Source organism: Prosthecobacter sp. (assembly GCF_034366625.1).
GTDB lineage: Bacteria > Verrucomicrobiota > Verrucomicrobiia > Verrucomicrobiales > Verrucomicrobiaceae > Prosthecobacter.
The window spans coordinates 173,015-230,685 of the sequence record NZ_JAXMIH010000023.1 but is presented as its reverse complement, the minus strand read 5'-3'; the positions used below and the strand labels follow the sequence as shown (position 1 = coordinate 230,685).

Genomic DNA, 57,671 nt, shown 5'->3' with positions numbered 1-57,671 from the left:
CAACTGGCACGCGCCCAGACGTTGGATGCCAAAGATCCGGCGCGGCAGATGGTGGTGCAGCAGGGCATGAGCACGGCGATGGTTCTGATCTTTGGCATGATGTTGGGAATGCTGGCGGCGGTCGGCGGGCTGGTGCTCATGATTTGGGGCATCCGGCGCTGGCGTGGCGGAAAGCTGCGTCTGACGCTTGGCCGGCGCAGTCGTGAGCACGGGGCTGTGTTGATCGAGGGTTTTGCGATTTATCTGCTGCTGTTTTTGCTGCTGGCGTGGCTGTTGCGCCTGCTGCCGGTGTCATGGCCGCGTTGGGCGGCTTACGGGCCTGCGCTGGCGGCTTTGATCCTCGGCATGCTGTGGCCGCTGCTGCGTGGCATGCAGCGGCCGCTGTGGCGTGAGACGCTGGGACTGCATCGCGGCGCTGGGTGGTTCAAGGAAATGGGCACGGGCGTGCTGGGATGGCTGGCGGCGCTGCCGCTGCTGGTGCTGGGCATGATCGCCGCGTCATGGATCACGAAGTTCACGGGCCAGTTTCCATCGCACCCGATTGTGGAGGTGTTTGCAGGCGATGGATGGGCAAAGCTGGGCGCGGTCGTGCTGGCGGTGGTGTGGGCGCCGGTTTCGGAAGAGGTGATGTTTCGCGGACTGCTGTTCCCCGGCTTGTCAGCGTGGTTGCGCTGGCTGCTGGGCATGATTTTAGCCGCGTTTGTATTTGCGGTGATTCATCCGCAGGGATGGGCCGGTGTGCCGGCGATCATGGCGCTGGCGGGCACGTTTTCGTTGCTGCGGATGTGGCGGCAGAGCCTGATCGCACCAATGACAGCGCACGCGCTGAACAACGGGATCATGTGTGTGATGATGCTGCTGCTCTGGTAAGCGCGGTCACGAGAGGTGCGCGGGCCGTTTGCAGGCCTTTGTAGTGAGCGAACTCGCCGGACATGCTCGTGAGGATGCGTGCGAGCCGTTGAGCGGCTTCGGGGAGGGCCACGACGTGATCGAGGCGGTGATTGGTGACACGGATGCCGAACAGGATGGCATTGGTGGCGGGAAGGCGGGTAAGAAATTGCTGTTCGAGACGAAGCCAGGTGTTGGTGAGCGTGGCTGCGGCGGCGAGACGGCGGATCGGAATGGCGGGGTGATGATTGAGTGTGGGATCAGCGCTGAGGCCCCAGTTGTCGCGTTCCCAGGCGGCATGCGGGGCAAGGCGATTGAGGAAGGTGGTGATTGAGGTGCCGAGACTGCTTTGCAGGCCGGGAACGGGCGCGTGAACCTCGTGCAAGGGTTTGCCGATCTTGTCTTCAAACGCCCAACTGGAAGGAAAGATGACCGCGCCGCCAAGGACGGGATGCGAGCGCTCCGCATCGCCGGACAGGACAATCCAATCAGGTTCGAGTTCGACGGCGGCCTGCTCTGGCGTGCAGGCAGGACGTTCGAGCAGGGCCATGATGAAGGCGAGGGCCTCGTTCACGGCTTCGTGACCTTCAGGCAGAATGCGCAGGTAGCGTTCGGGCGTGTCCACCAGACAGCGGCGGCGTTCGGCGAGGACGGACTCTGCTTCGGGGGAAGGCTGCCAGTAACTTCGCGCGTCACCGGGCCGCAGGTTCATTTGCGGGCGATAATCGGCGTCAGGAAGAAGGCGGAGCCAGTCGGGCATGAGCAGCGATGTCAGGAGGCTTCGGCAGGAGCATCGACCTGCGGGGAGAAACGTGCGAAGGACAGCAGCCGGCGCACGAGCTTGAGGATGTCTTCGAGCGCGAGATAGCACATCGGCACGAGATACAGCGTGATCACGGTGGCGATGAGGCTGCCGTAGCCCATGGCGACGGACATGGGGGTGAGGAACTGGGCGCTGGTGGCCTGGGCGCTGCGATTGTCGCCGAAGATCCATTCGAGGATCTGTTTGATGACGGGCGGCGAGTGATCGACGAGAGGGCCGAAGTTGAAGATGAGCGGCATCAAACCGACGAAGGTGGTGATTTGCGTCAAAAAGATGGCGCGGAAGCGGGAGGCGCCGCCTTCAGTGACAGCGTGCGTCATGTCGCCGGTTTCATCCCGCAGCTCGTTGATGCGATCGACGAGGACGAGGGTGTCGTTCACAATGACGCCGGAGCAGGCGAGGATGCCGCACAGGCTCATGAGGCTGAGCGGCATGCCGTGGACAACATGGCCCAGCGTGGCGCCGACGACGCCGAAGGGAATGACCAGCAGCACGATGAAAGGCTGGATGTAGCTCTTGAACGGGATGGCCATAAGGCCGTAAAGGCCGAACAGCACGAGGATGGAGGAGAGCCAAAGGGCGGACTGGCTCTCGCGTTCGGAACGGGCCTCGCCTTCAAAGCTCCAGCCGATGTGCGGATGGTCGGCGAGAAGCGTTTCGATGAAGGGACGCAGGGCTTCGCGGACAACGGTGGGATTGGTGGTGACCTTGTTGACGTCGGCGGAGATGTTGAGAGCGCGGCGGCGGTCCACGCGCTTGATGGAGGTGAAGCTCTTGCCGACTTTCGCCTCGGCGACGCGGGCGAAGGGGATTTCGAGGCCGTTGGCGGCACGGACACGCAATGTGTCGAGCGTGGCGAGGGATTTGCGGTCGTCCTTCGGGTAACGGAGCATGACCTTGACCTCGTTGCGGCCACGCTGGATGCGCTGGACTTCATCGCCGAAGAAAACGGCGCGGACCTGGCGGGCGAGGTCGGTGACGGTGAAGCCGAACTGGCTGGCTTCGGGCTTGAGACGCAGTTGAATCTCATTGCGTCCGGAGTCGAGGCTGTCGGAGACATCGAAGACGCCGGCGATGGTGGAGATCTGCGCCTTGATGCGCTCGGACATGGCGAGGAGTTCGTCGGGATTGGTGCCGGTGAGCTGGATGTCGATGGGATCGCCGCTGCGCATGATCTCGGCGCGGAAGGTCATTTCCTCGGCTCCCACAATGGTGCCGATGCGTTTGCGCCAGTCGGCGGCCATATCGACGGTGCTCACTTGCAGCGTGCGCTCCTCGGGGCCGTAGGTTTCCATGATCACCTCGCCACGGTGGCTGCCGCTGCCACCGGAGGAACCTCGGGAGCCGCCGGTCATGCCGGAATTCGAGATGATGCTGCGCACGACGAGGATGCCATCGGGCCCGACGTACTCTTTGCGCATCTGCTCGGCGATCTCGTAGATGCGGGAGATGTGGCCGTCGGTGACTTCAAAGGGCGTGCCGTCGAGCATGGTGAGGCGGCACTCGATGCGCTCGCTGGCCACGCGTGGAAAGAGCGCGGTGGCGATGCGGTCGCTGAAAAACACGGAGAAGAGCACGCCGAGACCACCAAACACGGCGGCGAGCACGCTGTAGCGGTTTTTGAGGCAGAAGCGCAGCGAGGGGCGATAGACGACATCCACGAAGCGGGCCAGTTGCCGTTCGGAGAAGCGGTGGATGGGATCGAGCGCATCGGCGGCGGCGCTGATGATGGGCGTGCGGTGTGCCAGGTGGCTGGGAAGGATCAGCTTCGTCTCCATCAGCGCCAAAACCATGACACAGATGAAAACGATCGAGATGGGCTGGAACATGACGCCAAAGTCGCCAAAGCCGAAGGCCATGGGCAGGAAGGCGACGATGGTGGTGAGCACGCCGAAGGTGATGGGCGCGGCGAGACGGCGCGTGCCCTCGATGGCCGCGTCCAGCGCCGAGAATCCTTGCTGTCGCATCGTATCGACCTGCTCCGAGGTCACGATGGCATCATCGACGACGATGCCGAGCACGAGGATGAAACCGAAGACGGAGGAGAGATTGATTGAAAGGCCAAACAAGGGCATGAGCGCGAAGGCGCCGAGGAAGGCCATGACCATGCCCACGGCCACCCAGAAGACGGCGTCGAGCCGCAAAAAAAGGCCCACGCAGATGAAAACGAGGATGAGGCTGCTGCGGGCATTTTGCAGCAGCAGATTGATGCGGCCCTTCACGATCTTGGAGCGGTCGCCCATGAACTCGAGCCGCACGCCGTCCGGGAAGCGCTGGTTTTTGTCGAGGATGTAGTCTTTGACCGTCTCGGCGATGTGGATGGCGTTCTGGCTGCCCTCGCGCATGACGGTGATGGAGACGCAGCGCTTGCCGTCGAGACGGGAGATCATCGGATTCTCGTTGAAGCCGTCGGTGATGTTCGCGATCTCGCCGAGCGTGAGCTTGGTGCCGTCCGGACGGGTGAGGATGACGATGCGCGCGTAGTCGTTGCCACTGTAAGCGCGGCCTCGTGTGCGGATGGAGACATCGCCTGCTTCCGTCTGCACGACGCCCGCAGGCAGGTCGATGGCGCTGCTGCGGATGGCGGCGCTGATTTGATCCAGCGTGAGGCCGTACTTGCGCAGGCGGGCCTCGGGGATCTCGATGCTGATCTCGTAATCGCGCACGCCGGTGAGATTGGCGTGGGAGATGCCGGGCAGGGCGGAAATTTCATCCCGCACCTGCTCGCCGAGGCGGCGCAGATCGCGCTCCGCCATGTCGGCGGAGAGGATCACGCTGATGACGGAGCTCATGAAGTCGTCGTGCTGGATGATGGGCCGCTCGGCCAGCGCGGGGAAATTGGGGATGGCGTCCACGCGGATCTTCACGTCGTCCATGATCTGGCGGGCCAGGTCCGCGTCGTCGATCTCCATCATCACATTCCCGCCGCTGGAGGAGGCGGTGGAGACGATGCGCTTGATGCCCGCGACCTGCTGGATGGCCTCCTCAATGCGCAGGACGATGGTTTCCTCCACCTCCTCCGGCGTGGCGCCGGGATACGGCACGTTCACCGAGATGAAGCGGGAGGGCATGTCCGGAAAGACCTCCAGAGGAATGCGGCCGGTCCACAGCGTCCAGAAACCCATCCCCATGACAGCGAGCATGAGAAGATTGGCGGCGACACCGTTGCGGGCAAACCAGGCGATCATGGGAGGAGGGCGAAGAGCGTAGGGCTAAGGGCGAAGAAACGGACGACTGTGGGAACGATTGTGACGGCCGGAAGATCGCACTCATTGCCACGAATCGCGGGAGATGCGTACAAAAAAGCCGAGCAGGAGTGAACCCGCCCGGCTTTGGAGCTGGCAGGGGTTTGGGATCCTGCATGGATCAATGTTCGTAGCCTGCTGCGCCGTGATCGGTGAAGGCGGCGTACCATTCCCGTTGTAGTCGGCGGATTCGTCTCGTGTGTTGTGCGAGTTCAAGGCAGTGCCCCGGAGGTCAAGCCACCCGTTGAGGTTCCGATGCCGCCTGCGAGTCCACACAGCGCCGATGCTGCCACAGGCAAGCCCGTTGCCAAGTCGGAAACCCGGCGGCTTGTGTTCTTCACCATTTGAGAAGTCCAATGCTTGCTCAGCCGTTGCTGTCAAGAATCGACTCCCGACCCCCGTTTCCTTATCTTTTTCGATGAAATTTTAGCAAATAAACTAAACAAAGAGCAACACCAAACACCAGGCAAGCATACCATCCAATATTCACTTCTTTATCTCTGTTGAACACATCTTCCGCCACTCCTTCATTTTGCTGAATGGTCTCCGCAGGATATTTTTTACCTTGCAAGCTCTCTCCAACGCCAAGCTTCTTCCGAAGCGACGCGACATTGCCCACTAGGCTGTCAGCGGCACTTTTCCATATGGTTGGCTCACCTGATGTGGTCACAAAACGCTCGCACCAAGAGGCTGCATACTCCAACGCCGGAAGTGCTTTGCTTGTGCCGTTTATGGCCAACACCCCTCCGGCTGCTACTTTCAAATTCACTCCGCGGTAATCATCATAAAGATAGACTATCTTTATGAGCAAATCCTCATTTTCGGCCGATGGGTGTGTTTTCATCACATCGGTCATACCCAAAAGAAAATTGTCCCTGAGTGGCTGTGGACGGTCCGACGGAAAGTCGAGAAGCTCCTTTGTCTTGTCGATGTAGCGTTGGATGTCCGCAGCCCCTATATCACTTCGGACTGCAATAGCTGACATAATTTGAGCCAACCCTTCCCATTCCCCGTCGCTTATTTGCTTGTCAGCCAAGGCTACTAGATATCGTGCTAGACCAGGCTCATCCCGTATTCTTTTAATTCTCACTTCATCTCGGACCGCCTTCTCCCTTCTCCATGCTTCGAGCTTCTGGCGGTCATCGGGTGATGGTTCCCCAATAAAATCACTTGGCAGCTCTACAACCATTTGTCTTACCTCCCATAATCTATTTGAGTCAATAGCTGTGGAGTTGTCCAACTGTCCGTGCGCAACAGGCAAAAAAAGCCAGATTGCGGTTTGAAGAATTCGTCGTTTTGGCTCGTTAGTTAAGGTCATGATACGTAACGTAAGCAATTTCGCACTCAATTCGCTTTCACTTTGAGGACGTTGTGAATTGTTGCTGGGAAACGGGGTCAGGGTGCAAATTATTGACAGAGTGGATGATGCTCATGATTCATGACGGTGTGGATTCGTCCAAAAAGCTCCGCATCGCCTCCGGCAGTCCTACCCGCGCCTTCTTACGGTCCAGACGCCGCAACTGCTGGCTCACGTTCGCCGCCGACTTCATCGCCAGCTTCTCCGCCAGCCATTCCTGTGACACCGTTGTGTGCCGCCACAGCAGGTCCGCCAGCAACAGCTTCCGCGGGTCCGATCCCTTCAGCGTCCTCAGCTCCGACGCTTTCAGTCCGGCGGCTTTGAGTCCCTCCTTCAGCCAGTCCTCCGCCTGCTTCTCCCCGTGCCCGGCCACATGCGGATTACCCCGGTAGCTGCGTGACTTGGGCGCACGTTTACTGACCAGTGCCCCGGCCAGCTTGCGCATCGCCTCGCCGAAGGCCTGCGTGCCCCAATACCACCCGCGCCGCAGGTGGCTGCTGCGCGCATCCATCTCCTCGGACTGCGGCGGCACCCCGCAGCTCTTGATTTCCTCGCTCACCGCGCGCCGGTCCAGCCGCTCGACCATCCGGCGGCGGCCCGGCGTCGTGTCCGGCAAGCTGAAGGCCTTCAGCCCGCTCTCCACATCCAGCCACTTCGCTCGCTTCCTGGGCGGCAGCGCGTAACCGCCCGCGAGGCTGCTCCATGGATAGTCCAGCACACTCTGGCCCACCTTGGGCTGGATGATCCGCGCCCGCACGGGATTGAGGTGGATGTAGTCCATCAACGTCTGGTAATGGTAACGGTCCTCGCCCTCCACCACCACTGCTTTGTAGCGGTCGCCAAACAGCCGCCCCCACTTTCGATGCCGCACGTTGTAACGACGCGTGAGCGTGTTTTGCAGCCAAGCCATGCCCGCCACAAGGTTCGGCTCCGGCGTCTGGAGGAAGAGATGATAGTGATTGCTCATCAGCACCCAAGCCTGCACGTGCCAGCCGGTCATCTCACAGGCCTGGCTCAGCGTGTGCAGAAAGAAGCGCCGGTCATCGTCATCGTGGAAGATTTCCTCGCGCCGGTTGCCACGGGCCATGACGTGGTAATAAGCCCCGGCGGATTGAATGCGGATGCTGCGTGGCATGCCGCCCTTTTAACCCTGAGACAGCTATTTTGTCAACTTTTTGCACACTGACCCCGTTTCATGGATGTGGGTGGCCCGTGCATTGGAGCGTTCGGAAAGTAAGGAAAAGCTGATCCGCCGAGTTGCGGACCGTGAAGTAACGAGGAGCTGGCGCGGCTTCGACTTTCAAACGGGACGCCCCAGCGTTGCCGTTGGTTGCCACTATGAGCGAACCCGGGACTACAGAACGCGAGATGGGAGCTGCGGCACCAGGAGAAGAGCCGTGGGTTCATGCACCCAAACAACCGCAGGCGACGTTTGACATCTTCGCCCCCCCGCGCCTAACCTCCGCGCCGCTTACCGACCCGCAGCACATGCACGACACCCCCACGCTGCCTGAGAAGGAGTTCCGCTCCTTTGCTCCTGGCTTTTGGTCCGACAAGAACATTTCCCCCGCCGACTGGAACAGCGCCACCTGGCAGCTCAAAAACCGGATCACCACGCTGAGACAGCTCGAAGAGCACCTCACGCTTTCCGAAGAGGAGCGCGCCGGCGTGCTGCTCTCCGGCAACAAGCTGGCGATGGCGATCACGCCGCATTATTTCAACCTGATGGATGCCGCCGACCCCGGCTGCCCGATCCGCCGGCAGGTCATCCCGCGCATCGAGGAAACCTGGGAAGACCCCGATGAAATGAGCGACCCCTGCGGTGAGGACAGCCACATGCCGGTGCCCGGCCTGGTGCATCGCTACCCGGACCGCGTGCTGTTTCTCGTGACCGACCGCTGCGCCAGCTACTGCCGCTACTGCACGCGCAGCCGCGTCGTCTCCGGTGTGGGCGAGCAGGAACTGCACATCGAGTTCGAGGCCGCGTTCCGTTATCTGGAGCGCCACACGGAAATCCGCGACGTGCTGCTCTCCGGCGGCGATCCCCTGCTCTTCTCCGACGCCAAGCTCGGCGCGCTGCTCACCCGCCTGCGCGCAATCAAGCACATCGAGTTCATCCGCATCGGCAGCCGCGTGCCGATTTTCCTGCCACAACGCATCACGCCCGAGCTGTGCCGCATGCTGCAAAAGCACCATCCGCTGTGGCTCAGCATCCACACCAATCATCCGCGTGAACTCACGACGGAAGTGCGCGATGGCCTGGCGCTGCTCGCGAACCACGGCGTGCCGCTGGGCAATCAAAGCGTGCTGCTGCGCGGTGTGAACGACAAGGCAGACATCATGAAGAGTCTCGTGCACAAGCTGCTCATGTGCCGCGTGCGGCCCTACTACCTCTACCAGTGCGATCTGATCCAGGGTTCCTCCCATCTGCGCACCAGCGTGGCCGACGGCATTGACATCATCGAGCAACTGCGCGGCCACACCACCGGCTATGCCATCCCGCAGTTCGTCATCGACGCCCCCGGCGGCGGCGGCAAAGTCCCGCTGAATCCCGACTACGTCCTGCTGCGCGACGAACAGCGCGTGCTCATCCGCAACTACGAAGGCAAGACCTTCGAGTATCCCGAACCGGTGCTGGTGCGGCGGTGATAGAAGGGCCGGCGCCCTTCACCTCACGGCCGCCGTGTCTGCGCCAGCGCCTCGGCCTTGAGCTTCTGGATGGCTTCGTCTCCTTGCGCGATGAGCGGGTCGAACATGGGGATCTCCTTCGCATTCTGGCCCTGCTCGTGTTTGCGGAAGCCGAAGAGGTAGGTCTCGTTGTGCGGACGCCAGCGGTTGAAGAACAGCGTGTCCTTGGCGATGACGGCGCGGCGCAGATTTTCGAGCGCGGGGGCAGGCGCGTCGGGCATTTTCAGGCCGAGACCTTCGATGAGCCTGGCGCTGAGCTTTTCATAACCTTCTCGGGTGTAGTGCACGCCATTCTCGGTGAGCGGCTTCAAGATCGCGCCCGGCTTCGGCAGGCCGCCCATGAGCTCGAACCAATCCACGAAGAACGCGTTCTGCATGCCCGCGAACTTGCGCAGCGCGTCGCGCAGGCTGGAGAGGTTCCTGTTTTCCACGGTGAGATCCGGCAGTGGCGGCGCCAGATTTTCCAGCGGTGGCGGTGTGGCGATGATGACGCGCACGCCGGGTGATTTCGTGCGGATCAGCTCGATCAGACTGCGGTAGCCGCTCAAAAAGTCCGGCAGGCCGCCCAGACGCTCGAAGGCCAGCTCGGAGCCGTAGCACAGGACCACGACCGTCGGCTTCAGCATCTCCAGATGCGCGGCCATGCGCTGCAAGCCTTCTTCCGGCGGGCCGAAATATGAACGCGCATGGCCGAAGACCGTGTCGCCGCTCCAGGCGAGATTGCGCACGCTGACCTTCACCTCGCCGAGCGCCAGGGCCAGACGCGGCTCGAAGGAGCCATAGCGCTGCTCGCGCTCCAGCACGGTGTTGCCGATGAGCACGAGGCGGTCGCCGTCTTTGAACTCAAACGTCGTGGGCTGCGGCGGTGCGGCAGGTGTCTCCGGTGTTTGGGAGGGGGCGATGGAGGCGCAGGCGAGCGCCAGGAGGCCGGCAAGGGTTTTCAAATTCATGCGGAGCGTATTGGAGCGGAGACGGCGTGAATTGTCCAGCAGCTTGAACGGCGTGATCGCTACTGCGTCACCTTCACCCGCATGAAACGCGACTGGCCTGCGGATGCAGGCACGACATCACGCACCCGCAGCGTGGTGGGCGTGTCCTCCTCGATGACGAGGCCGGCGCTGCTCCAACTGAGCGGGTCGGCCAGATTGCCGGTGGCCTGGACTTCAAACAAGACATCCGTGGCGGCGGGGTTTTTCGAAATGGAGAGACGCAGATAGGTTTCGCCGCTCGAGGGGGCAAACTCGATGATCTGCGGGCTGGTGTTGTTCACGGTGCCGTTGGTGCCGGTGGCGTATTCGAGGAGGTTGACGAGGCCGTCACCGTCGGCGTCGGCGGTGGCTTCGACGAGCTGGTTGTTTTCGTTGCCGGTGCCGCTTTGATCGAGCCACTGGGCGAAGGGCGTGGTGTAGGCTGTCAGATTGAGGTCAAAGAAGCTCACGGTGCCGGTGTCATCCGCAGTGAGGCGGAGTTCGAAGGTGTCGCTTTCGGTGAGGGAGGCAGTGGTGTCGGCAAAGGTGGCGTTGGCGAAGACGATGCCGGTGGGGCCGCTACGGCGTGTCCAGAGGCTGGTCGGAGTGGCGGGGAGGTCGTCGTCGGTGATGGTGCCGTCGAGGGTGACTGGCGAAATGCTTCCTCCGGCAGTGGCGGCGATGACGGGGGCTTTGTGCAGCGGCTCGATGGTGAGGCGGGTGAAGGTGCAGGTGTTTTGTGTGCCGGTGGCACCGCTGGCGTTGTTGACGAAGAAGCCAGCCCACACGGGCGTGGTCATGATGATGGTCTGTGGCTGGCCGATTTGTGTCCAGGCGTTGGGATTGTTCGTGGTGCTGTTGTGCGTGGCGCGGTAGCCAGTGATGGCATTACCACGGCGCACGATGCGCATCCAGTTCCCGGCGGCGATGCTGCTGGGGACGCCGCCACCGCTGCCACCGGCGATGCTGGTCCAGTAGTAGCCGCTGTAGCTGCCGGTGGGCATGCGTCCGAGGTGGAGCTGGGCTCCGCTTTCGATGCTCTCGGCGATGCGGATGCCGCCGCTGCTGCTGCCGGCACCACTGCTGAAGGTATTCAGCCGGGCGGTGATGACCATGTCGCCGTAATATTGCCAGCCGTAAAAGTAGCCGGTGGTGGGGCCGTTGACGGTGTAAGTGGTGCCGTCAAAACTGGCGCTGCCGGCGGTGTTGGGCGCGGTGCCGCTGTCTTCATTGACCAAGGCGGGGCCGCTGGGTGTTGGCGTGAGCGTGACATTGTCAAAGAGGGCCGTGGCAGTGCCTGCGGTGCTGTTGTTGGTCGTGGTGAGGCCGTAATGCGCATTCGAGTTGAGCAGAGGGATGACGACGGGCGTGCCGACTGCGGTCCAGGCAGTGCCATCGGTGCTGTAGCTGGCGCTGATTTCGTTCGTGGTGGCATTGCGCTCGAGTTTCAGCCAGAAAGGCAAGGCAGGAGCTGCAGCGGCGACGCTGGTGTCATTTCCGCTCGCGGCACGGGTGCGGAACTGCAAGCCTGCGCCCGGCACAAAACCCAAAACGGCGCGATTCGAGCCGCGTGCGAGCGAATCGCGAATGGTGACGCCTGCGAGGGCCGCCGTGGTCGAAAAGCTCGTCAGTTTCGCCACCACGCTGCCATCGCCGACGGCGCTGCGGACCATGATGTGAGCCTGATCGGTGCTGGTGGCCGCGTAACCGGCTCCGGTTCCAGTGACGCTGAAAAGGCCGCCGTATTCGAGTCCCTGGCCGCGACGCGAGGATGAAGGCCCCATGTCCTGGGTGATCCAATTCGATGCCACGAGGCCGCTGCCGACCACGACGGTGACTTGATCACCCACGGTGAATTGCCCGTCGGTGGCGCTGATGCGCAAAACATAGGTTCCTGGGGTGGAGAAAGTCACTGCGGTCGTGGTGGCACTCGGCGACTCGATGGTGGCCACGCCGGGACCGCTCACGCAGTTCCAGGTCGTGGCGAGAGCATTTGGGAAGCCGTCATCGCTCACCTGGGCACTGACGATGACGCCATTCGCCGCCGCGATGAGCGGTGCCTGCGCGGTGGGGCTGCCGATGAAGACGGTGGGCGGATTGTCATTGTCGGTGATGCTGACATTGTCGAAGGAATCAGCGCCGATGTCGTAGCTGCCGCTGGCGAGCGAGATCGTGACATCCTCGGGGCCTTCGGTGATGCCATCATCGACAGGCGTGATGCTGACGGTTTTGAAGACATCGCCCGAGACAAAGGAGACCGTGGTGGTGACGGTGGTATAGTCTGTCGTGTTCGTGGCCGTGCCGGCGATGGTGATATTCACGGTGAGGGCCACATTGGTCGGCGCGGTGCGGGTGACGGTGAACTGACCTGCGTCACCGCTTTCAGATGCCGTCGGATCATTCGCGGTGATGGTGACCGTGCTGCGATCATCATCCGCGATGGTGACGGTGGCTGCGCTCGGCGTGCCGATGACATAGCCGCTGCCAGTGGCCACGGTGAGGATGACGGTCTCGTTGCCTTCGTTGGTCGCATCCTGAACAGGAGTGACATTGACGACCACGCTCGCCTGACCGGCGGGAATGGTCTGCGTGGTGGCGATGCTTGTGTAGTCGGTCGAATTGGTTGCTGTGCCACTGCGGGTGACATTCACGATGAGGGAGGCTGCCGTGTCGCCGGTGCGTGTGAGGGTGAACTGTCCCGCGTCACCGCTTTCAGAGGCGCTGGCATCATTCGCCACGATGCTCACGGCGGGCGAATCGTCATCGGTGATCGTCAGCGTGTGCGTGCTGGTGCTGCCAAGGTTCAAAGCGACGGGAGAGGCGAGCGTGAGGGTGAGATTTTCTCCGGGTTCGAGCGTCGAATCATCGGTGATAGGCACGGAGATGTATTTCACGCTCTCACCAGCGGCAAAGTTGAGCGTGCCGGTCGTGGTGGTGTAGTCACCGGGCTGGGTGGCGGTGCCGTCGGTGGTACTGAAGTCCACGCTGCACGTCGCGGTGGCCGGGCTGCTCAAAGCGACGGCGATCTGCACCGTGCCCGCGCTTTCGACGACGCTGCTGGAGGCCGTCGCAAAGCCCGCGTAGGGCTGCGCGGGCGGATTGTCATCGTCGATGATGGTGAAGCCGTGGTAGGCGTTCGTGCCGACGTTGGCACCCTTGGCGTTGAGGAGTTGCAGGGTCACGAGGTTGTCCGGCTCGTCCATCGTGTCGTTCACGACGGTGAGAGTGATGTTGCCCGTGGTCTGGCCGGCAGGGATGGTGAGCACGGCTGCAGGCAGCGAGTAGTCCACGCCGGAGCCGAAGGCGGTGGTGTTGCTTTGCAGGCGGTAGCGCTGCTCCAGGGTGTTGTTTTTCACCCAGCCGGTGTGAACGGCCCGCGCATAATGCGTGCGATCATCCCGCACCATGATGCCCGCCTGGGCATTGGTGCCGCCACCGGTGAGCGAGGTGATGCGTGCGGCGAGCGTGAAGTCACCCGTGACCTCCATGCTGGGGAAATGCGCCTCGTCATTGGAGCCCCCGATGCCTGCACCGCTGCCGTTCACCGTCCACACGCTGCCAGCGAGGCTTTCGCCGCCCTGCTCGTTCACAAAGCCGATCGTGCGGCCACCGAGCTCGGTGACAGGCGATCCGCCGAGCGTGAAATTGTCAAAGGTGGCCGTGGAGATCTGCCCGTCACCCACCGCGCTGACGGCGAGTCCGGCGAGCACTTTGGGCGCAAAGGCGATGTTGGGCGTGGTGCCAAAACTCGTCCACACCGCTCCATCGCGGGAGACGGACTGGGTGAAAACATTACCCACGCGGCTGGTACGCACCCACATCGGCAGGATGAGGCTGGTGAAAGACGAACTCAGCGTCGCGCTGCCCGCCGTGGTGGTGCGATAGATCGAGTAATACTCCCCGGTGGTCGGGCCCGTGCCGAAGGCGGAGGCGTGGACGGAATTCGCCGCCGTGCTGGAGCGCAGCATCACGCCTGCGCGGGAGACGACAGCCGGATTGCCATTGCTCACGATGCGGGCGGTGATGGTGCAGTTCGCGGAGCTGGTGACCGGCAGATAGACATAGCGAAAGCTGTCCGTCGTCGAGTTGCTGAGGCCGTTGCCGGAGTTGGTGAAGGTATAGACGCCCGAGGCGACGGAACTGCCACCAGTGACGGTACCGATGCTGACCGCTGTCTCCGCTCCGGTGCTGCCGCCTGCCGAGAGATCGCTCACCGTGAAGTTATCCATCACGGCGGTGAATTGAGTGGTCGATCCTGGCGCAAAGGCGAGGCCCGCGAGGTAGCTGCTGCCGAGATTGGAGACCGTCACCGCATTGCCACGCTGCGTCCACGTCACACCATCGTTGGCTTGGAAAAAGGCCAGCGAGTTGCCGGTCTTCACCACCCGCACCCAGTAGGGCACCGCGCGGCTGCCGAAGGAAGCGCTGCTGCCGCTGGTGTTGCCGCTCGTCTGATATTCCACGGTCACATCCGCAGCCTGCGCGGCGGAGAGAGTGACCGGGATGTTCACCGTGCCCGCATTTTCCAAACCGGAGGAGCTGGGCGCTGAGAAGGCCACGGTGGCCGTGGCGGTGTCATTGTCCGTAATGTACATCACCGCGCCGACGCCACGCCCGTAACTGCCCGCGTCAAACTCAAAGGTGATCGTCTCCGTGCCTTCAAACGTCGTGTCATTGACGATGGTGACGGGCACATTCACGCCCGTCGCACCGGCAGGGATGGTGACGCTGGCAGGCGCGGTGTAGTCGTCCGTCATCGTCGCGGTGCCGCCGTAGATGATGTTCACTATAACCTCTGCCGTCGTGCTGCCGAGGCGGGAGATATAAAACTTCACCGGCGAGGTCGATGCGCCCTCCGCGATGCTGATTGCACCACCGGTGCCCACCTGTGTGTCCACCACGAGTGTGTTCACGTTGTCATTGTCACGCAGCCAGGCGCTGGCGGAGGCGCTGGGAGGGAAGATTTGATACGCCGCGCCGGGTGTGATGCTCAAAGCGATGCTCTCCAGGTCCTCAAGGTCGGTGTCATTGATCGTGCGCAAGGCGAGATCGAGCGTGCTGGCCCCGCGCGGGATCACCACGCTGCCCGGCACGTTGATGGCGGTGGTGCTGTCGCGTTTGAAGATCGCGCCGCCATCACCCACGGCCCAGCCAATGCTGCTGCTGGTGCCAAAGGCGCCATTGAAGGTTCCCAGCGCGCTCAGCATCGCGTTTGTCCAGGATGTGCCGTTCGTGCTGACCATCTGCGCGCTGCTGGAGCCTGAGACGAGCAGGTTCGTCGTGCTGGAGGCCCACACGGAATTCAAATCCGCCGTGCTCGCGGAGGTTTGAGACGCCCAGGTCGTGCCGCTGCCTTTGCGAACGACTCCGCCCGCGCCCACGGCCCAGATGTTCGTCGAATTGGCCGCGAAGACCGCGTTGAGCTGCGTGGTGATGCCGGAGGTTTGCGATCCCCAGGTCGTGCCGTTCCAAAAGCGGATCGTGCCCGCCGCGCCCACGGCCCACACATTGCTGACACCGCTGCCATGCACCGCGCGGAGCTGATTCGTGGTACCGGAGGTGCTCGCGGCCCATGAGGTGCCGTTCGTGCTGCGCACAATCGTGCCGCCATCACCCACGGCGAAGACATTCGTGCCGCTGCTGCCCCAGATGCCGCGCAGGGCGTTCGTCGTACCGCTCGTCTGCGCGGCCCAGCTTGTGCCGTCGCCCTTTAAAATGACACCACCATCACCCACCGCCCACAAATTCGTCGCACTCGTGCCCCACACGGCGCGCAGGTGCTGCGTGGTGCCACTGGTCTGCGCGGTCCAGCTTGTGCCGTCGCCTTTGAGGATGGTGCCGTTGTCGCCGACTGCCCAGAGGTTCGCCGCGTCCGCCGCCCAGATGGCGCGGAGGTTTTCCGTGCTGCCGGAGCTCTGCGGCAGCCACCATCCAATCGTGTCGTAGTCCGTGCCGTTCACCGCAGCGCCACTGAGGGTGAAATTCACCACCACCGGCGTGTCCGTGGTCGCGTCACCGCGCAGCGAGAAGCGGAAGTTCGCGTTCGTGGCCGGCTCCACGCCATTCGCGGTGTTCACCACGTCGATGTAGGGAAGGTCGGCGGCGTTGTCGTTGATGTTCACCGTGGCGGTGGCGCTGGTGCCGAGGATGTAGTTCGTCGCGCTCGCGCCGAGATTCAGCACGCAGCGCTCCTGGCCTTCACCCACGCCGTCAAAACGCGGCACGATGGTGATCGCAGCGGAGCTTTGTCCGGCGGGGATCTGCACGACGCCGGGCATCCACTCGTAATCGACGCCGTGCAGCGCCATGATGCCGCTGCCAGTCACGCCGGAGAAGGCGTAATAAATCGTCAGCGCCTGGCTGGTATCGCCGCTGCGGGTGATCAAAAAGGTGCCCGTGTCCGCCGCAGCTCCCGGAACGCTCAGATCGATCTCCGTGGCCTCCGCGTCGCTCGCGGTGACGCTCACGGTTTGCATGTCATCGTCGTAAATCGTCGTCGTGGCTGCCGTGGCGAGCGGATCGATGATGTAGGCCGCATTCGTGCTCAGCGTGACGATCACCGTCTCCAGCGATTCGGAGGCCGAATCGTCCAGCGGAGCGATTTCGACCGTCGCCGAGGCCGAGCCGGCCGGAATGACCACATTTCCGGCCAGAGCCGTGTAATCTCCGCCGCTTGCTGCCGTGCCGGAAACAGCATAATTCGCGGTCAAATCGGCCGCCGTGCTCCCCGTGCGCGAAATCGTCAAAAGACCCGGCGGGGCGATGTTTTCGAGCGCGGAGTTCCGCGTCGCCGTGAGGCTCACTTTTGGCAAAGAGGTGTCATCATCCGCGATCACCACCGTGGCGCTCGATGCAGAGCCTACGAGATAACCATTGCCCGGCCCGAGCTGTAAAATGACTGTCTCCGGCCCTTCGCTGGTCGCATCGACCACCGGCGTCACGGCGATGTCGAGCACGTCCGAGTCCGCCGGGATGGTGAAGGTGCTGAAGCCCTGCGAGCCGGTCGCATAATCCGGCGTGAAGGTGTAGTCCGTCGTCTTCGTGGCACCGCCGAGCGCGGAGTTCACATTCACCACGAGATCCTGCGAGATGTCGCCCGTCCGCGTGAGGCGGAAGGCACCCGGTGTCACCGGCGAAAGCTCGTTCGCATTCGGATTCGCTGCTGTGAGCGTCACCACGCTCTGCGCCGTCGCTTCAAAGTCCGCCCCGCTGAAACTCGGCCCCACGGTGATGCTGTTGTTGAACAACTCACTGAAAGTGTAGCCGTAAAGCAGCGGCGTGAGCGTGTAGGTGTTCGCTGACAGGTTTGGGATGGTGAAATAGCCGTCCGCGTCGCTGATGACGCCGTTGGCGTTGTTCGCCGTGATGACGACGTCTGACAAACCCTGCCCGAGCAACGTCACGCGACCACTGATGGTGGAAGTCGTCACCGAACCGACGGTGATGAGCTGATTCCGCGTCACCGTGCCTCCTTTCATGTCACTCACCGTGCAGGTGACGATGAAAGTGCCCGCCGCCGTGAACTGGCGTGTGATCACATTCGAGTTCGGCGAGACGATCTGCGTGCCGCCGCCAAAGTGCTGCCAGTTAAAGGCCAGCGGATCGCCATCCACATCATTCGCCGTCGCGGTGAAGGTCACCGTGCCGTTCAGCGGGATCACCTCCGCGCTGGCGGCCAGCGTCATCGTCGGCGCATGATTGCCGGGGAAGGTGCCGAGATGCACCTGCACGTCGATGTAACGTGGAATGTCACTCGCTGCGACCGTGGTGACGTAGATGCCGCTCTCTGTGTCGCCAAACGTGGCCCCGAGCGAGATGGGCGCATCCGTTTTGGCATACGGCGAGCCATTCGTCGTGTCGATGAGTTGGAAATTTCCGCCGCCGCCGTTGGGAAACTTCCAGCCAAAAACGAGACCGCTTTTCACGAAGGGATTGCTGTCAAACAGCGACCTCACCATGCCCCAGTAGGTGCGCTGCACGTCTTTTTGAATCGTCAGCGCATAACGCTTCGACGCATCGAGCGATCCTTGGTCAAACGCGTGAATGCGATACAGCCCGCTCTGCGTCACCGGCTGCAAAAAGCTGCTCGGCAGCCAGCGGATCTGGCTCTTCGCCGCCGTGTTGTAATGCCCCGTCGTGCCTGCGCCGCCCATGATGTCGTAGCTGTCGCCGTACTCCTGGTTCGCGCCATTGCCGATGCTGCTGGTGCCCGCCGTATCCCAGAAGTTCGAGTGCCCCAGACCGAAGGCGTGGCCGATCTCATGCGCCCAGAGGCTCACGCCATCACTGCGGCACCACACCGTGTTGCCACCGCCGAGCCCGCCATAGCTGCCCGGCCCGCCATTGTGCCGCATCACCGTACAGTCGTAGTCATTCCAGTCGAAGCCGAGCTTCTTCGCCTCCGCACGCGCGTCCGCCATCGAGATGCTCGTGCCGCCGATGTCGCCGCCGTTGCTCGTGTCACGATTCACATACCACGCCTCATTGTGCGGCAGCTTGATCGGTGGCGCCACGACACCCACGAGCGACAGACGGCCATACGAGGCCTTTGAATAATGATCCGCCACATCCCGCAGCGTCGCGTAAAGCTGCGCCTCGGTGGAAGGCAGCGCGTTTTGATCCGCGTAAGTCGTGTTCAGCACGATCACCTTCACCTGCCCCAGCGCAGGCGTCGGTGAACCCGGCAGGATGCCCGAAAATGCAAACGAACCACCCGTGACACCTTCACCATAAAGGATCGTCTGGTTTTGCATCGCGATGTGCGAGCCATCGCAGAACGTGATGATCTCCACCGGCGTCTCCACCGCTGGCAGGCTCTCCGGCACGATCTCGGGCACATCCTCGGGATCGAGGACATACTTGCCGGACACCGGGCAGTTCGCCACGACCGTCTTGCCCGCTGGCAGGATCTCACCCACCTCCAGCCGCCGCGTCGGCTCATCGCTGATGGCGAACTCCGAATCCAGCGCCACGCCATTCACAGACGCGCCCGCCGTCCACGTCAGCTTTAATTCACGCTCACCATAAACATAAGCGCGATACGTCCCGCCCTTTTGCAACTCCACCTCGCGATACGTCGCCACCGGCGGATCATTCGGGTCCAACGGCACGCCCTGCATCACGCGGATGGCACCGATCTCATTCATCCGCTTTTCCAGCAGCGAAACGATCTCCGGCGGCAGCTTCTGCCGCACCACCATCGGCACCGCCTTCTGGATCGCCTCCCGCGGATTCTCCATGATCAACGCTTTGAACACCGGACGCCGTTCCCGTGCCAGTTTCATGCCCTCCACCACCAAGGCCGCGCGTTCAGTCTCCGATGCGTCGAGATAGCGCTTCATCCAGGCACCAAAATCCGTCAGCACATCGCCCGAAACGGCCTGCGAAGCCATTTTCGGACGCTCGGCAGCTTGTGGAGCCTCCGGTGCCCGCTCTCCGGGTTGGGCCGTTTTGATTCCTGCACGCTTCGATGCGGCCACGCCCGTTTTTTCAGCCGGTTGGGGCCAAAAAATAAAGGCAGCGGCCAGTACAGCCGCCACGAGACACAAAAGCGTGCGCTTGCGCATGAAGATTGGTTGGGGCGTTCAAAGCCCAACGGCCACGGATCCGTTTGATTAGAACAGATGTGCCGGTTGGGTTGATTTCCAGGAGACTACCAAAGTGGCCTCCCCGCCGTCAATGCTCAGCTTTTCCGCAGCACCAGCAGCACGTCCGCGTAGCTGTCGTCAAAACGTCGCGGCTCGGCGAGGTCGTAGGTGAAGTCGTAGCACTCCTGCAACTCGAGTTCCGGCACCTTGCGCAGCAGCGCCTTCAATTGCGCCGCATTGTAGGTGCGAAACTGCCAGTGGGTCTCCTGCGTGTGCGTGCGGCCCGCGTCCGTGATCTTCAGCCGTGTGCGCAGGTTTTCGAGACGCGTCTTCGGGTCGGCGGGCCAGGTGTGGGTGTTGCAGACGACCTCGATTTTGCCGCGTTTCGCCACCCAGCGCTCATGCTCGGCGGTGCCGCGTTCGTAATCGGTCAGATGCAGCCCGAGGAAGAACAATCCGCCGGGCCGCAGGCTCGCCGCGACTCGGCGCAGGCACTCGGCGGCGTCTTTTTCCGTGTGCAGGTATTTGAAGGTGCTCACGAGGCAATGCGCGAGATCAAAGCCACCTTTCAAGCCCTTCGGCAGCGTGAAACTCTGCATCCAGTCCTCCCACAGCCACGCTTTGAGGCCGTGTTGAGCCATGCGTTCCTTGGCGAACTCGATCATGTTCGCATTGCCGTCGAATCCGCTCACGTCCCAGCCACGGCGGGCCATCTCCAGCGCCAGACGGCCGCTGCCGCAGGCAGGTTCGAGCAAACGACGGCCTTTGCCATCACCATGCTTTACGAACGCGCCTTCGAGGAAGTCAGCCTCCTGTCTCGTGCCGTCATCGAAGACGATGTCATAATAAAGGGGCGTGTCATACCAGTCGCGCTGTTCGGTGGGCATGGGTCGCATGATGGCGAGTCCGGGGCGCCGCGCCAGAAATCAGCGGCGGAGTTAGCAAAAGCCTGAAGATTAGTGCCCCTGCTGGCACCCGAAATGCTACTTGATTGTTGATCAACGGTGGAGATTGATGCGCCCCCCGTGCTCGCCTCCCCCCTCCCGATATGACTGTGTGGGATAATCCCTTCTGGTTCACCAGCTACATCCTCGTCTTCACCGCCCTGTCCGCCTTTGGCGCGCACAGGATCAAGGTCTTGTATCAATTCTGGAAACACCGGAACAACGCGCCGCAGCCGAAGTACGAATTCGCCGAGCTGCCGGTCATCACGATCCAGCTCCCGATTTTCAACGAATACGACGTCGTCGAAAACCTGCTGCGCTGCGTCAGTGCCCTGGATTACCCGCATGACCGCCTGCAGATCCAGGTGCTGGACGATTCCATCGATGAAACCGCCGCCTTTGCTGAAAAACTCAGCGCCGAATACGCCGCGAAGGGTCTCGACATCGAATACCGCCACCGCACCAACCGCCACGGCTTCAAGGCCGGCGCGCTGGACGAGGCGATGCCGTTCGTGAAGGGCGAGTTCATCTGCATTTTCGACGCCGACTTCCAGCCGCAGCCGGATTATCTGAAAAAAGTCATCCACCACTTCACCCACGAGAACGTCGGCATGGTGCAGGCCCGCTGGGGCCACGCGAACAAGGATTTCTCCCTGCTCACACGACTCCAGGCGCTGTTTCTCGACGGCCATCTCGTGCTGGAGCAGACCGCCCGCAGCCGCCACGGCGAGTTTTTGAATTTCAACGGCACCGCCGGCATCTGGCGGCGCAAAGCGATCGAAGACGGTGGCGGCTGGCAGCACGACACGCTCACGGAAGACCTCGACCTCAGCTATCGCGCGCAGTTGAAGGGCTGGAAGTTCATCTACCTCAAAGATGTCGTCGTTCCCGCCGAACTGCCGCCGGACATGGACGGCTTCAAGAGCCAGCAGCATCGCTGGACGAAGGGCTCCATCCAGGTGTGCAAAAAAATCCTCGGTGACATCTGGCGCAGCGACATCCCGCTGCCCCTGAAGCTGGAGGCCACCGCGCACCTCACCTCCAACTTCGCCTACCTGCTCACGCTCTGCACGCTGGTGCTCATGTATCCGGCGAATTTCGTGATGGGCAGCTCCTGGCACAAGGCGGTGTTCGTCGACGTGCCCGTGTTCTTCTTCGCCTCCTTCTCCGTCGTGGTGTTTTACATGACCGCGCAGGGTGCGCAGACGCGCTTCGGCTGGCTCAAAGCGCTGCCGTACGTGCCCGTGCTGCTCGCGCTCGGCATCGGCATGAGCATCAACAACGGCAAGGCCGTGCTCGAAGCGCTGCTGAACCAGAGCTCCGAATTCGTCCGCACGCCGAAATACGGCGTCGAAACCAAGTCGCAGGCCGCTGTGAAGAAATCCCGCTACAAGGCCGGCAAATCCATCGCGCTGTGGATTGAGGTCGCGCTCACCGGTTACTTCGGCTGGATGATCGCCCTCGCCGCCCAGCGCGGCCAGTGGGGCTCGATCCCCTTCCTGCTGCTGTTCTTCTTCGGCTTCGGTTACGTGGCCGCAGGCTCGCTGATGAAGCGTTTCAGCATGGAGCGTTTCCAGACCGCGCCCGTGGCGGCAGCTTGATTTCATCAGAGGTGCAACCTTCGAGGTTTGAGGCGGTTCATGCGCGGCATCTCCGCATGAAATTTCGCCGCATTCTTCTCTGGCTGCACCGTTGGGTGGGCGTGATCGCTGGTCTGGTCATTCTGTTTGTTGCGGTCACCGGTGGCGTGCTGGTGTTTCAGCACACACAGGATCGCTGGCTGAATCCTGAGTTGTTCCCGCGTGAGGCCACCGCTGTTGAAAAGCGGGCGCCGGTAAGTGCGGCGCTGGATGAATTACATCCCGAGATACCCGTGCAAGGCATCCGCCTGCCGCGTGATGAAAGCGACGCGCTGGTCTTGATGGGTGGAAACCGCATGATTCACTGCGATCCGCGCACCGGAGCGGTTCTCGGCATCCGCCCGCGCATGGGCCTGTGGTGGCAGACCTTTGTAAAACTGCATGTGAACCTCATGCTCGGCTCCACGGGCGGTTTGATCGTCGAAATCGCGACCTGGATCACGTTGGGCCTCGCGCTGACCGGTTTGTGGCTGTGGTGGCCGCTGCGCATCTTCGGATTCCGCAAAGGCGCGAGTTTTCGCCGCTTCAATCTCGATCTGCACAGCGTGGCGGGCTTGTACTCGTCGTTGTTTCTCATCGTGGTCTGCATCACCGGCCTCACCATGCGGCATCTGCATCTCGAGCATCCGCATTCGCCAGGATCGCATGCGCCGCAGACCGGAGCACTGCGCATCAGCGTCGATGCGGCGGTTCAAGCCGCTGAAAAAGCCCTGCCCGGCGCCAAGGCCGCCGCCGTGGAAATACCGCCGCCCAATCCGCATGCGACGTATCGCATCCAGCTCGCTTTTCCTGAAGATGGATCGCCTGCGGGCCGCAGCGTGGTGTTTGTGGATCAGTGGAGCGGCGCAGCGCTCGCCGTTCACAGCGCTCGTGAAGGCAGCTTCATGGAGCGCTATGACAATCTCCAGCTCTCGCTGCACATCGGCGCCGTCGGCGGCACGGCCACGCGCTGGATCGCGTTCTTCGTCTGTGTGGCGCTGTTGCTACAGATTTTCAGCGGCTATGTGCTGTGGTGGAAGCGCGCGGCGTAACTTTTCCGGCCATGCGGGGTTTTCCTGCGGCCATGAAATTCGTTCTCGCTCTCGTCTTTGCCACCACCACTCTTCACGCCACCACCTCGACCGACTGGCCGCGTTTCCTTGGGCCCACGGGAGCGGCGATTGCCGCCGAGTCCAAGGTGCCGCTGAAGTGGAGCGACTCGGAGAACATCGTGTGGAAGGCGGAGATGCCTGGCCCCGGCTCATCGAGTCCGATTGTTTTTGGCGACAAGGTTTTCGTGACCTGCTGGACCGGTTATGGCGACAAGGAAGGAGCGAATGACATGTCCAAGCTCACGCGGCATCTGCTTTGTCTGAGCAAGGCCGACGGCAAAGTACTGTGGGATGCCAAAGTGCCCTCCAGCGTCGAGGAGGATCCGTGGAAGGGCTACATCACCGAGCACGGCTACGCCACGCACACCCCCGTGACCGATGGCGAGCGCGTGTATGTGTTCTTCGGCAAAAGCGGCGCGCTCGCCTTCGACATGGCGGGCAAACAGCTCTGGCAGACCTCCTGCGGCACGGGTTCCGGCCGCATGCGCTGGGGTTCGGCAGGCAGCCCGATTGTACATTGCGATCTTCTCATCGTGAATGCGAACGATGAGAGCCAGACCATCTTTGGCCTCGATAAAAAAACCGGCAAACAGGTATGGAAGGCCGAGGGCGACTTCGGCATGGCCTACGGCACGCCGAACATTCTCCAGCGCGACGGCGTCACCGATCTCGTCATTGCCGTGCCGCTGGAGTTGTGGGGTTTGAATCCAGAAACCGGCAAACTGCGCTGGTATGCCGTGCATGGCTTGAGCGGCAACGTCTCCCCCAGCGTCGTTCCCGGCGGCGACACCGCCTACGTATTCGGCGGCTTTCCCTCCACCCGCAGCGCCGCCATCAAGCTCGGCGGCAAAGGCGACATCACCGCGAACGCCATCCTGTGGAGCAGCAACACCAGCTCCTATGTGCCGACACCGATTCTCAAGAACGGCCATCTCTACGTCATCAACGACCAGGGCTTCGCCACCTGCATCGACGCCAAAACCGGCCAGGACGTCTATCGCGAACGCGTGCTCATGGGTGCCCGCGGCGGCGGCAAACCGTTCTACGCCTCACCCGTGCTCATCGGCGACAAACTCGTCTGCGTCTCCCGCAGGGACGGTGCCTTCATCATCGCCGCGAAGCCGAAGTTCGAACTCATCGGCAGCAATGTGTTCTCGCTCGACAAGTCGCAGTTCCACGGCACTCCCGCCGTCAGCGGTGATCAACTGATCCTGCGCAGCGACAAGGCGGTGTACTGCATCGGCACGAAGTAAGATCGCCTCATGCCCGAAAGGCCACGCCACGCGCCGCGTAGTCTTCGCCCATGATTCGCAACCTGATCTTCACCGTCGGCGCGTTCGCGCTGTTTTCCCTCAATGCCTCGGCCCAGCACATCCGCGCCGGCATCATCGGTCTCGACACCTCGCATGTCCTCGCCTTCACAAAAACGCTGAACACCACGCCGCAGAAACCGGAGGTCATGGGCGTGAAGCTCGTCGCCGCCTATGCGCAAGGCTCCAAGGACATTCCATCCAGCACTCAGCGCGTGCCTGAGTACACGGAGAAGGTGAAAGAGCTGGGCGTGGAAATTGTCCCCAGCATCAACGATCTGCTCGACAAGGTGGACGTTGTTTTCCTCGAGTCGAACGACGGCCGCGTTCACCTTGAGCAAATCCTGCCATGCATCGAGGCCCACAAGCCTGTGTTCATCGACAAGCCGATCGCCGGCACGCTCGTCGATGCGATCAAAATTTTTGATGCGTCCAAGAAAGCGAGCATTCCTGTGTTCTCCTCGTCCTCGCTGCGTTTCGGCAAAGGCACGCAGGCGGTGCGCGGCGGCAGCATTGGCACGGTGAAACAAGCGGAGACCACCAGTCCGGCCAGTCTCGAAGAACATCATCCTGATCTGTTCTGGTATGGCGTCCATGGTGTCGAATCACTCTTCACCGTCATGGGCACTGGCTGCCAGAGCGTGAAGCGTGGCACCACCGCCGAAGGCAAGATCACCGTCACCGGCACCTGGTCCGGCGGACGCACCGGCACCTTCACCGAGGCCAAGGGCTACGGTGGCAAGGCCGTCGGTGAAAAAGGCGAGGCCGCCATCGGAACCTACGACGGCTACGATCCGCTGCTGTTCTCAGCGGTGCACTTCTTCCGCACCGGAATCGCACCGGTCTCACCGGAGGAAACCATCGAAATCTACGCCTTCATGGAGGCTGCGGACGAGAGCAAGCGGCGCAACGGGGCCGAGGTCACCCTCAAGGAAGTGATGGACAAGGCGCTAGCCGAGGCACGAAAGTAACGCTGTTCGCAGATCGCCCCAGGACGCGTGAAAACGCCGCCGTTTGGAGCTTTTGTATCGGTGTTTTGCGAAGTGAAAGAGTCCCTTTCTTTCGCTCAAAATTGTTTCAACATTCTTCACGTCACACCGTCAGACGGCATGCGCGCCACCTTGTGCCGCGTCCCAAAACCCAACCCTCAAGACCATGAAAACCCCGCATCGCCTCCTCACCACGTTCGCGTGCCTCAGCCTCCTGCCCGCAGGACTGCCGCACCTCAGCGCACAACAGCCCGCGGCACCTCCGGCCACCACACCACCGCCTTTGTTGCCTTCCGCCGCTCCGAAGACCACTCCCGCCGATTTTCAGGCGAAAATCATCAAGGACGCCAGTCCCCTGCCAAATGGCGGCCAGTTGCAGATGAGCTATGCCAGCGTGGTCGATAAAATCCTGCCCAGCGTCGTCACCATCCACTCCTCCGCGCCGATCAAGACGCCTGAGATCGATCAAATCCCGCCGCAGCTCCGCCCCTTCTTCTACCGCTTCTTCGGCGCGCCAGATGGTTTTGGCGGAATGAACGAGGATGACGAACCCTCGCTCAATCCGCGCGGCAAGCGCGGCCAGCCACAGCGCCCGCAGCAGTTGCCTGAGGATGAATCGCACCAGCAGCGCGGAGTCGGCTCCGGCATGATCATTTCTGCTGACGGTTACATTCTGACGAACAATCACGTCATCGCTGATGCCAAAAAAATCGAGGTCGATGTCGATACCGATGGCAGCAGCCACACCTACACGGCGGAGGTCGTCGGCGCCGACCCGCTGACCGATGTCGCCCTCATCAAGATCAACGCCACGGGCCTCAAAACCGCCACGATCGGCGACAGCTCAAAGCTCCGCGTCGGCGACATCGTGCTCGCCGCCGGTGCGCCGATGGAGCTCAGCCGCTCCGTCACCCAGGGCATCGTCAGCGCCCTTGGCCGCAGCAATGAGGGCATCGTTGGCAGAGGCAACGGCCAAAGCCGTGTCAAAGGCTATGAGGACTTCATTCAAACCGACGCCTCCATCAATCCCGGCAACTCCGGCGGCCCGCTCGTCGATGCCATGGGCCGTGTCGTCGGCATCAACACCGCCATCCTGTCACGGTCCGGCATGAACGCCGGTATCGGCTTCGCCATTCCGATCAACATGGCACTCAACATCGTCGAAGACCTGCTCGATGACGGCGCCGTGCAGCGCGGCTTCCTCGGCGTGCAGATCACCGATCTCGATGCCACCCTGTCCGAGCGCCTCGGCATCAAAGAACACGGCGGCGCGGTCGTCATGATGGTGGGCGCGGGTTCGCCCGCTGAAAAGGCCGGCATCCAGCTTGAGGATGTCATCGTCAGCATCAACGGCCAGAGGGTCGATAACAGCAGCCGTCTGCGCCTCATCGTCAGCAGTGCCAAGCCAGGAACCCAGATCCCCATCGAGCTCATGCGTGCTGGCAAACGCATCACGGTGAACGCCACGCTCGAAGCCCTGCCGGAGGAAGCCCTGTCCGAAGTCGGCGGCGGATCACTCAAGCCACGTCCAGGCACTGGCGGTGCGCAGCAGCAAAAAGAAAACGTCGGCGAACTCGTCACCGGCGTCACTGTGCAGACGCTCACGGCCGCGTTGCGCGAACGCCATGACGTCCCGGCCAACGTCAGCGGCGTCATCGTCACCAAAGTCGATCCCGAGAGCCGTGCCGCCGCCATGGGCGTCGAGGAAGGCGATGTCATCTCGCATGTGAACCGCAAGGCCGTCGCCAACGCCGCCGAGGCCCGCACCCTCGCCAAAGGCAGCGACAAGACCGTCCTCCTGCGCGTCTGGCGCAAAGGCGACACCATGCTGCTGATGATTGGCAACAACTGACCGTGAAACAGGCTGCCAGCCTGTTCGTCCTGTTTCTCACAAAGCCCGTGCATGATGCTCATGCGCGGGCTTTTTTCTTCCCCCATGCTCTACGACGCCCACAATCACCTCCAGGACGAGCGCCTCGACCCCTGGCGGGATCAAATCATCGCCACGCTGCCGCAATCCGGCCTGGCGGAGATGATCGTGAACGGCTCCTGCGAAGAAGACTGGCCCGCCGTGGCGAAACTCGCTCACAATCACACCTGGATTCGTCCCGCCTTCGGTTTGCACCCGTGGTACGTCAAAAAACGCACAGCCAGATGGTTGGAAATCCTTCGCCAGTATCTTTTGGATCAGCCTAACGCCGTGGTCGGCGAAATCGGCCTCGACCGCTGGATCAAGAATCCGGATATCGACGCTCAGCTCGAATGTTTCCGCTCACAACTCGCCCTGGCCGTCGAATTCGACCGGCCCGCCACCATTCATTGCCTCCGTGCGTTTGGATTGCTGGAACAAACGCTTCGCTCCATGCCGCTGCCGCGTCGCGGCTTTTTGCTGCATTCGTATGGGGGCCCGACCGAAATGATCCCGAGCTTTGTCGAACTGGGTGCGCGGTTCTCCCTCTCACCCTATTTCGGCCATCCACGCAAAGCCGCACAGCTCGCCGTCTTCCAGTCCGTGCCGCTGGACCGCCTCCTCGCCGAAACCGACGCCCCCGACATGTGGCCGCCGGATGAATTGAACCCGCATCCTTTGAAAACCGCCGACGGTGCCGCCCTCAATCACCCGGCCAACCTAAGTGTGAGCTACGAACTCCTCGCCCGGGTGCGCGGCATGCCTGTGGAAGAATTGCAAGGCATCATCGCCGCCAATTACACCACACTCTTTGCCTTCTGAGGCTTGCCAATGAGCAAGACAGGGGCCACCGCTGGCCCGCCACTTGCTCTCATCATGCCTTCCATGCGCAAAACCAAAATTCTCTGCACTCTCGGCCCTGCCACCGAGAGCCCCGAAGTCATTTCCACCCTCATTGCCAAAGGCGCCGACGTCATCCGTCTGAACATGAGCCACGCCTCGCACGACTGGGTGCGCGCCGTCTATGCCCGCGTCCGTGAAGCCGCCGCCGCCACCAAACGCGAGATCGCCGTGCTCATGGACCTCACCGGCCCCAGCATCCGCACCGGCGATGTCGAGCAGCCCTGGCAGCTCCAGGTCGGCGACACCGTCGAATTCCGCTGCAAACCCGAGATCACGGCCACCACACAGTATTCCGTCGGCGTGAACTACCCTGACCTCGGCAAGGACCTCAAAGCCGGTGACACCATCATGGTCGATGGCGGTATGATCCAGATCAAAGCCACAGAAATCTCCACCACCCGCGTCATCGGCACCGTCATGACCAAAGGCGAGATGAAATCCCGCCGCCACATCAATCTTCCCGGCGTTCCCGTGCGCCTGCCGCCGCTCACGCAGAAAGATTATGCCGATCTCGATCTCGGGGTCGATCTCGGGGTCGATTTCTTCGCCCTGAGCTTTGCGCGTGAACCTGGCCACCTCCAGCATCTCCAACTCCTGCTCGAACAAAAACGCAGCAAAGCCCGCGTCATCGCCAAGATCGAGAACCAGCAGGCCCTCAACAACATCGACGCCCTTGTTGAGGCCTCCGGCGGCATCATGATCGCCCGTGGCGACCTCGGCAGCGAGTGCCCCATCGAGGATCTGCCCCTCATCCAGCGCCAGATCGTCGAACGCTGCTCCTACCATGGCCGCAAAGTCATCGTCGCCACCCAGATGCTCGAGAGCATGATCGAAAACCCCGTGCCCACCCGTGCCGAGGTCACTGACATCTTCAACGCCGTCATCGAGCAGGTGGATTGCGTCATGCTCAGCGGCGAAACCAGCGTGGGCCGCTATCCTGACAAGTGCGTCGAGGTGCTCGACACCGTCATCCGCCGCATCGAGCAAAAGTATCCCTCCGGCCGCTTCGCCAGCGATGCGCCGCTCAAAACCAACAAACACAAGACCGTCAAGGCCGCCATCCTGCTCGCCAACAGCATCCCCGGCAGCAAGCTGCTCGTCTTCACCATTCGCGGAGTCATGGCACATCTGCTGGCACACCAGCGCCCCGAATTCGCCCCCATCTTCGCCTTCACGCCGAACCTGCACGTCAGCCGCACCCTCGTCACCGCCCGTGGTGTGCATCCCTTCGTCCTCAAGTTCACCGAAGGCCAGCCTGAGGACAGCATCCGCGATGCGCTCGATCTCCTGCGCAAAGAAAACTTTATCAAGTTGGGGGATCCCCTCGTCATTCTCAGCGATGCCCTCTATGACGGTGTCAATGTCGACGCCATTCTGCTGCGCGAGGCTTGAACACCCGCGTCCGGCCTGCAATTTAGCCGGTGCCACGCCGTATCCTCCACAGCTCGATCATGCGCACCCTCTGCCTGCTGTTTCTGACTGTCATCCTCGCCCCTTTGGCGCTGGCCGAAACGCGTGTCTTCGTCAGCCTCGCTGGAACACTGCTGGAAGCGGAGATCACCGCTGTGGCTGGGGACAGTGTCACTTTGAGACGCGTGAACGATGAGCAATCCCTCGTCGTGAACCGCAAGACGCTCTGCAAGGAGGACAACGCCTACATCCTCGGCTGGATGGAGAAAAATCCGGACAAATCTATCGCTCCCACCACGACCAGTGCTCCCGCTCCAGTGCAGAAATACAGCCTCGCCTGCCAGACGCTGCCTTCCAAAAGCAACCGCGGCCCGCCTGATGGCGGCGAACGCGTCATCGAGCTCTCCTACAACTTCAACCTCAGCAACCGCGAGGTGCAGCGCGACCTCCAAAACGCCACCGGCCTCGCCATCACCCTCGGCAAAAACACCGGGGACTCCGGCAATGATTTGATCGTCCTGCAAAAAGAGGTGTTTGAGGTCAGCATCCGCCCCCAGTCGAAAATGGTTCACTCGACAACGCCCATCCGCCTCACTTACAGCCAGGGCATCGGCACTCCTTATGGCGTGAAAAACTACGGCTACGTTCTCATCATCCGCGACAGCGCCGGCAACGTGCTGTTTGTGGAGGCCAGTCCGGACGCCAATGCCAAGTTCACCAAGGAACTCATCGCCCTCGAGCAAGTGCCTTGCATCGTGGATCGCGACTTCAAGCTCAAGCCTGATTCACAGGTGCCTACGAGCTATATCAGCTTCTGAAGTCGCTCACTCCTTCGTCACTGTTTCGTCCAAGTTCAGCAGCATGAGGCACAGGCTCGTCCATGCCGAATGCTCGACAGCATCGAGTGACTCATCCCGCTTCGACTCACCGACAGCAAGCAGCTTGAGAGCTGAGGCATGATCCGAAGCCTGCTGCACCCGCAATTTGCCGAGTTGAGATTTCAGCAACGCCTTTTCCTCACCGGCAGGTGCTCGACATGTCACCATCTGAAACGCCTGCTCCAGCGCCGCGTCCTCATTGCCACGATGTGCCGACAACACCCGCTGCGCCAGCGCACGCGCTGCCTCGACGTAGGTGATGTCGTTCAATGTCACCAGCGCCTGCAGCGGTGTGTTCGTGCGCGTTGTTTTCACCGCGCACACCTGCCGTGCTGCGTTGTCGAACAGCATCGTCGGCCCCACGATGCGCCTCCAAAAGGTGTAAAGCGTGCGTCGATAGAGCGCATCACCGTGATCCTGCACGTAGCTCTTCTTTCCAAAAGTCGCCTCCTCCCAGATGCCCTCCGGCTGATATGGCTTCACCGAAGGTCCGCCGAGTTGCTCCCTCAACAAGCCGGACACAAACAACGCCTGATCACGAATCATCCACGACGGCATGCGAAAACGAGGGCCGCGCGCCAGATAACGATTCTCAGGATCAATCTGCGCATCCGCCACCTTCGACGACTGCTTGTAGGTTTCGCTCGTCACAATCAACCGCAGCAGCGCCTTCACATCCCAGCCACTCTCGATGAATTCCGCCGCCAGCCAGTCCAGCAGCTCGCGATGCAGTGGCGTTTCGCCCTGCACGCCGAAATCTTCCGCCGTTTTGACCAAGCCCACGCCGAAAAAAGCCTGCCAGAAGCGATTCACCGTCACACGCGCCGTCAGCGGGTTGTCACGGCTCACGATCCATTGTGCGAGGCCTAATCGATCGTTCGGAGCGCCTTTTGGCATCGGCGGCAGGCTGGCTGGCACACTGAAACTCACCTTCGTCGTTGTCGGCTTGTCATACGCGCCCTTCTCAAACGTGAACGTCTCACGCAGCTGCGGCAGCGTGTCCATCACCATGACCTTGGTGACGTTGTTGCTGGCTGAGACGCGTTCCCGCACCGCCGCCAACAGCTTTTGCAGCAGCTTCGCATAGGCCGCATCCTTCTCCTTGAAATAACTCACCGCCTCCAGCAGTGGATCGACACCACGGTTCTTCGGCTCCGTCTTCGCAATGTAACTTGGCAGATTGCCCGGCAGCTTGATCGCATCGGATTCAGTGAGTGGTTTGCCGTCAGGACGCGGAAACTTCGTCAGTTCAAACGTCTCCACCTCCTTGGCGGCAAGTTCGACCTTCGCAGTGGTCTTCTTCACGCGCTCCAGCTCCGCTGGCGTCGAAATATCCATCGCCGGAGCCGCCTGGCCGCTGCGTCCTTTGCCGTCCTCGCTCGTTTGGTTGAAGACATCGTAGAGCGCGTAGTAGTCGCGCATCGTCAGCGGGTCGAATTTATGATCGTGGCACTTCGAGCAGCCCATCGTCAGGCCCAGCCACACCGTACTGGTTGTCTCGACACGATCCATCACGTTCTCCACCCGCGTCTCCTCGGCGATGCGCCCGCCCTCACCGTTGATCATGTGATTGCGATTGAATCCCGTCGCCAGTTTTTGCTCCTGCGTCGCCTTCGGCAGCAGATCGCCCGCAAGCTGCCAGATCGTGAACTGGTCGTAGCGCATGTTGTCGTTGATCGCCTTCACCACCCAGTCACGCCACGGCCACATCGTGCGCTCGGGGTCACCTTGGTAGCCGTTTGTATCCGCATAGCGTGCCGCATCCAGCCAGTCCCACGCCCATCGTTCGCCCAACTGCGGACTGCTCATCAATCGCTCCACCGCACGCTCATAGCTCTCCTCCATCCCATTCCTCCCATCCGGCGGCAAACCGATCAAATCCAACGACACGCGCCGCAGCAACGTCTCCGGCTCAGCCTTCGGCGATGGCTTCATCCCCTTCTCCGCCAGCTTCGCCCGCACAAAGGCATCAATCGGGTTCTTCGCGCCATTGGCAGGCACCTTCGGCCGCTCGATTCGCTCAAACGCCCAATGCCTGCCCCATTTCGCCCCTTGGTCGATCCACTGTTTGAGAAGCTGCTTCTGCGCCTCGGTCAGCTTGCGATTGCTTTTCGGTGTCGGCATCACTTCATCCGGGTCCGTGCTGAAAATGCGCTCAATGAGCGAGCTTTCGTGGCTTTTGCCCGCCACGACCGCCTTGGTCGCCTTCGCCTCCTTCTCCACATCCAGCCGCAGGTCGCCTTTGCGTTCGTTCGCGTCCTGACCGTGGCAATGATAGCAGTTCTCCGAGAGGATCGGCTGAATGTCCCGCGAGAAATCAATCGTCGCTGCTGAAAGCGCGGAGCCGAAACTGATGAGGATGCAAAGAAGACGCATGATTGGAGGCGGAAACAATACGAAGCCATCAGGTTCACTGTTGCCAAGCATGCATGGCCGAACCTAGCATGCTCCATGCACATCCCGACCCTCATCGAGCGCAAGCGCGACGGCGGAGTCCTCAGCGATGAGGAAATCCACGCCATCATCGCCGCGTTCACGCGTGGCGACATGCCGGAGTATCAGATGAGTTCGCTGGCGATGGCCATCTTCTTCCGTGGTATGACGCCGGAGGAAACCGCCGCTCTTACCAACGCGATGCTGCACAGCGGCACCATGCTCGCGTGGAACGACGACGATCCCATCCGCGTCGATAAACACAGCACCGGCGGCATTGGCGACAAAACCTCGCTTGTCCTCGCACCACTGCTCGCCTGCGACGGCGTCTGGGTGCCCATGATCTCCGGCCGCGGCCTCGGCATCACCGGCGGCACGCTCGACAAGCTCGAAAGCATCCCCGGCTTCCGCACGCAGCTCAACGAAGTGGAAATCCACAGTGTTATCGACCAGGTCGGCTGCGCCATGATCGGCCAAACGGCGGGCATCTGCCCTGCCGACAAAAAACTCTACGCGCTGCGCGATGTCACCGGCACCGTGCCGAGCATCCCGCTCATCACCGCGAGCATCATGAGCAAAAAACTCGCCGAAGGCCTCAACCGCCTCGTGCTTGATGTGAAATACGGCAGCGGTGCCTTCATGAAGGCCGAGGCGCAGGCGCATGAACTCGCGCAAAGCATGGTCCGCGTCGGCAATGCGCTCGGCGTGCGCTCCAGTGTGCGATTGAGCGCCATGAACGAACCCACCGGCGAATCTGTCGGCAACGCGCTGGAGGTCGCTGAATGCGTGCGCTGCCTCAAAGGCGAAGGCCCGCAGGATTTGGAGGACATTGTGCTCGATCTCGCCTCCGCCGTGGCCGTTTCACCACGCGTTGATCTGCAAAAGATGCTCCATCGCGGCGATGCCTGGGCCAAATTCCAGCAGATGGTCGCCTTGCAAGGCGGCAGCGTTGAATCACTCGAAAAAATCACCACCGTGCATCGCGCTCCGTTCATCGGCGAGTTCAAAGCCGACAAGAGTGGCGTGCTGCATCGCATGGACGCCGGTGGCATCGGCCAAGTCGTCCTCGAACTCGGCGCCGGCCGATCCAAAGCCGCCGATCCCGTCGATTTCGCCGTCGGCTGCGATCAAATCGCCAAGACTGGCACTCTAGTGCGTTCTGGCGATGTGCTGCTGCGCGTTCATGCACGAACCAAGGCCGCGCTGGCACGCGCCCTCGACGTTTTGCCGCAGCACATCGATGTCATTTGACGTTTCCCTCTCATGAACCGCCGCCGTTTCCTCCAGACCACCGCCGCAGCCGCCCTGATCCATGAACCTGCCCAGGCCGCACCACCAGCGACGCGCATCATCGACACGCACACGCATTTCTACGATCCCACGCGTCCCAGCGGCGTTCCGTGGCCCGGCAAAGGGTCCAAACTCTACCGCACCGTGCTGCCTGCCGACTGGCTTGCCGTCGCAGCACCGCATGGCGTCAAAGAAACGGTCATCGTCGAGGCCAGTCCGCTGGTGGAAGACAACCAGTGGATTCTCGATCTCGCAGCGAAAGAGAAGTCCATCGTCGGTTTCGTCGGTCATCTCGATCCTGGAGCGGAGTTTGCCGCGAACTTGAAACGTTTCGCCGCCAATCCGATATTCCGTGGCATCCGCTGGAGTGGCAATTTCCTGCTCGACGAGGCGAAACGCGAATCCGTGCTCGCAGGGGCCAAACTGCTGGCCGAGCACGGCCTCGAACTCGATTTGAACGGACCCCCAGCTTATCTGCCGCACGCCGCCAAACTCGCCGCCGATATTCCCGATCTACGTGTCCTCATCAATCACCTCGGTGCTCCTGGCGATCCGCAGGCCCTGCGTCCTGAGTGGAAGGACAACATCCGCACCGTTGCCAAGCAGCCGAACGTCTTCATGAAGGTCTCCGCCCTCGTCGAGCAGAAGCAATGGCCCGACGGCCAAGCTCCGCGCGACACAGCCTACTACCTGCCCATTCTCGATCACCTCTGGGAAACCTTCGGCCCCGACCGCCTCATCTACGGCAGCGACTGGCCGGTTTCCGACCGTGGAGCGCCCTACGAGGTCTTGTTCAAGATCGTGGACGAATACTTCCGCGCCAAAGGCCCCGAAGCCTGCGAGAAGTACTTCTGGAAGAACTCGCTGACCGCGTATCGCTGGATCGAACGCCAGTAACCGCATGCGCCTCGTCCTCCAACGCGTCTCTTCCGCCTCCGTAGCCGTCGACAATCAAATCACCGGCCAGATTGGCGCCGGTTTGCTCATTCTCGCCGGCATTGAAAGCGATGACACGGCGGATGATGCAGCCTGGTTAACGCAGAAGGTGACACAGATGCGCATCTTCGGCGATGCGGAAGGCAAGATGAACCTCTGCGTGAAGGACATCGGTGGCGAGTTGCTCGTCGTGAGCCAGTTCACGCTGCATGCGAGCACGAAGAAGGGCAACCGGCCCAGTTTCATCCGCGCGGCACGTCCTGAGCACGCGATTCCGCTCTACGAACAGTTTTTGACGATGCTGGAAGTGGAGATTGGCAAGCCGGTAGCACGCGGCATCTTCGGCGCGGACATGAAAGTGGCGCTGATCAACGACGGCCCGGTGACGATCTGCCTCGACTCACGGGCGCGTGAATAAAAAAACAAAGGGCGGACCGGAGTCCGCCCTTCGCATTTGGTTCTGAGGGGTAAAATCAGGAAAGGCGCGGCTTCACGAGCATTTCGAGGCGATTCACACCACGACGGATACGCGCCTTGATGGTGCCTAGAGGTTCGTGCAGACGCTCGGCCACCTCGGCCTGAGTGAGGCCGTTGAAATAAGTCAGCTCAATGGCTTCGCGCTGGTCGGGTGTGAGGCGGGAGACGGCTTGGTGCAGGATGCCGTCGCGCTCTTTGAACTCGAGGTTTTCATGACCTGAAGGCTCAAACTCGAACTGATCCTTCTTGTTTTCGGTCTCGAAGTCGTCATTGAGCCTGGAGCGTCGCTGTTTGGAGCGGATGCGGTCAATGGCACGATTGCGGGCCAAGGTGGTGAGCCAGGTGAGAGGCTTGCCTTTCCGAGATTCGTAGAGATGGGCCTTGTTCCAGACTTGAACCAGCACCTCTTGCATCACGTCTTCGGTGTCGTGGTGGTCGTTCAGGACGTTGGAAATCGAGGCGAAAATGAGGCCGCTGTACTTCTTGTAGAAGGCTTGGAAGCTGGCCGCATCACGCTCGGCGATCCGCTTCAGCAGGCGGATGTCTTCTTCAACCGTGAGATCCACTTCGGTGGAGGGGGCGATGGCAGTCATGGCAGGTGGGTTAGTGGTTATGAGGAGGATAATTGCGACAAAAAGCCATTTCGTCAAAGTTTTGTTTCAATTTGTCGAAGTTTGTGAAATTTTTGTCTATGTTTTAGAACATCCTTGACCGTGCTAGACAACCTTCAATCGTAATTCAACCGGGAAAAGGCCGGAAAAAAAATTGCAAGCGGCCCTCTTTCTCAGTCACCGTCCCCTCAAGCTGGCTGGGGTTATTTTTTCTTCTTCGCGCCCTTCGCTGGATTCGCCGCGATGCGGCCATTGGGCTGGGCCGGGTTGTAGGCGGTGTTTTTTACGGGCAGGAGAGCCCCGACATCTTTTTGCCAGGCTTGCAGCTCGGCGAGCAGTGTTTTGACACGCTTCGGCTCCTGCGTGGCGAGATTCTTCGTTTCGCTCAAGTCATCGCGCAGGTTGTAGAGCTCAGGCTCGTCGGGTTTCTCGAACCACTGGATGAGTTTCCAGTCGCCCCGGCGAATCGCAGCCCCCGGCGCACCGCCTTGATTGCCGTAGTGCGGGTAGTGCCAGCAGAGTGACCGCTCCGGCAGGTCGCCCTTGCCTTCGAGCAGCGGGCGTAGGCTCACGCCGTCGACTTTGGTGGTCGTTTTGCCACCAGCGACATCCATCAGCGTGGCGAAGTAATCCGGGCTGCACACGGGCGTGTCGATGGTTTGTCCAGCTTTGAGCACGGCGGGCCAGCGGATGAGCAGCGGTTCGCGAATGCCACCTTCGTAGAGCCAGCCTTTGCCACCTCGCAGCGGGAGATTCGAGGTGGGTGAACCTTCGCTGGTGCTCAGACCGCCGTTGTCGGAGGTGAAAATGATCAGCGTGTTCTTGGCGAGATCGAGTTCGTCGAGCTTCGACAAAATCTTGCCCACAGCAAGATCCATGGCCTCGACCATCGCGGCATAGACGGCGTGTTCTTGGACGAGACGCACATCGCGCGGCTCCTCACGGCCAAACTTCGGCTCAAGCCCGAGTTTCTTGCGTTTTTCTTCATACTTGGCCGTCAAATCAGCGCGGGCGTTCAGCGGCGTGTGAACGTCATAAAAGGAGTAGCAGGCGAAGAAGGGCTTGTTCTTGTTCGCTTCGATGAACTTGCAGGTCTCAGTCGCCAGCCGGTCCGGCAAGTGCTCGCCCGGCGGGCCGTCTGGCAGACGCGGGTTATTGTAGGGCGTGAAATACTTCCCAGGGCCATAAGGACCACCGCGATCCACGCCACCCATGTTGCTGTCGTAGCCCTGATTCTCCGGCCAGTAACCTTCTGGCCCGAGATGCCACTTCCCGGCGAAGAAGGTGGCGTAACCCGAGCTCTTCATCATCTCGCCCATCGTCACCTCCTCGTGCGCGAGGCGATCAGTATACGGTGCCGGCAGCAGCAACGTATTGCGCTTCCAAAGCTCGGGCTTCATCGCGGCACCGATGTAGTCCGTCACGCCCGTGCGCTGTGGCCAGCGACCGGTTTGCACCGCCGCACGTGTGGGCGAACACACGGGGCAAGCCGCATAACCATTGGTGAAAAGAGCCCCTTCCTTCGCAATGCGATCCAGATTCGGCGTCTCGTAAAAGGTGCTGCCGTAACAGCCGAGATCCTGCCGGCCAAGATCATCGGCGAGGAGAAAGATCACATTGGGTTTCTCAGCGGCGTGGAGCACGACCGTCAGAAAAAAGAACGCAGGCAGGATTCGAATCATGGCCGCAGGTAACGACACATTCGCCGGCCACCTTGCCCGCTTGATTCAAAACCGCCACGTCAACTGCGTGGCCAGCAGGTGCTCGGCGTTTTCGGCGGGGCTGTTTTCGTGGCCGTAACTGTATTGCAGCTTGAGCTGGAGGCTGCGGTTGAAGCGATAACCCACCGCCGTGTCGATGCGCATGATGCGCGATTCCCAGGTGGCGTTACCTCCGGCACCATTCGGCACAGTGTCAAAAAACTGCTGGTTCCAGCGCAGCGCGGCGAACAGGCTTTCGGTGAACTTGTACTTCGCCTCGATGAAATAAGAGAGCGAATCGGCGTTGCCGACATTTGGCACCTCGAAACGGGAGAGAATCACCTCGCTCCACAGTTGCAGATGACCGTGGGCATAGCTCACATCAAAGCCGAGCGTGCTTTGCTGGTAGTCATCGCGCTCCGAGCCTGCGGGCAGCCCCGGCGTCGGTTCTCCGATCATGTAGGCGCCAGTGCTGCCGCTGATGCCGAGGTTCCATGCGGCATCGGGACGGAAACCGAGACGACCGCTGTAGGTCGGCGCATTGAAGCCCACTTCATCAGCACGCCAAGCCGTGGGACGCGACGAGAGGCTGGCGTTCTTGATTTCAAAGGCATAATCAAACCGCTCGATGCGGCCAAACACCGACGCACCCGTGGCATACGACGGCCCCCAGATCACCGGCAGCCAGCTTCCCTTCGTGTCCGTGCGATTGCGCCGACCGAGAAAACCTCCCGCACCAGCCGGAGCGGTGCGATCCGTCATGATGAGCACGTTTTCATACGCCAGCGGGGCGGTGATGAACGGATTGTCCCACGCGAGGTGCCGCTGCACCCAGTTCCCAAACACCGTGGCAAATTTGCCGGCTTGAAGGTTGATCACCGGCGCATCCAGCGGCGTCCAGCGCAGGAAATACTCATCGATCCGGCCCTTGCCGCCCGCATTCAAGCCAGGATCGAAACCACGGTCAAACCGCGCCTGTGCAAACGCATACCAATGGCTGCCGAAATGCACGTCAGCAAACAACGACACACGCGGATTAAAAAACAGCTCGTCATCGGAAAACAGCAGCGCAGGCGGCGCTCCGTCGGACAAATAGCTCTCCATGTCGATGCGCCCGCTCAAGCTCGCCTGTACCGGCCAGTCACGCGGCAGCAGTTCGACGGCCCATGCCGGAGCAGCGAGGAGAAGGAGTGCAAGGCAGTGTTTCATGCGGGAAAATGACATGCACATCATGCAACAGGGCCGGTCGTTTCGGCAAGACTCAATCGAAACGCCGCCACCGGCTGGCTAAAGCCCTTCAGCGGCATCGGCTCCACTGGCTCCGCCGTAAAAATGCCGTTCAGCGCCGCGTGCGTGGCCTCGTCGATGAACAATTCGGCGGCGCCAGCCTTCGAGCACAGGCGCGAGGCCAGGTTCACGCGTTCGCCGAGCACGGTGTAGTTCAGTCGGTCGTCAGAACCCATGCAGCCGGCCACCATCTCACCCGTGGCGACACCAATGCCCATCTCGATGCGCTGTTTGGCCGCTGCATTCAACTTCCGCCGCACCGCGAGCATCTCCAGCGCACAATCCACCGCCAGCCGCGTGTCATCGCCGTAGCTTTTCGGCGCGCCAAAGATCGCCATGATCAGATCGCCGACAAATTTGTCCACCACGCCGTGGTGTGCGTGAACGACGCGCGTCATCGCGGTCATGTGCTCGTTCAGCATGGCGATGACTTCCTGCGGCGGCATGCCCTCGGTGAGCGCGGTGAAACCGCGGATGTCGCAAAACAGCACGCTGGCATGCCGCACCTCGCCACCCAATGCCACGCGGCCATGCATCAACGCGTCCGCCACCTGCGGATCACTCACCTGCGCGAGCAGCAGTTTGTAACGTTCCTTTTGCGCAAGCTCGACGGCCATCTCATTGAACGACGCCGCCAGTGCGCCGAGTTCATCGCGCCCGCGCACCGGAACACGCACCTCGAAATCACCCGCCGCAATGCGCCGAGTTCCAGCGGCCAGTGCTTCAATGGGACGGCTGAAGCCATGCGAGAGATACAAGATCAACGCCATACCGCCGAGGAGCGCTGCAGCACCGAAACCAAGAATGCGCGCACGAAGCTGCTGCTGCTCGCGCACCGCCTCCGCCATCGAATACAGGCCCACCTGAGCCGCCGGTGGAAACAGCGATCCTGGATTCAACACACGGTGAAACAGCAAGTGCGGCATGTCCGCGACACGAATCGTCTCGCGGCTGGTGCCGCTGGAGGTGTTTTTAAGTTCTGCCGCCACACGCTTTGCCAGCAGGTCATGCATCGCGGCGGGAATGGTCTGCGAATGGATGAGCCCGTCCAGCCAGATGCCGCTGAGCAGCGCCTGCCGGCTGGATTCATGCATCGCGCGCTCGCCTTGGTCACTGAGAGGAAACGCCATCACCAAAGCGCCGAGCACATCGTCGGTGGCCTGATTGATCAGCGTGGTGACGATGAACTCGCTCAGCGTGCCATCCGCCACTGTGAGATAGCCGATCTCCTGCTGCCTGCGTTCGCCTGCCGACATGCGCACCACCAGCCGGCCCAGCGGACTGGTGCGGCCATCGCCCGTGCCTTGCGGCAGAAAATACGCCCGCGTTTTCTTCGGCACGAGCGCACGGCCCATCGGATCAATCACCGTGATCGAAGGATTGTCGGCAGAAGCGGTCAGCAACGCGATCTCGGTGTCAAGATTGTCGTAAAAGAGATCGGGGTCGTCCTCCATGAGCGCTTCTTCGAGCGCGGAGGTGATGCGCACGGACTCCGTCACTCGCTGGCAGCGTTTCGCGATCTCGCCGAGCTGCTGCACGCGGCGTTCGCTGAAAAAGGTGAGCTGCAGGCGGAACTGCTCCTCAAACTGGCGCTGATACGCCGCCTGCACGCGCTGCTGTGTCATGTAGAGCGTCGAACCTGTCACGGCGGCGACAGTGAGCGACATCGCCAGGATCAGCTTCGTGCGGAAAGTGAGCGCGGGCATCGCGGGTGGCGGTTCAGCGGGTGCTGGCGGTGCGCACGCCGGCAAAATCCACGCGCAGCGTTTTGCCCGGCGTCACCGTCACATCCTGCATGATGGTGGTTTTTTCATCCAGCCAGGCCTTGAGCTGCCAGGTGCCGGCGGGCAGGCCGCTGAGCCGGTAGCGCCCGTCCGCGTCCGTGATGGCAAAGTGCGGTGTGTCGAGCACGAGAATGACGCCGCGCATGTGCTGATGAATTTCGCAGTAGAGCCGCACCACGCCCGCCTTGTCGAAGGTCAGCGCGGGCGGCGTTTCGTCTTTGCGAAAGCGCCCCAGGTCGAAGCGCTTCGTCTTCGAGAATGAAAAGACGTTGTGATAGTCGCTGTCGTTGTTCGGAAACACCACCTGCGTGCCGGTCTGCACCGCCAGCACGCCCGGCGCAAACTGGTAGCCGCGCTGCACCATCACCAGCGGCTGCCCCGGCGGTTGTTGTTTGGCACCCGGCACTTCGAGATAGACCACGGCCAGTTGTTTCGGCGAGGCAGCCACCTGGCCCGCGTTCAGCGCATAGTGCGCCGTCGGCGGCGGTCCCATCGGCCTGCCGGTCAGTGTCACCGCGCCTTCGATGCCGCCCTGCGCATGCAAAGTGCCTGTGCAGGCAGCCAGGAGCAAAGTGTGAATGAAAAAGCGCGTCATGACCGGACCAGACTAACAAAGCCGCACGATCCATGCCAGAGCGTTTTTCGGCCATGCCTTCCCCCTTGCACCCAGGCCGAATCCGCCGACTCTACGCGCCCTTTTTCCGCCATGATCCCGAACATCTTCCGCACCCTTCACTGCAACGCCGTCCGCTCAGAGCACATCGGCCAGACCGTCACGCTCTGTGGCTGGGTGAATTCGGCCCGCGACCACGGCGGCGTCATCTTCATTGACCTGCGCGATCGCGAAGGACTGACACAGGTGGTCTTCCGCCCCGAGGAGAATGCTGAACTGGCCGCGCAGAGCCACACCTTGCGTGACGAGGACGTGCTGCAGATCACCGGCAAGGTCGCCGCGCGTGTCGCAGGCACGGAAAACGCCAAACTGCCGACGGGTGATGTCGAAATCGTCGCCACCGAATGCAAAGTGCTCAACAAGGCCGACGTGCTGCCCTTCCACCTCGACCGGGAGCTTTCCAACGAGGATTTGCGGATGAAATACCGCTACCTCGACCTGCGCCGCGAGCGCATGAACCGGAACATCCGCACGCGTCACAAGATCACCAACTCTGCGCGCAACTATCTCGACGCCGCTGGCTTCGTGGAAGTCGAAACGCCGATTTTGAGCAACCCGACGCCCGAAGGCGCCCGTGACTTCCTCGTGCCCGCCCGTTTGAATCCCGGCAAGTTCTATGCGCTGCCGCAGGCCCCGCAGCAGTATAAGCAGCTTCTCATGGTCGCTGGCCTGGAGCGCTACTTTCAAATTGCCCGCTGTTTCCGCGATGAAGACCTGCGCGCTGACCGCCAGCCCGAGTTCACGCAGATTGACATCGAGGCCAGTTTCATCGAGCGCAACGACATCATCACGCTCGTTGAAGGCCTGCTCGCCAGCATGTTCAAATCTGGCACCGGACGCGACATTCCCCTGCCCTTCCCGATCATGACGTATCAGGAAGCGATGGACCGCTACGGCTCTGACAAGCCCGACACACGCTATGGCAACGAGATCGTCGATATGGCCGATGTCTTTGCCAGCAGCGGCTTCAAAATCTTCCGCAGCACCATCGAAGGCGGTGGCGTCGTGCGCTCCATCAACGTGAAGGGTTTCGCCGGCATCACCACGGGTCAGATGATCCGTTTGAACGAGATCGCCACGCAGGCGGGCATGAAGGTGAAGCAACTCGCCTTCATCAAGGTGGAGCGCGATGCGAATGGCGTGCTCGAGTACAAGTCCCCGCTGTGGAAATTCTTCAGCCCCGAGGAACAGCAGGCGCTCATCGCCAAGCTCAAGGTCGAAGAAAACGACCTCATCTTCTTCTACGCCGGCACCTGGCAGGAAGCGTGTGACATTCTCGGTCGCGTCCGCGTCGAGATCGCGAACATGACCGAACTCACGAAGGGCAGCACCGCCTTCAACTTCCTCTGGGTCGTCGATTTCCCGCTCCTGGCCCACGACGCCGAAACGCAGAGCTGGGTGGCCGTGCATCACCCTTTCACCCGCCCGAAAACGGAGGACATCCCGCTCATGGAAGCCGGTGAATACGCCAAAGTCCGCGCCGAAGCCTACGACGTGGTCCTCAACGGCTACGAACTAGGCGGCGGCTCCATCCGAATCCACGAGAAGGATCTGCAAGCCAAGATGTTCAGCGTCCTCGGCGTGAACGAGGAAGAACAGGCGCATAAATTCGGCCATCTCCTCGACGCCTTCCGCTTCGGCGCTCCGCCTCACGGCGGCCTCGCCCTCGGCCTCGACCGCGTCGCCATGCTCGTCAGCGGCGAGGACAGCATCCGCGAAGTCATCGCCTTCCCGAAGAACAACAAAGGCGCCGACCTGATGACTGACAGCCCGACGACCATCGACTTCAAGACGCTCCGCGAGATTTACATCCAGAGCACCTTCAAGGAGAAGAAGCCGGAGGCTGCTGCTCCCATCGGAGGATAGCCTTCCAGGCTGTCAATGGACCGGGGCTTCCAGCCTTGGCCCGTCCGAATCAAGGCTGGAAGCCTCAATCCATTGACAGGCCGGAGGCCTATCCTCCGCCTCCGCGCAACGCGTTCATCAGCGCATCAAGCTCCTCACGCACGTTGCCTGAATCGCTCACGGTTTGAGCGATTTCGGCCTTCACGGCATCGCGGAAGCGTTTGCGCAAGCGGTGGATGGCGACTTTGACGGTATCTTCGCTGAGGCCGAGTTTCGCTGCCGCTTCACTTTGCGGCGTGGCATCACCGTCTGCGGTCAGCCACTGCTTCAGCGTCTCGAATTGGAGTCCTTTGCCACTGTCACGCAACTCTGCTTCCAACGTGCTCAACGCTCGTGCGAGCACCGTAAGCGCCCACTGGCGATCAAACGCCGCATCGGGCGCTTCGACGTTCGCGTCGGCGATTTGCAGGCCAGCACCGGTGCTGGAGTCGTCATTCTCGATCACCGCATGAATCTGCCCGCCACCGCGCTTTGCCGCATGATCGTGATCCCGCTGATCCGCAGCGAATCGCTTCAACGCGGATAGCAGATAGCTGCGAAAACGACCGCGGAGCGGATCGGCCCCGTTGATGGCATCCCCCTCGAGCAACTTGGCAAAAAAATCATGCGCCAAGTCCCGCGCAGCATCCTCCGCACGGCCATCGTGTCGCAAGAAGGACACCACCGGCGCATAGTAAGCCTCACACAGCTCGCTTAGCGCCGCACGGCTCACCGGATCATCACCACGCGAGCGGGCGATGAGAGTCCAGCGCGTGTCATGGAAACTGTGCGTCATGATTTTGGCAGCGCACCCGGCGACATGTACGAAAACAGCATCTTCCCGATGATCTTGTCCCATGGCATGAAGAACTCGTCCGGGTTGCTGGCACGTTTGAGGCGCAAGCCCTTGGTTTCCACGGTGATGACACGGGCCAGCCATGTCTGGCCGCCCTCATGCTCATACGCGATGAGATCGCCCGGTGTGAAACCGGTGTCGAGATGCGAGGCGATCCAGCGGCTGTTTTTGGCAACACCGGGTTCGTTGCCGTGCGGAACGATGTAGGGCCGGGCGATAAACGAGCGAATGAAAAACATCAGCACGAGCGCCGGGATGACTAGTTCGAGATTGCGAACAAGGCGGTGGGGCTTGATGGTATCACGGCCCAAGGGATGCCGGTGCATCCATATCAGCGTGGCGGCCACGGCGGCGGCGACGGCGACCAGCGTGAGCGTGATGGCCGCCCAAGGATAGGCGTCCTGATGGCGCGGCAGTTGATAAAAACCCGCGATGCCCGCTGCGATGACTGCAAGCGACCACCAAGTCAGATGCTTGCCGAAAACAGCGTTCACAGCATACCAGCGCTCATCGGAGGCGAAGGTGGAGGGCAGGCGCACACCGTAAAATGAGTTCATCGGCACGAGGCGCAGCCACAGCGGCAGGCTAAGCAAGAAAAGCAGGCAGCCCACACCACCGATGACAGTGGGAATGATGAAGCGGGCCGCATCCGCCATACCGGAGGCCGTCCAGCGAAGCAGCATCCACCACAGCACGCCGCACAGCAACGCGAGGGCTGGAAACAGCCAGAAAACTCGCGCCGATGCGCGCCGGGCCGCGGCTTGATCCACACCCTCGCCAATCTCCAACTGCCGCCGCGCCCACCACGGCACGAGCAGCATCGGCAGCATGAGCGGTAGCCACAAGAACGCACCCATACTGGTCAGCCATGATGCCTCCGACATGATCTGCAAGGCGCGCGGCATTTCCGCGAGCGACTTGACCACATGCGGCGCGATGACTTTTTCACCCATGCCATGCTGCGCGACGACGAGGCCGCCGACGGCGTTCCAGCCCGCAGCGATACCACCCATCGCGTTCCAGCCGAGCGCAGCGCCACCGGTCGCCAGCGGACCGACACTCAAACCGCCGACAGCGAGCAGCAGTGCCAGCGCGAGACCGCCCCAGGAGAGCAACCCGATGCTCAAACCGCCTATCGCCACACCGCCCACCGCCATGCCGCCGCACGCGAACCAGCCGCGCGCATAACCACCGAAAGCAAACACACCAATCGCGATCTCACCGAAGGCGAAAATGCCACGCGCCACGCGCTTCTCGCCCGTCGTGGGATCAATGCCCTGCGTGACGTGCAGCAGCGGCCTGCCGAAGATCGTACGCTTTGATTTGTATTCAAAACTTTGAAAGCGCCGCGCCAGCGAACTCTGCGCCGAGGCGGACATGGAGGCGAGACCTTCGATCTGCGTCTTGAACTCGCCCGCGCTTTGCTGGCGGCGGCCACGCTCTTTCTCCAACGCTCGAAACACGATCTCGTCGATGTTGCCGCCGACCGCCGATTTCTCCGACGGCGCCGCGAAACGACCCAGCGGCAGCTCGCCGGTGAGCATTTCGTAAAACACGACGCCAAGACTGTAGATGTCCGCACGATGATCGACGCTGCTCGGTTGCTCGATCTGCTCCGGGGCCATGTAGGGCGCGGTGCCGAGCCGTGCGCCGCTTTGCGTGAGCAGCATCGCATCACCGGCATCTTCGCTGATGATTTTGGCAATACCGAAGTCGGCTATTTTGACCTTGCCCTTGGAATCGAGCAAAATGTTCTCCGGTTTGATGTCACGATGCAGCACGCCCTGGCTGTGGGCGAATTGCAGCGCATCGCAGAGAGAGGGGATGATGTTGAGCGCCTGCTCCGGCGTGAAACGGCCCGCTCGCATGGCCTGGCGCAGGTTCACGCCGTCCACATATTCCATGATGAGGTAGCAGAAGCCGCCGCTCTCACCGAAGTCATGCACGGCGACAATGTTGGGATGGCTGAGCCGTGCGAGCACGCGTCCCTCGCGCGTGAAGCGCTCGGCAAAACCCGGCGTGGCGGCGAGCGCCTTCGGCAGCACCTTGAGCGCGACGATGCGGTCGAGCTTCGGCTGCCGGACGCGGAAGACGGCGCTCATGCCGCCGTGGCCGATCAAATCGAGGATTTCGAGATCGGGGAAGGCGGCGGCGATTTCCTCCAGCGAAGGAAGATCGCGTGCGGCGAGCGGCATGGTGTCGGCGCCACCATCCGTGGGCATGGCCGCGGCGGCCATGAGAGATGCCGGGTTCAGGCCGTGGAACGGGTCGGGTGATGGGGATGAAGTGTCCATGATACCGGCTCCGTGGGGGAAACAGCGGCGGAGGTTACAAGGAAAATGAATCGCAGGGGCAAAACTTCACCTTCGGAAGCGGGAATAACCTTGTTGCGAAGCCTCCCTGGAGCCGCCACAATCGCACCCCACCTTCCCCACCCCGCTATGCGCCTCCACGCGCTAACAACCATCCTCCTGCTTCTCATGTCGATCGCCAGCCCGTCGCATGCCGCCAGCGCTCCCCAAGTGACCTCCGAGGTCTGGGGAACGACGTCCGAGGGCAAGACCGTGAAGCTGTTCACGCTGCGCAATGCAAACGGCATGGAGGCGAAGATCACGAACTACGGCGGCATCATCGTGTCGCTGAAGACGGCGGACAAAAACGGCCAGTTTGCTGATGTGGCGCTCGGTTTTGACACGCTCGACCGCTATCTCGATAAAAACCCCTTCTTCGGCTGCATCACGGGCCGGTACGCCAACCGCATCGGCAGCGCGTCCTTCAAGATCGACGGCGTGGAGCACAAGGTGACGGCCAACTCCGGCAAGAACCACATCCACGGTGGCAAAGCAGGCTTTGATAAAAAAGTCTGGCGATCCCAGGAGTTTCACGGGGACCTCAGCGTGGGCGTACGACTCGAATACACGAGCGCCGATGGTGAGGAAGGCTTCCCCGGCATGCTGAAAGGCTTCGTCACCTACTCTCTGACCAAAGACAATGCGCTGGTGATTGATTACGACGCCACCACGGACAAACCGACGGTGATCAACCTCACCAACCACAGCTATTTCAATCTGGCTGGTGAAGGCAACGGCGACATCCTGGGACACGAGCTGACTCTCCCGACGGATCAATACACGCCCACCGACGATGCGTTGATCCCTACGGGCGAAATCGCCAGCATCAAGGGCACGCCTCTGGATTTCACCACGCCGCACACGATTGGCGAACGCATCGGCGCTGACTTCAAGCCGCTGATCCAGGGCGCCGGCTACGATCACAACTTCGTACTCTCCGGCAGCGGCGTGAAACTGGCCGCCACGGTGAAGGAACCGAAGAGCGGCCGTGTGATGACCGTGCGCACCACGGAGCCGGGCGTGCAGCTTTACACCGGCAATCATCTCAAAGATGTGAACGGCAAGGGCGGTCATGTTTACAAAGCCCGCCACGGTTTCTGCCTCGAAACACAGCACTATCCCGACAGCCCGAACAAGCCGAACTTCCCCAGCGTAATCCTGCGTCCGGGCGAGACTTTTCACAGCACCACGATTTACCAGTTTTCCGCCGAGTGAGCGCCACCAACGTCCTGACCGATCGAGTCCCCCTCTTTGAAACCGAGCCGCCCGCCTTTGTGCAGGAGCAGGATTTTGCCGCAAGGCAATATCGCGGCCGCCGTGACAACCAGGAGGACTACTATGCCTTTGCCGATGCCGCCGAACCGGAGGAGCGCAGTCTCGAACGCCTGCTGCTCGTCGTCGGCGATGGTCTCGGCGCCCATGCTGGCGGCAGCGTGGCCAGTTACATCGGGGTGAACGCCTTCGTACGTGCTTATCACGAGCAGGACGGGCCGCATTCATGGAAGCTCAAGCATGCGATCGAGACCGCGAATGAAACGCTGGGCTACATCACCAGCCGCATGCCCAGCGTGGCTCCGCCCATGGGCACCACGATGATCGGTGTTCTGATCACTCCGCAGACCATGGAATGGATCAGCGTGGGCGACTCGCCGCTGTTCTTGTTCCGCGATGGCGAACTGCTGCGCATCAACGCTGACCACAGCCTTTCACCGCTCATCGACGCCCGTGCCGAGCGCGGCGAGATCACACTCGAAGAGGCCGAGAATCATCCCGACCGCCATACGCTCCAGGCGGCATTGCTCGGCCTTCCGCTTCTGATGATCGACACCCCCCCCGAGCCGATGCCTCTCAAAAAAGGGGACATCGTCATCGCCGCCAGCGACGGCATTTTCACACTGACCGACAAGGCGCTCGAAGAGCTGCTCAGCTTCGGCAAGCACACCACGGCGGACAAGATCGCCGACGCCATCATCTTCGCCATCCGCCGCATCAACAACGACCGTCAGGACAACACAACGGTCGGCGTGGTGAAAATTTCCTGATCACAGGCCTAGCTCACGTTTCACGATACCGACGCCCGCGCACATGCTGGCGAGCTTCTTCTTCGCCGCCCAGCGTGCGGTCTGACTGAGGCCGCAATCCGGCGCGAAGACGAGTTTGTCCGCTGGCGCATGCTTCAAGCACGCGCGCACCGCGTCGGCGATCTGCTCGGGCGTTTCGATGTGGTAGCTCTTCACATCAATGATGCCCACAGCCACGTCGTAGCGCTCGGACATCGGCTTGATGACCTCCAGCTCGGCGTATTCGCGGTTCGCCATCTCGACGTGGACTTCATCGCAGTGCAGATCGAGAAACGCAGGAAACAACGGCGCGTATTTGCGCCAGCCGACGGGGTGACCTTTGAAATTGCCGAAGCAGAGGTGCGTGCAAATGCGGGCCTTACCGTAGCCGCTGGCGACGGTGCGGTTGAAGATGTCCACGAAGCGCTTCGTGTCCTCGCGGTAGCCGTAGCAGCTCATGCTGGGCTCATCGACGCAGATTTCCTCCGCGCCCGCCGCGACGAGGTCGGCGATCTCCTTGTTGACGATGGGCAGCAGCGCCTCGGTAATGGCATAGCGGTCTTTGTATTGCGCATTCGGCGAAAGACGGCCGCTGAGCGTGTAGGGGCCGGGGACGGAGACTTTCAATCGCTTGCCGGTGTGCGCGGCGAGGCGTTTGAGGCGCTGAAATTCCTCCACCGCGCCGAGTCCGCGTGGAGCGCGGAGTTCGCTGGTGATCTCGTGTTTGCCACGCTGATCGTGCGCGGGTGGCCCGAAGCGACGCGGGCTTGCCGGTTCGAGCGCGATGCCCTCGATGAAGCCATAGAAGCTCAAATTGAAGTCGAAACGCGTCTGCTCGCCATCCGTGATGACATCGAGACCAGCGGCGATTTGATCCTGGATGGCGACCTGCGCCGCGTCGTCCTGCATTTCTGTGATGTCCGCACTTCCAAACTCGGTGAGATGCCGCGCGGAAAATTCGAGCCAGCCGGGGAAGGGATAACTGCCGATGACGGAGGTGCGGAGCGGTTGGGATTGCATGATGCCATCAGGCTATCGACGCAAGTGACTCAGCGTCAAAGCCAAGCCGCAAAGCACAACTGTTCCGGCTGAAAGCTGCAACTGAATATCTGCCATGGTGAATAAACGTTTATCTATTTCAGGATAAATCTTCATCTCATTTATGAGCGAAGCACGACGGAGAAATTTTGTGGAGAACCAACCGCCCTCCATGAAAATCAACCATCTCTTCGGATTGCTCCCAATCGTTTTTCTCGTCTGTCATCCGGTGCATGCTCAAACACCACTCGTCGGCCCAGGCAGCAGCTACAGCAGTATCTTCTCTCCTTCGGACTCGCTCACCTATGATGTGCCCGGCGGCGGGCTGCTTTCCATCACGCTCTCAGATGGCTCCACCACGGCCAGCAGCGGCATCTGGGATCTCACCGCCCAAGGCGGCGCGAATGCCACGATCTTGTTCAGCCTGACCGAATCCGCGGCCCAGACGGCCCTAGCGGGCAGTGCGCTGGCATTCAACATCAGCAACGACAACAACTCTCTGCTCAGTCTGCTCAGCCTGGGCACAAACATCCACTATGCCTGGGAAGCGGTGGCCTATTTTGACACCCCAGGCAGCATCCTCAGCTACGCTCCAGACACGACTTACAGCGTGAGCTTCGACGTGGACGGCAACGATGGCCTGCTCGAATCCATTACGGGGCTGACGCCGGAGTTCTCTTTCGAACTCATCGACGGCTCAGGTAATGCGCTGACGAACAACATCAGTGGCACGCAGATCAACATCGCCGGTCTGCTCGGCAGTGGAGTCACCACAGGCACGGTCAACCTTGATTACACGCTGGACGGTTCCACGCCCACTGGGCCGCTCGGTGTGCGCTTCCATGGTGATGCGCTTGTCGGCTCCACGGCATTAAGCCTGGGGAGCACGTTCGCCACTATTTCAAATCTGAACATCACCTCCACGCCCGTGCCGGAGCCCGGCGGGTGCATTTTGATCGCCTCTGTGGGTGCTGTTCTGCTGCTACGACGCAGACGGCTTGGAGCCTTCTAGCTGCCGAGATTCGCGTAATACTTCGCGATCCGCCGCGCATGCTCGTCATACGCAGCTTCAAACAGCTCGGTGGCTTTTGCGGCACCGATCACGGCTCCGGCAGTGAGAACCTTCGGCGGCTGACCAGCCTTCGTCAGACGATCCGCGACTTCAGCTTTGATGGCATTCACGAGCAAACAACCGCCGACGGTGCTGCCGGGTGCGACAGGAGTGTCGAGGCCTTCGATCTTGATCATGGCGTCGCCAACGGGGGCGCCGGTGTCGAGGACGATGTCGGAGAAGTCCTGGAGCTTCTTGCCGTCGCGGTGGCGGCTGGTGCTGGCCTCGCTGTGCGTGGTGCTGATGATGGCGACGACTTTGACACCGCGCTTCTGAAACTCCTCGGCCATTTCGACCGGGACGACGTTGCAGCCGCCGCTGGAGATGACGAGGGCGCTATCGCCGGGCATGAGGTCGAAGTTGCGCAGGATGCGATTGGCCAAGCCACTGACGTTTTCGAGGAACATGGCCTGCCGCTGGCCATTCGCACCGACGACAAGGTTGTGGAAGGTAAGCGAGAGTTCGACGATGGGATTGAAACCGGGAAAGGAGCCATATCGCGGCCACATTTCTTCGACAAGGATGCGGCTGTGGCCGGAGCCGAAGACGTGGACCATTTGACCGGCGAGTATCGTCTGCGCGAACATGTCGGCGGTCTGCTGGATGAGCGGAAGCTGGTCGCGGACGCGGGAGAGGAGACGTTCGGAGGCTTCGAGATATTGGAGGGCGGGTGTCATGGGTAATCGGAAAGGTTTTGAGTTAACCACAGAGGCACGATGGACACAGAGTTTTGATTCTGAATTCTGACCTCTGTGTTCATCGTGCCTCTGTGGTTTAATGGGATTGAATCAGATTGAAGACGGCACCGAGACATCCGGCCGAATCGCCGAGCGACGCGGGCACAACGCGAACCTGATTCCTACCGGGCCTCCATTCGAAATCGTCGAGGAAGGTGGCGAGTGGATCGAACAAGCGATCTCCGGCACCAACGGCAATGCCGCCGCCGATGATGATGAGTTCGGGGTCGAGAACGTTGATCAGGGACGCGATGGCGGCGGCGAGGTGGCGGACGGAGGTGAGCCAGATTTTTTTGGCGTGCTCGTCACCTGCGGCATAAGCATCAAGCAGCGCGTGAGTGGTGGCGTAGCGGCCTTCGCCGCGTTGTGCGATGGTTTGATTGCCGATGGCGTCTTCGAGGCTGCCGGGCGTGTTGAAGTCGTCGCGCGGAGCATTCGTGTCGATGCTGATGTGACCGAGGTGGCCAGCGCGGCCGATCTTGCCGCTGAGGAGGCGTCCACCGCTGTAAATCGCGCCGCCAACGCCGGTGCCGAGGGTGAGCATGAAGACATCACGGCAGTTCTTCGCGGCTCCGGCCCAGACTTCGCCGAGGAGGGCGGCGTGGGCGTCGTTGAGCACGCGGCAGTCACGTTCGAGGAAGGCGGACCAATCAAATTTTTCGAGGCCGTGCATGCGTCCGGGCATCCAGTCGATGCATTGGCCGTTCGGATTGGCCAAACCGGGCGCGGAGAGGCCGACGGCGAGTTTGGAGCCTGCTTGCGCTTCGAACTCCTGGATGATCTCGCGCACGGTGAAGGCGAAGTGCGGCGTGTTGTTTTCGAATTCGCCATCGCGCGTGGGTTTCGAGAGCGTGGCGAGGGTTTGCGCGGACTGCGTGTCCACGAGCGCGGCTTTGATGTTCGTGCCGCCGAGGTCGATGCCGATCGCTTGATGCTGGTTGCTTGATGCTGGATTCTGGATGGAAGAACTCATTGGATGGTTGTGCGCTATGAGGTTTGATCGAGCATCTAGGATCAAGCAACTAGCATCCAGAAACCGTCCAGCCGCCATCGACGGCAAGGACCTGGCCAGTGATAAATTTCGAGTCGGGCGAGAGGAGCAGGAGGGCGGCGGCATCGCAGTCTTCGGGATGGCCGATGCGGCCGCCGTCGAGGGGTTGCTTGGTTTTGATGAACTGCATGATGTCGTCGTTGGTAGCGGCGCGTTTGGACATGGGCGTCTCGACGAGCGCGGGGGCGATGACATTCACGCGGATGTTTTGCGGGGCGTAGTAGGCGGCGATGGATTTGCTGAAGCCGATGATGCCGGCTTTCGCGGCGGCGTAGGCGTGGGAGGCGAAAAATTTCGGTGAGGGCGAGTAGCCGAGCACGCTCGCCATGTTCAGGATGACGCCGCCGGTGCTTTGTTTGAGGAACTGGCGGATGGCGGCGCGATTCGAGAGCACGACGGACTTCAAATTGAGGTCGAGCGTGTAGCGCAGGCCGTCGTCGGTCATTTCATGGAGTGGGCCATCGCCTTTCGAGCGACCGCTACCGCCGGCGACGTGGTAAAGAGCATCAAACCGGTCAAACATCGCCACGGCACGCTCGGCGGCCTCGGGCGTGGACGCATCGGCGGCAAAGCCGCGGGCGGTCGGGCCGAGTTCGGCCACCGCAGCATCCACATTCGCCTGCGTGCGGCTGGTGACGACCACGTTGGCTCCGGCGGCGACGAGTCTTTTCGCGGCAGAGAGGCCGAGGCCCGTCGTGCCGCCCATGATGACGATGTTTTGGCCGGAGAGGTTGTGCATGGGCGGAATGTCGAATGACGATTGAAGAATGTCGAATAAGGAACGTTGATGCTGGCCTCATGAACACACGTCGCGATTTTGTCCGCAACCTCTCTGCTTTGGCTTTTACGGCTCCCTTGATGGCGGAAACGCCGAAAGTGAAGAACAAGGTCTGCTTTTTCACGAAGCACCTCATCGGCCTGGGCTATGACGACATCGCGGGGCTGGCCGCTGAGATGGGCGTGGATGGCATCGAGGCACCGATCCGGCCAAAAGCAGGGCACATCACGCCGGAGCAGGTCGTGGATGAGCTGCCGAAGTTTGTCGAGGCGCTTAAAAAGCAGAACCTCGAAATGATGATCATGACCTCCGGCATCAACGAGGTGAGCGCCGAGCAGCGCACGGAGGAGGTGCTGCGCACGGCGGCAAAGCTGGGCGTGAAGCGCTTCCGCATGAACTACTTCAAGTATGACCTGAAACAGCCGATCTGGGAGCAGCTCCAGGCCATCCGGCCGAAGATCAAAGATCTCGTGGCCCTGTGCGCGGAGATCGGCATCCAGCCGATGTTTCAGAACCACAGCGGGCAGGATTACTTCGGTGCGGCGGTGTGGGACATCTTCTCGATCATGCGCGAGTATCCGGCGGCGCAGTTCAGCTTCGCCTTCGACATCCTGCACGCCACCTGCGAGGGCGGAAAATCCTGGCCGCTGGAGTTCAACCTCGTGAAAAGCCACATCGGCGCGGCTTACTTCAAGGATTTCAAATGGGACGGGCGCAAGCTCGTCACCGTGCCGCTCGGCGAAGGTCAGGTGGACCCGAAATACGGCGAAATGCTCATGAAAACCGGCTACAGCGGCCCAATTTCACTTCATGTCGAGTATCTCGAAGGCAATCCGAAGGACGCGGCAGTGCTCAAGGGCTTCCGCGAGGCGCATCTGCGGGATATGAAGACGCTCAAGGGGTGGCTGGGGTGGGGGTGAAGCCGGAAGCCCGTAACACTCGACAATACTGTCGGCCGCCAACTAGTTGGGCGACGTCACACGTTTACTTACTATGAACGAAGACCTGCCAGAACAGCTACGAAGCCACTACCAACTCGAAAACGCTTCCTGTGCGGTGTCTGGATTCGAGTCCGTCGCCAAGCTCCACGGGCTGATTGCGCCTGATGCATTTCCCCTCCAATCCGACCCCACCAAGCAAGGGATGGGCTTTGACGACACTAGTTTTTTACTATCACTCTGTTTGTTGGCGTCAGACACGCACTTGGCCCGCGACATTGCACTCGACCGCATCGAGTCGGAGACCAGCGACGGCAAATTCCCCCTCGTGTCCCTACTGACTGGGCAGGCGGGTTCCACTCTCTATTGGCACATCTTCGTTTGCGCCCAACACGGAGGCGACTTACTCCTGATTGACCCGGCTTACCCGAAGGTTCAGGCCCAACAACGCGCCGGACTTGCCGCAGAGTTTCAACGTACTTTAGACGCGATTCCCGACCGTCAGATGATCCACCTTCTAACTTACGTGAAGACCAAATGACAACCGTCTCAACGCCCGACCGTGCTCCGCTGTCGGTGAGCTTGGGATCATTAGATGATTCATACCCACTTGCCCAGTGCAACAAGTCTCAATAGATCATCTCTACGCAATCCAAGAGGTGATGCACTCCACGGGTACACTTTGTGTCATCACGGACGCATCTGCTCGCAGCATGGATGACATGGGATCATGGCTCTACACCGACAAGGACGAGATGAAACATCTTGGCGGGGCGCTAATCCAAATGACCGAAAAGCTTCGAGAGTTTCTACTCCTCGGCATTTCCAAGATGGTTGAGGATTTCTTCAATAACATCAACGAGGTTCAAGGAACAACGATCAGCGTGTGGGATCCGTCCCTGGATCACCTTTCCCATGTGCGAGAAGTTCGCTGGGTCAGGCACCTCAGTAACGTCATCAAACACAACAACAGCGTGATCTCCTCTGTTACCAACTCGAGATCATGTAGAGCGCTCATTCAGCAATTCGGCGCTCCTGACGATACACCGGTTGCCTATCTGCCCGAATTTGGTCGCCTACCTCTTCGCGAAGTCATGCTTCGTTACACATACTACGCGATGACGTTCTGCTTTGCTCTCCTCGACCAAGCCAAATTGTTTTCTCTGAGAAATCAACCGGTCCCACATGACGACATCCCAGACTACATGCTTGACAGATTCGTTCGCCGTTTACCGGGACATCCAGAGCGAGTGACCAACGGTTAACCATGCGTTGCAGCGAACCGCGCCGAACGACATTCGGCCGAAGTGTGTCGACTCTTGCAGAGCTGGCACCCAGCCTGTCAGACTCGCCAGAAGCCCCTCCACACAGCCCTTGCGTGAGTGCCTGAGCGCCCTAAACTCGGCGCTCCCTTCCCCAAAAAAGCCCCCAAACGCATGAGCACCCACGTCAAACTTTACATCCCCGGTCCCGTCGAAGTCAGCCCTGACACCTACGCTGCGATGGCGCAGCCGATGATCGGGCATCGCGGGAAGGGTTTCCAGGATCTGTATGCCGAAATCCAGCCGATGCTGCAGACGCTGTTCGGCACCAAAGGACTGGTGTTTCTGAGCACGTCCTCGGCCTTCGGCATCATGGAGGGCTGCATCCGCAACCTAGTGGCCAAAAAGGTGCTGAACTGCTGCAACGGCGCGTTTGCGGACAAGTGGCATGACGTCTCGAAGCGCTGCGGCAAGCAGGCGGAGGCCTACACCGTGGAGTGGGGCCAGCCGGTGATGGCCGATGAGATCGACAAGCGTCTCGCCACGGGCGAATTCGACGCGGTGACCTTCATCCACAACGAAACCTCCACCGGCGTGCTCAGCCCCATCGCGGAGATCGCGGCGCTGAAGAAGAAATACCCGGAGGTGATGTTCATCACGGACTCGGTGTCTGGTTTCACCACGGTGCCGGTGAACTTCGACGAACTCGGCCTCGACGTGCTGCTCACGGGCAGCCAGAAGGCCTTCGCGCTGCCTCCGGGTCTCGCGCTGTTCACCGCCAGCGAGGCGGCGATGGCGCGTGCAGCAACGATCAATGACCGCGGCTACTACTTCGACTTCCTGGAGTTCAAGGCAAACGGCGAGAAGAGCATGACGCCGAGCACGCCGTGCATTTCGCTGATCTACGGCCTGCGTCATCAGCTCAACAAGATCTTCGCCGAAGGCGTGGACAACCGCTACGCGCGTCACGCCAAGCTCAACGGCATGGTGCACGACTGGGTGATCCGCAACGGCTTCGAGTTCTTTGCGCCGGAGGGTTATCGCTCCAAGTCGCTGACCTGCGTGACAAACAACAAGGGCATCGACGTGACGGCCTTCATCGGCCTGCTGAAGAAGAACCACAGCATGATCATCGACGGCGGTTACGGGAAGCTGAAGGGCAAGACCTTCCGCGTCTCGAACATGGGCGACGAGACCGAGGCGAGCATCAGCACGGTGATCGCCGCGCTGGATGACAGCCTGGCGAAGCTGTGAGGGCGCTCAATTGTGCATGCCATTTTCAACGCGAATGACCACGAATAGGCACGAATGTTCGCGAATCAGATGCCTGCGGCCTGGATTCGCGGATCATTCGCGGCCATTCGCGTTGAGTCTCTGGATTGATGCGCTCACCCAACTTGGTGGTGTGACCACCGTCGGCATAAATCACGCCCGTTTTTGAATCCGGGCGCATTTTCAGACGTTCTACCCTTTGACATGGCCAAAACCCTCCGCGCACTGTTCCCTCTGATCATCCTGCCGCCTGCGGCTGGTATGGCTGGTGGCTGATCACGCACAAACCGGAGATGAAGACGATGGAGACCAAGCCGGTGCTGGTGACGGTGGAGGGCATCACATTGAAAAAGACGACGTACCCGGTGCGCGTGGCCTCGCAGGGCGCGGTGCAGCCGCGCACGCGCAGCACGCTGATGCCGGAGGTGGCCGGGATGATCTTCGAGGTGAGTCCGTCGTTCCGACCGGGCGGCTTTTTTGAGAAGGGCGAGGTGCTGATCAAACTCGATCCT

At 61.3% G+C, this 57,671-nt stretch carries 41 protein-coding genes (2 of these 41 running past the window's edge); 22 read left to right on the top strand and 19 right to left on the bottom strand.

Annotated features, from left to right (window positions below; genetic code table 11):
* Positions 1–870, top strand: the 3' portion of a protein-coding gene (locus U1A53_RS21585) for a type II CAAX endopeptidase family protein (protein WP_322283932.1). Its footprint begins 498 nt before the window's first position; only the last 870 of its 1,368 coding nucleotides appear in the window; its start codon lies off the left edge, out of view; its stop codon occupies positions 868–870.
* On the opposite strand, the gene U1A53_RS21580 is transcribed toward U1A53_RS21585, so the two are convergent.
* From U1A53_RS21580 to U1A53_RS21565, 4 genes are all read right to left on the bottom strand, one after another.
* A complete protein-coding gene (locus tag U1A53_RS21580; RefSeq protein WP_322283931.1) occupies positions 839–1,648 on the bottom strand; it encodes a heme-dependent oxidative N-demethylase subunit alpha family protein in 810 nt (269 codons plus the stop codon). The genes U1A53_RS21585 and U1A53_RS21580 overlap by 32 nt on opposite strands.
* A gap of 11 nt (positions 1,649–1,659) precedes the next feature.
* Positions 1,660–4,899 carry an efflux RND transporter permease subunit gene (locus tag U1A53_RS21575; RefSeq protein WP_322283930.1) on the bottom strand — a complete coding sequence of 1,080 codons (3,240 nt, stop codon included), beginning with the start codon at positions 4,897–4,899 and terminating at the stop codon, positions 1,660–1,662.
* Between the two features lie 463 nt (positions 4,900–5,362).
* The gene (locus tag U1A53_RS21570; RefSeq protein ID WP_322283929.1) at positions 5,363–6,274 is read right to left on the bottom strand and encodes a hypothetical protein; all 912 of its coding nucleotides are present in this window, start codon (positions 6,272–6,274) and stop codon (positions 5,363–5,365) included.
* Positions 6,275–6,392: 118 nt separating this feature from the next.
* Positions 6,393–7,448 (bottom strand): transposase, encoded by a 1,056-nt coding sequence (locus U1A53_RS21565; protein ID WP_322283928.1) that lies wholly within the window; start codon positions 7,446–7,448, stop codon positions 6,393–6,395.
* Positions 7,449–7,801: 353 nt separating this feature from the next.
* Between U1A53_RS21565 and U1A53_RS21560 the strand changes: the two genes are divergently transcribed.
* A complete protein-coding gene (locus U1A53_RS21560) occupies positions 7,802–8,962 on the top strand; it encodes a KamA family radical SAM protein (RefSeq protein WP_322283927.1) in 1,161 nt (386 codons plus the stop codon).
* A gap of 23 nt (positions 8,963–8,985) precedes the next feature.
* Here the strand turns inward: U1A53_RS21560 and U1A53_RS21555 are convergent, their stop codons facing one another.
* The 3 genes from U1A53_RS21555 to U1A53_RS21545 all read right to left on the bottom strand — a co-directional run bounded on the left by U1A53_RS21555 (position 8,986) and on the right by U1A53_RS21545 (position 20,443).
* Positions 8,986–9,951, bottom strand: coding sequence for an SGNH/GDSL hydrolase family protein (locus U1A53_RS21555; protein ID WP_322283926.1), 966 nt, complete (start codon positions 9,949–9,951; stop codon positions 8,986–8,988).
* Positions 9,952–10,010: 59 nt separating this feature from the next.
* A complete protein-coding gene (locus U1A53_RS21550) occupies positions 10,011–19,535 on the bottom strand; it encodes a Calx-beta domain-containing protein (RefSeq protein WP_322283925.1) in 9,525 nt (3,174 codons plus the stop codon).
* A gap of 116 nt (positions 19,536–19,651) precedes the next feature.
* Entirely contained in the window at positions 19,652–20,443 is a 792-nt protein-coding gene (locus U1A53_RS21545; RefSeq protein WP_322283924.1) for a class I SAM-dependent methyltransferase, read from the bottom strand.
* A 161-nt stretch (positions 20,444–20,604) separates the two neighbouring features.
* Here U1A53_RS21545 and U1A53_RS21540 point away from each other — a divergent pair, with 161 nt between their 5' ends.
* The 8 genes from U1A53_RS21540 (at position 20,605) to U1A53_RS21505 (ending at position 30,570) form a co-directional block, all read left to right on the top strand.
* Positions 20,605–22,101 carry a cellulose synthase family protein gene (locus U1A53_RS21540; RefSeq protein WP_322283923.1) on the top strand — a complete coding sequence of 499 codons (1,497 nt, stop codon included), beginning with the start codon at positions 20,605–20,607 and terminating at the stop codon, positions 22,099–22,101.
* 56 nt (positions 22,102–22,157) lie between these two features.
* Positions 22,158–23,171, top strand: a complete 1,014-nt coding sequence (locus tag U1A53_RS21535) for a PepSY-associated TM helix domain-containing protein (protein ID WP_322283922.1) — start codon at positions 22,158–22,160, stop codon at positions 23,169–23,171.
* A 32-nt stretch (positions 23,172–23,203) separates the two neighbouring features.
* Complete coding sequence (locus U1A53_RS21530) at positions 23,204–24,484, top strand: PQQ-binding-like beta-propeller repeat protein (RefSeq protein ID WP_322283921.1); 1,281 nt, start codon at positions 23,204–23,206, stop codon at positions 24,482–24,484.
* A 50-nt stretch (positions 24,485–24,534) separates the two neighbouring features.
* Positions 24,535–25,512, top strand: coding sequence for a Gfo/Idh/MocA family oxidoreductase (locus tag U1A53_RS21525; RefSeq protein WP_322283920.1), 978 nt, complete (start codon positions 24,535–24,537; stop codon positions 25,510–25,512).
* 184 nt (positions 25,513–25,696) lie between these two features.
* Positions 25,697–27,382, top strand: coding sequence for a Do family serine endopeptidase (locus U1A53_RS21520; protein WP_322283919.1), 1,686 nt, complete (start codon positions 25,697–25,699; stop codon positions 27,380–27,382).
* Between the two features lie 84 nt (positions 27,383–27,466).
* Positions 27,467–28,261 (top strand): TatD family hydrolase, encoded by a 795-nt coding sequence (locus tag U1A53_RS21515; RefSeq protein ID WP_322283918.1) that lies wholly within the window; start codon positions 27,467–27,469, stop codon positions 28,259–28,261.
* A gap of 63 nt (positions 28,262–28,324) precedes the next feature.
* Positions 28,325–29,734: a pyruvate kinase gene (gene pyk / locus U1A53_RS21510; protein WP_322283917.1), complete on the top strand. Its 1,410-nt coding sequence runs from the start codon at positions 28,325–28,327 to the stop codon at positions 29,732–29,734.
* A 59-nt stretch (positions 29,735–29,793) separates the two neighbouring features.
* The gene (locus U1A53_RS21505; protein ID WP_322283916.1) at positions 29,794–30,570 is read left to right on the top strand and encodes a hypothetical protein; all 777 of its coding nucleotides are present in this window, start codon (positions 29,794–29,796) and stop codon (positions 30,568–30,570) included.
* Between the two features lie 6 nt (positions 30,571–30,576).
* Here U1A53_RS21505 and U1A53_RS21500 read toward each other — a convergent pair whose 3' ends face one another.
* Positions 30,577–33,006 carry a PSD1 and planctomycete cytochrome C domain-containing protein gene (locus tag U1A53_RS21500; protein ID WP_322283915.1) on the bottom strand — a complete coding sequence of 810 codons (2,430 nt, stop codon included), beginning with the start codon at positions 33,004–33,006 and terminating at the stop codon, positions 30,577–30,579.
* A 75-nt stretch (positions 33,007–33,081) separates the two neighbouring features.
* Here U1A53_RS21500 and U1A53_RS21495 point away from each other — a divergent pair, with 75 nt between their 5' ends.
* The 3 genes from U1A53_RS21495 to dtd are packed head-to-tail and all read left to right on the top strand — an operon-like array spanning position 33,082 to position 35,707.
* On the top strand, positions 33,082–34,314 hold the full coding sequence (locus U1A53_RS21495) for a thymidine phosphorylase (protein WP_322283914.1): 1,233 nt from the start codon (positions 33,082–33,084) through the stop codon (positions 34,312–34,314).
* Positions 34,315–34,326: 12 nt separating this feature from the next.
* Entirely contained in the window at positions 34,327–35,250 is a 924-nt protein-coding gene (locus U1A53_RS21490) for an amidohydrolase family protein (protein WP_322283913.1), read from the top strand.
* Between the two features lie 4 nt (positions 35,251–35,254).
* Entirely contained in the window at positions 35,255–35,707 is a 453-nt protein-coding gene (gene dtd / locus U1A53_RS21485; RefSeq protein ID WP_322283912.1) for a D-aminoacyl-tRNA deacylase, read from the top strand.
* 55 nt (positions 35,708–35,762) lie between these two features.
* Here dtd and U1A53_RS21480 read toward each other — a convergent pair whose 3' ends face one another.
* The 5 genes from U1A53_RS21480 to U1A53_RS21460 all read right to left on the bottom strand — a co-directional run bounded on the left by U1A53_RS21480 (position 35,763) and on the right by U1A53_RS21460 (position 41,743).
* The gene (locus U1A53_RS21480; RefSeq protein WP_322283911.1) at positions 35,763–36,359 is read right to left on the bottom strand and encodes a sigma-70 family RNA polymerase sigma factor; all 597 of its coding nucleotides are present in this window, start codon (positions 36,357–36,359) and stop codon (positions 35,763–35,765) included.
* A gap of 221 nt (positions 36,360–36,580) precedes the next feature.
* On the bottom strand, positions 36,581–38,059 hold the full coding sequence (locus tag U1A53_RS21475) for a sulfatase (RefSeq protein ID WP_322283910.1): 1,479 nt from the start codon (positions 38,057–38,059) through the stop codon (positions 36,581–36,583).
* Positions 38,060–38,104: 45 nt separating this feature from the next.
* Positions 38,105–39,286: a hypothetical protein gene (locus U1A53_RS21470; protein WP_322283909.1), complete on the bottom strand. Its 1,182-nt coding sequence runs from the start codon at positions 39,284–39,286 to the stop codon at positions 38,105–38,107.
* A 20-nt stretch (positions 39,287–39,306) separates the two neighbouring features.
* Positions 39,307–41,070 (bottom strand): adenylate/guanylate cyclase domain-containing protein, encoded by a 1,764-nt coding sequence (locus U1A53_RS21465; RefSeq protein ID WP_322283908.1) that lies wholly within the window; start codon positions 41,068–41,070, stop codon positions 39,307–39,309.
* 13 nt (positions 41,071–41,083) lie between these two features.
* On the bottom strand, positions 41,084–41,743 hold the full coding sequence (locus U1A53_RS21460) for a carboxypeptidase regulatory-like domain-containing protein (RefSeq protein ID WP_322283907.1): 660 nt from the start codon (positions 41,741–41,743) through the stop codon (positions 41,084–41,086).
* A gap of 111 nt (positions 41,744–41,854) precedes the next feature.
* On the opposite strand from U1A53_RS21460, the gene aspS reads away from it, so the two are divergent.
* Positions 41,855–43,687, top strand: a complete 1,833-nt coding sequence (gene aspS, locus U1A53_RS21455; RefSeq protein ID WP_322283906.1) for an aspartate--tRNA ligase — start codon at positions 41,855–41,857, stop codon at positions 43,685–43,687.
* Between the two features lie 88 nt (positions 43,688–43,775).
* Here the strand turns inward: aspS and U1A53_RS21450 are convergent, their stop codons facing one another.
* Together U1A53_RS21450 and U1A53_RS21445 are read right to left on the bottom strand one after the other, a co-directional pair.
* Positions 43,776–44,501 (bottom strand): sigma-70 family RNA polymerase sigma factor, encoded by a 726-nt coding sequence (locus tag U1A53_RS21450; RefSeq protein WP_322283905.1) that lies wholly within the window; start codon positions 44,499–44,501, stop codon positions 43,776–43,778.
* A complete protein-coding gene (locus tag U1A53_RS21445; RefSeq protein WP_322283904.1) occupies positions 44,498–46,855 on the bottom strand; it encodes a protein kinase in 2,358 nt (785 codons plus the stop codon). The genes U1A53_RS21450 and U1A53_RS21445 overlap by 4 nt, the downstream gene beginning before the upstream one ends.
* Before the next feature lie 186 nt (positions 46,856–47,041).
* Between U1A53_RS21445 and U1A53_RS21440 the strand changes: the two genes are divergently transcribed.
* Together U1A53_RS21440 and U1A53_RS21435 are read left to right on the top strand one after the other, a co-directional pair.
* Positions 47,042–48,127: an aldose epimerase family protein gene (locus U1A53_RS21440; protein ID WP_322283903.1), complete on the top strand. Its 1,086-nt coding sequence runs from the start codon at positions 47,042–47,044 to the stop codon at positions 48,125–48,127.
* Positions 48,124–48,954 (top strand): protein phosphatase 2C domain-containing protein, encoded by an 831-nt coding sequence (locus U1A53_RS21435; RefSeq protein ID WP_322283902.1) that lies wholly within the window; start codon positions 48,124–48,126, stop codon positions 48,952–48,954. The genes U1A53_RS21440 and U1A53_RS21435 overlap by 4 nt, the downstream gene beginning before the upstream one ends.
* On the opposite strand, the gene U1A53_RS21430 is transcribed toward U1A53_RS21435, so the two are convergent.
* Positions 48,955–49,992 (bottom strand): methionine synthase, encoded by a 1,038-nt coding sequence (locus U1A53_RS21430; protein ID WP_322283901.1) that lies wholly within the window; start codon positions 49,990–49,992, stop codon positions 48,955–48,957.
* Between the two features lie 190 nt (positions 49,993–50,182).
* On the opposite strand from U1A53_RS21430, the gene U1A53_RS21425 reads away from it, so the two are divergent.
* The gene (locus U1A53_RS21425; protein ID WP_322283900.1) at positions 50,183–51,022 is read left to right on the top strand and encodes a hypothetical protein; all 840 of its coding nucleotides are present in this window, start codon (positions 50,183–50,185) and stop codon (positions 51,020–51,022) included.
* On the opposite strand, the gene U1A53_RS21420 is transcribed toward U1A53_RS21425, so the two are convergent.
* The 3 genes from U1A53_RS21420 to U1A53_RS21410 form a co-directional block, all read right to left on the bottom strand.
* Positions 51,019–51,798: an SIS domain-containing protein gene (locus U1A53_RS21420; RefSeq protein ID WP_322283899.1), complete on the bottom strand. Its 780-nt coding sequence runs from the start codon at positions 51,796–51,798 to the stop codon at positions 51,019–51,021. The two genes, U1A53_RS21425 and U1A53_RS21420, sit on opposite strands and share 4 nt — an antisense overlap.
* A 97-nt stretch (positions 51,799–51,895) precedes the next feature.
* Positions 51,896–52,831 (bottom strand): ROK family protein, encoded by a 936-nt coding sequence (locus U1A53_RS21415; RefSeq protein ID WP_322283898.1) that lies wholly within the window; start codon positions 52,829–52,831, stop codon positions 51,896–51,898.
* Between the two features lie 49 nt (positions 52,832–52,880).
* Positions 52,881–53,648, bottom strand: a complete 768-nt coding sequence (locus tag U1A53_RS21410) for an SDR family oxidoreductase (RefSeq protein ID WP_322283897.1) — start codon at positions 53,646–53,648, stop codon at positions 52,881–52,883.
* A gap of 59 nt (positions 53,649–53,707) precedes the next feature.
* Between U1A53_RS21410 and U1A53_RS21405 the strand changes: the two genes are divergently transcribed.
* The 5 genes from U1A53_RS21405 to U1A53_RS21385 form a co-directional block, all read left to right on the top strand.
* Positions 53,708–54,607, top strand: coding sequence for a TIM barrel protein (locus U1A53_RS21405; RefSeq protein ID WP_322283896.1), 900 nt, complete (start codon positions 53,708–53,710; stop codon positions 54,605–54,607).
* A 73-nt stretch (positions 54,608–54,680) separates the two neighbouring features.
* Positions 54,681–55,166: a hypothetical protein gene (locus tag U1A53_RS21400; RefSeq protein ID WP_322283895.1), complete on the top strand. Its 486-nt coding sequence runs from the start codon at positions 54,681–54,683 to the stop codon at positions 55,164–55,166.
* A gap of 76 nt (positions 55,167–55,242) precedes the next feature.
* A complete protein-coding gene (locus U1A53_RS21395; RefSeq protein WP_322283894.1) occupies positions 55,243–55,890 on the top strand; it encodes a hypothetical protein in 648 nt (215 codons plus the stop codon).
* Between the two features lie 171 nt (positions 55,891–56,061).
* Positions 56,062–57,141 (top strand): alanine--glyoxylate aminotransferase family protein, encoded by a 1,080-nt coding sequence (locus U1A53_RS21390; RefSeq protein WP_322283893.1) that lies wholly within the window; start codon positions 56,062–56,064, stop codon positions 57,139–57,141.
* A gap of 311 nt (positions 57,142–57,452) precedes the next feature.
* Positions 57,453–57,671, top strand: the 5' end (the start) of a protein-coding gene (locus U1A53_RS21385; RefSeq protein WP_322283892.1) for an efflux RND transporter periplasmic adaptor subunit. Its footprint extends 954 nt past the window's final position; the window shows 219 of its 1,173 coding nt (coding positions 1–219); its start codon is at positions 57,453–57,455; the stop codon falls past the right edge of the window.

Coding starts and splice junctions, on each gene's coding strand:
- U1A53_RS21580 (WP_322283931.1), bottom strand. CDS start 1,648: ATGCCCGACTGGCTCCGCCTTCTTCCTGACGCCGATTATCGCCCGCAA.
- U1A53_RS21575 (WP_322283930.1), bottom strand. CDS start 4,899: ATGATCGCCTGGTTTGCCCGCAACGGTGTCGCCGCCAATCTTCTCATG.
- U1A53_RS21570 (WP_322283929.1), bottom strand. CDS start 6,274: ATGACCTTAACTAACGAGCCAAAACGACGAATTCTTCAAACCGCAATC.
- U1A53_RS21565 (WP_322283928.1), bottom strand. CDS start 7,448: ATGCCACGCAGCATCCGCATTCAATCCGCCGGGGCTTATTACCACGTC.
- U1A53_RS21560 (WP_322283927.1), top strand. CDS start 7,802: ATGCACGACACCCCCACGCTGCCTGAGAAGGAGTTCCGCTCCTTTGCT.
- U1A53_RS21555 (WP_322283926.1), bottom strand. CDS start 9,951: ATGAATTTGAAAACCCTTGCCGGCCTCCTGGCGCTCGCCTGCGCCTCC.
- U1A53_RS21550 (WP_322283925.1), bottom strand. CDS start 19,535: ATGCGCAAGCGCACGCTTTTGTGTCTCGTGGCGGCTGTACTGGCCGCT.
- U1A53_RS21545 (WP_322283924.1), bottom strand. CDS start 20,443: ATGCCCACCGAACAGCGCGACTGGTATGACACGCCCCTTTATTATGAC.
- U1A53_RS21540 (WP_322283923.1), top strand. CDS start 20,605: ATGACTGTGTGGGATAATCCCTTCTGGTTCACCAGCTACATCCTCGTC.
- U1A53_RS21535 (WP_322283922.1), top strand. CDS start 22,158: ATGAAATTTCGCCGCATTCTTCTCTGGCTGCACCGTTGGGTGGGCGTG.
- U1A53_RS21530 (WP_322283921.1), top strand. CDS start 23,204: ATGAAATTCGTTCTCGCTCTCGTCTTTGCCACCACCACTCTTCACGCC.
- U1A53_RS21525 (WP_322283920.1), top strand. CDS start 24,535: ATGATTCGCAACCTGATCTTCACCGTCGGCGCGTTCGCGCTGTTTTCC.
- U1A53_RS21520 (WP_322283919.1), top strand. CDS start 25,697: ATGAAAACCCCGCATCGCCTCCTCACCACGTTCGCGTGCCTCAGCCTC.
- U1A53_RS21515 (WP_322283918.1), top strand. CDS start 27,467: ATGCTCTACGACGCCCACAATCACCTCCAGGACGAGCGCCTCGACCCC.
- pyk (WP_322283917.1), top strand. CDS start 28,325: ATGCGCAAAACCAAAATTCTCTGCACTCTCGGCCCTGCCACCGAGAGC.
- U1A53_RS21505 (WP_322283916.1), top strand. CDS start 29,794: ATGCGCACCCTCTGCCTGCTGTTTCTGACTGTCATCCTCGCCCCTTTG.
- U1A53_RS21500 (WP_322283915.1), bottom strand. CDS start 33,006: ATGCGTCTTCTTTGCATCCTCATCAGTTTCGGCTCCGCGCTTTCAGCA.
- U1A53_RS21495 (WP_322283914.1), top strand. CDS start 33,082: ATGCACATCCCGACCCTCATCGAGCGCAAGCGCGACGGCGGAGTCCTC.
- U1A53_RS21490 (WP_322283913.1), top strand. CDS start 34,327: ATGAACCGCCGCCGTTTCCTCCAGACCACCGCCGCAGCCGCCCTGATC.
- dtd (WP_322283912.1), top strand. CDS start 35,255: ATGCGCCTCGTCCTCCAACGCGTCTCTTCCGCCTCCGTAGCCGTCGAC.
- U1A53_RS21480 (WP_322283911.1), bottom strand. CDS start 36,359: ATGACTGCCATCGCCCCCTCCACCGAAGTGGATCTCACGGTTGAAGAA.
- U1A53_RS21475 (WP_322283910.1), bottom strand. CDS start 38,059: ATGATTCGAATCCTGCCTGCGTTCTTTTTTCTGACGGTCGTGCTCCAC.
- U1A53_RS21470 (WP_322283909.1), bottom strand. CDS start 39,286: ATGAAACACTGCCTTGCACTCCTTCTCCTCGCTGCTCCGGCATGGGCC.
- U1A53_RS21465 (WP_322283908.1), bottom strand. CDS start 41,070: ATGCCCGCGCTCACTTTCCGCACGAAGCTGATCCTGGCGATGTCGCTC.
- U1A53_RS21460 (WP_322283907.1), bottom strand. CDS start 41,743: ATGACGCGCTTTTTCATTCACACTTTGCTCCTGGCTGCCTGCACAGGC.
- aspS (WP_322283906.1), top strand. CDS start 41,855: ATGATCCCGAACATCTTCCGCACCCTTCACTGCAACGCCGTCCGCTCA.
- U1A53_RS21450 (WP_322283905.1), bottom strand. CDS start 44,501: ATGACGCACAGTTTCCATGACACGCGCTGGACTCTCATCGCCCGCTCG.
- U1A53_RS21445 (WP_322283904.1), bottom strand. CDS start 46,855: ATGGACACTTCATCCCCATCACCCGACCCGTTCCACGGCCTGAACCCG.
- U1A53_RS21440 (WP_322283903.1), top strand. CDS start 47,042: ATGTCGATCGCCAGCCCGTCGCATGCCGCCAGCGCTCCCCAAGTGACC.
- U1A53_RS21430 (WP_322283901.1), bottom strand. CDS start 49,992: ATGCAATCCCAACCGCTCCGCACCTCCGTCATCGGCAGTTATCCCTTC.
- U1A53_RS21425 (WP_322283900.1), top strand. CDS start 50,183: ATGAAAATCAACCATCTCTTCGGATTGCTCCCAATCGTTTTTCTCGTC.
- U1A53_RS21420 (WP_322283899.1), bottom strand. CDS start 51,798: ATGACACCCGCCCTCCAATATCTCGAAGCCTCCGAACGTCTCCTCTCC.
- U1A53_RS21415 (WP_322283898.1), bottom strand. CDS start 52,831: ATGAGTTCTTCCATCCAGAATCCAGCATCAAGCAACCAGCATCAAGCG.
- U1A53_RS21410 (WP_322283897.1), bottom strand. CDS start 53,648: ATGCACAACCTCTCCGGCCAAAACATCGTCATCATGGGCGGCACGACG.
- U1A53_RS21405 (WP_322283896.1), top strand. CDS start 53,708: ATGAACACACGTCGCGATTTTGTCCGCAACCTCTCTGCTTTGGCTTTT.
- U1A53_RS21400 (WP_322283895.1), top strand. CDS start 54,681: ATGAACGAAGACCTGCCAGAACAGCTACGAAGCCACTACCAACTCGAA.
- U1A53_RS21390 (WP_322283893.1), top strand. CDS start 56,062: ATGAGCACCCACGTCAAACTTTACATCCCCGGTCCCGTCGAAGTCAGC.